The 56434-nt window shown below is 61.6% G+C and carries 47 protein-coding genes, 1 tRNA gene and 3 pseudogenes; 24 read left to right on the top strand and 27 right to left on the bottom strand.

From position 1 onward, the window contains the following. Positions 1 to 72: 72 nt before the first annotated feature. Positions 73 to 147: transfer RNA gene (locus tag AAEZ09_RS19640), tRNA-Gln, on the top strand. Positions 148 to 284: 137 nt separating this feature from the next. Here AAEZ09_RS19640 and AAEZ09_RS19635 read toward each other — a convergent pair. After that, entirely contained in the window at positions 285 to 1475 is a 1191-nt protein-coding gene (locus AAEZ09_RS19635; protein WP_350600440.1) for a trans-sulfuration enzyme family protein, read from the bottom strand. Next, positions 1472 to 2848 (bottom strand): pyridoxal-phosphate dependent enzyme, encoded by a 1377-nt coding sequence (locus AAEZ09_RS19630; protein ID WP_045057407.1) that lies wholly within the window; start codon positions 2846 to 2848, stop codon positions 1472 to 1474. Before AAEZ09_RS19630 ends, AAEZ09_RS19635 begins: the two co-directional genes overlap by 4 nt. Before the next feature lie 247 nt (positions 2849 to 3095). Between AAEZ09_RS19630 and AAEZ09_RS19625 the strand changes: the two genes are divergently transcribed. Beyond that, on the top strand, positions 3096 to 3305 hold the full coding sequence (locus AAEZ09_RS19625) for a hypothetical protein (protein ID WP_350600439.1): 210 nt from the start codon (positions 3096 to 3098) through the stop codon (positions 3303 to 3305). 37 nt (positions 3306 to 3342) lie between these two features. On the opposite strand, the gene AAEZ09_RS19620 is transcribed toward AAEZ09_RS19625, so the two are convergent. Beyond that, positions 3343 to 3873, bottom strand: a complete 531-nt coding sequence (locus tag AAEZ09_RS19620) for a glyoxalase superfamily protein (RefSeq protein ID WP_350600438.1) — start codon at positions 3871 to 3873, stop codon at positions 3343 to 3345. A gap of 177 nt (positions 3874 to 4050) precedes the next feature. On the opposite strand from AAEZ09_RS19620, the pseudogene AAEZ09_RS19615 reads away from it, so the two are divergent. Together AAEZ09_RS19615 and AAEZ09_RS19610 are read left to right on the top strand one after the other, a co-directional pair. Continuing rightward, positions 4051 to 4158, top strand: a pseudogene (locus AAEZ09_RS19615) (GFA family protein); the annotation flags it as partial. Positions 4159 to 4210: 52 nt separating this feature from the next. Next, the gene (locus AAEZ09_RS19610) at positions 4211 to 4717 is read left to right on the top strand and encodes a DUF1543 domain-containing protein (protein WP_350600437.1); all 507 of its coding nucleotides are present in this window, start codon (positions 4211 to 4213) and stop codon (positions 4715 to 4717) included. Between the two features lie 84 nt (positions 4718 to 4801). Here AAEZ09_RS19610 and AAEZ09_RS19605 read toward each other — a convergent pair whose 3' ends face one another. From AAEZ09_RS19605 to AAEZ09_RS19595, 3 genes are all read right to left on the bottom strand, one after another. After that, the gene (locus AAEZ09_RS19605; RefSeq protein ID WP_350600435.1) at positions 4802 to 6136 is read right to left on the bottom strand and encodes an amidohydrolase; all 1335 of its coding nucleotides are present in this window, start codon (positions 6134 to 6136) and stop codon (positions 4802 to 4804) included. 235 nt (positions 6137 to 6371) lie between these two features. Then, the gene (locus tag AAEZ09_RS19600; RefSeq protein ID WP_350600434.1) at positions 6372 to 7064 is read right to left on the bottom strand and encodes an RES family NAD+ phosphorylase; all 693 of its coding nucleotides are present in this window, start codon (positions 7062 to 7064) and stop codon (positions 6372 to 6374) included. Then, the gene (locus tag AAEZ09_RS19595; RefSeq protein WP_350600432.1) at positions 7058 to 7462 is read right to left on the bottom strand and encodes a hypothetical protein; all 405 of its coding nucleotides are present in this window, start codon (positions 7460 to 7462) and stop codon (positions 7058 to 7060) included. The genes AAEZ09_RS19600 and AAEZ09_RS19595 overlap by 7 nt, the downstream gene beginning before the upstream one ends. A gap of 191 nt (positions 7463 to 7653) precedes the next feature. Between AAEZ09_RS19595 and AAEZ09_RS19590 the strand changes: the two genes are divergently transcribed. From AAEZ09_RS19590 to AAEZ09_RS29520, 7 genes and pseudogenes are all read left to right on the top strand, one after another. Then, on the top strand, positions 7654 to 8088 hold the full coding sequence (locus AAEZ09_RS19590; protein ID WP_045057381.1) for a hypothetical protein: 435 nt from the start codon (positions 7654 to 7656) through the stop codon (positions 8086 to 8088). Continuing rightward, positions 8085 to 9545: an ATPase domain-containing protein gene (locus tag AAEZ09_RS19585; RefSeq protein WP_045057380.1), complete on the top strand. Its 1461-nt coding sequence runs from the start codon at positions 8085 to 8087 to the stop codon at positions 9543 to 9545. Before AAEZ09_RS19590 ends, AAEZ09_RS19585 begins: the two co-directional genes overlap by 4 nt. Before the next feature lie 8 nt (positions 9546 to 9553). Further along, the gene (locus AAEZ09_RS19580) at positions 9554 to 10573 is read left to right on the top strand and encodes a sensor histidine kinase (RefSeq protein ID WP_350600431.1); all 1020 of its coding nucleotides are present in this window, start codon (positions 9554 to 9556) and stop codon (positions 10571 to 10573) included. 79 nt (positions 10574 to 10652) lie between these two features. Further along, complete coding sequence (locus AAEZ09_RS19575; RefSeq protein WP_045057378.1) at positions 10653 to 11219, top strand: nucleotidyltransferase family protein; 567 nt, start codon at positions 10653 to 10655, stop codon at positions 11217 to 11219. Positions 11220 to 11333: 114 nt separating this feature from the next. After that, on the top strand, positions 11334 to 12089 hold the full coding sequence (locus tag AAEZ09_RS19570; RefSeq protein WP_350600429.1) for a DUF72 domain-containing protein: 756 nt from the start codon (positions 11334 to 11336) through the stop codon (positions 12087 to 12089). 79 nt (positions 12090 to 12168) lie between these two features. Further along, positions 12169 to 12933, top strand: a pseudogene (locus AAEZ09_RS29525) (MCP four helix bundle domain-containing protein); the annotation flags it as partial. Next, a complete protein-coding gene (locus tag AAEZ09_RS29520) occupies positions 12928 to 13791 on the top strand; it encodes a methyl-accepting chemotaxis protein (protein WP_374091309.1) in 864 nt (287 codons plus the stop codon). The pseudogene AAEZ09_RS29525 and the gene AAEZ09_RS29520, both read left to right, overlap by 6 nt. Before the next feature lie 187 nt (positions 13792 to 13978). On the opposite strand, the gene ilvD is transcribed toward AAEZ09_RS29520, so the two are convergent. After that, positions 13979 to 15661: a dihydroxy-acid dehydratase gene (ilvD, locus tag AAEZ09_RS19560; RefSeq protein WP_350600426.1), complete on the bottom strand. Its 1683-nt coding sequence runs from the start codon at positions 15659 to 15661 to the stop codon at positions 13979 to 13981. 385 nt (positions 15662 to 16046) lie between these two features. Here ilvD and mqo point away from each other — a divergent pair, with 385 nt between their 5' ends. Next, positions 16047 to 17696 (top strand): malate dehydrogenase (quinone), encoded by a 1650-nt coding sequence (gene mqo / locus AAEZ09_RS19555; RefSeq protein WP_205892196.1) that lies wholly within the window; start codon positions 16047 to 16049, stop codon positions 17694 to 17696. Positions 17697 to 18046: 350 nt separating this feature from the next. Here the strand turns inward: mqo and katG are convergent, their stop codons facing one another. The 6 genes from katG to AAEZ09_RS19525 form a co-directional block, all read right to left on the bottom strand. Beyond that, positions 18047 to 20305, bottom strand: a complete 2259-nt coding sequence (gene katG, locus AAEZ09_RS19550; protein ID WP_350600425.1) for a catalase/peroxidase HPI — start codon at positions 20303 to 20305, stop codon at positions 18047 to 18049. A gap of 228 nt (positions 20306 to 20533) precedes the next feature. Beyond that, positions 20534 to 21547, bottom strand: coding sequence for a proline racemase family protein (locus AAEZ09_RS19545; RefSeq protein ID WP_205892194.1), 1014 nt, complete (start codon positions 21545 to 21547; stop codon positions 20534 to 20536). Between the two features lie 38 nt (positions 21548 to 21585). Beyond that, a complete protein-coding gene (locus AAEZ09_RS19540; protein ID WP_350600423.1) occupies positions 21586 to 22374 on the bottom strand; it encodes an ABC transporter permease in 789 nt (262 codons plus the stop codon). Next, positions 22371 to 23213 carry an ABC transporter permease gene (locus AAEZ09_RS19535; protein ID WP_045057370.1) on the bottom strand — a complete coding sequence of 281 codons (843 nt, stop codon included), beginning with the start codon at positions 23211 to 23213 and terminating at the stop codon, positions 22371 to 22373. Before AAEZ09_RS19535 ends, AAEZ09_RS19540 begins: the two co-directional genes overlap by 4 nt. After that, positions 23210 to 24277, bottom strand: a complete 1068-nt coding sequence (locus AAEZ09_RS19530) for an ABC transporter ATP-binding protein (protein ID WP_350600422.1) — start codon at positions 24275 to 24277, stop codon at positions 23210 to 23212. The genes AAEZ09_RS19535 and AAEZ09_RS19530 overlap by 4 nt, the downstream gene beginning before the upstream one ends. 15 nt (positions 24278 to 24292) lie before the next feature. Then, positions 24293 to 25342: an ABC transporter substrate-binding protein gene (locus AAEZ09_RS19525; protein WP_350600420.1), complete on the bottom strand. Its 1050-nt coding sequence runs from the start codon at positions 25340 to 25342 to the stop codon at positions 24293 to 24295. Between the two features lie 116 nt (positions 25343 to 25458). On the opposite strand from AAEZ09_RS19525, the gene AAEZ09_RS19520 reads away from it, so the two are divergent. Next, on the top strand, positions 25459 to 26490 hold the full coding sequence (locus tag AAEZ09_RS19520; protein ID WP_350600419.1) for a GlxA family transcriptional regulator: 1032 nt from the start codon (positions 25459 to 25461) through the stop codon (positions 26488 to 26490). A 222-nt stretch (positions 26491 to 26712) separates the two neighbouring features. Next, positions 26713 to 27840, top strand: a complete 1128-nt coding sequence (locus AAEZ09_RS19515; protein ID WP_350600417.1) for a GGDEF domain-containing protein — start codon at positions 26713 to 26715, stop codon at positions 27838 to 27840. A gap of 31 nt (positions 27841 to 27871) precedes the next feature. Here AAEZ09_RS19515 and AAEZ09_RS19510 read toward each other — a convergent pair whose 3' ends face one another. From AAEZ09_RS19510 to AAEZ09_RS19495, 4 genes are all read right to left on the bottom strand, one after another. Continuing rightward, a complete protein-coding gene (locus tag AAEZ09_RS19510) occupies positions 27872 to 30091 on the bottom strand; it encodes an LTA synthase family protein (RefSeq protein WP_350600415.1) in 2220 nt (739 codons plus the stop codon). A gap of 105 nt (positions 30092 to 30196) precedes the next feature. After that, a complete protein-coding gene (locus AAEZ09_RS19505) occupies positions 30197 to 32233 on the bottom strand; it encodes an LTA synthase family protein (RefSeq protein ID WP_205892187.1) in 2037 nt (678 codons plus the stop codon). 29 nt (positions 32234 to 32262) lie between these two features. Further along, positions 32263 to 32874, bottom strand: coding sequence for a hypothetical protein (locus tag AAEZ09_RS19500; protein ID WP_045057365.1), 612 nt, complete (start codon positions 32872 to 32874; stop codon positions 32263 to 32265). Then, entirely contained in the window at positions 32871 to 34163 is a 1293-nt protein-coding gene (locus AAEZ09_RS19495) for a sialidase family protein (protein ID WP_502947584.1), read from the bottom strand. The genes AAEZ09_RS19500 and AAEZ09_RS19495 overlap by 4 nt, the downstream gene beginning before the upstream one ends. A gap of 490 nt (positions 34164 to 34653) precedes the next feature. Here AAEZ09_RS19495 and AAEZ09_RS19490 point away from each other — a divergent pair, with 490 nt between their 5' ends. The 5 genes from AAEZ09_RS19490 to AAEZ09_RS19470 all read left to right on the top strand — a co-directional run bounded on the left by AAEZ09_RS19490 (position 34654) and on the right by AAEZ09_RS19470 (position 39992). Next, positions 34654 to 36657, top strand: a complete 2004-nt coding sequence (locus AAEZ09_RS19490; protein WP_350600414.1) for an aminotransferase class I/II-fold pyridoxal phosphate-dependent enzyme — start codon at positions 34654 to 34656, stop codon at positions 36655 to 36657. A 24-nt stretch (positions 36658 to 36681) separates the two neighbouring features. After that, the gene (locus AAEZ09_RS19485; protein ID WP_045057363.1) at positions 36682 to 37464 is read left to right on the top strand and encodes a transporter substrate-binding domain-containing protein; all 783 of its coding nucleotides are present in this window, start codon (positions 36682 to 36684) and stop codon (positions 37462 to 37464) included. Positions 37465 to 37567: 103 nt separating this feature from the next. Continuing rightward, the gene (locus AAEZ09_RS19480; protein WP_205892183.1) at positions 37568 to 38281 is read left to right on the top strand and encodes an ABC transporter permease; all 714 of its coding nucleotides are present in this window, start codon (positions 37568 to 37570) and stop codon (positions 38279 to 38281) included. A 5-nt stretch (positions 38282 to 38286) separates the two neighbouring features. After that, entirely contained in the window at positions 38287 to 38985 is a 699-nt protein-coding gene (locus tag AAEZ09_RS19475; protein ID WP_045057401.1) for an ABC transporter permease, read from the top strand. Continuing rightward, positions 38985 to 39992, top strand: a complete 1008-nt coding sequence (locus AAEZ09_RS19470) for a DMT family transporter (protein WP_350600413.1) — start codon at positions 38985 to 38987, stop codon at positions 39990 to 39992. The genes AAEZ09_RS19475 and AAEZ09_RS19470 overlap by 1 nt, the downstream gene beginning before the upstream one ends. On the opposite strand, the pseudogene AAEZ09_RS19465 reads toward AAEZ09_RS19470, so the two are convergent. Continuing rightward, positions 39948 to 40433, bottom strand: a pseudogene (locus AAEZ09_RS19465) (TetR/AcrR family transcriptional regulator); the annotation flags it as partial. The gene AAEZ09_RS19470 and the pseudogene AAEZ09_RS19465 sit on opposite strands and share 45 nt — an antisense overlap. Before the next feature lie 163 nt (positions 40434 to 40596). Here AAEZ09_RS19465 and AAEZ09_RS19460 point away from each other — a divergent pair. Continuing rightward, positions 40597 to 41613, top strand: a complete 1017-nt coding sequence (locus AAEZ09_RS19460; RefSeq protein WP_350600412.1) for a M14 family metallopeptidase — start codon at positions 40597 to 40599, stop codon at positions 41611 to 41613. A 230-nt stretch (positions 41614 to 41843) separates the two neighbouring features. Continuing rightward, complete coding sequence (locus AAEZ09_RS19455; protein ID WP_045057359.1) at positions 41844 to 42311, top strand: cupin domain-containing protein; 468 nt, start codon at positions 41844 to 41846, stop codon at positions 42309 to 42311. Between the two features lie 71 nt (positions 42312 to 42382). Here AAEZ09_RS19455 and AAEZ09_RS19450 read toward each other — a convergent pair whose 3' ends face one another. Continuing rightward, positions 42383 to 43165 (bottom strand): alpha/beta hydrolase, encoded by a 783-nt coding sequence (locus tag AAEZ09_RS19450; RefSeq protein ID WP_350600411.1) that lies wholly within the window; start codon positions 43163 to 43165, stop codon positions 42383 to 42385. A 91-nt stretch (positions 43166 to 43256) separates the two neighbouring features. Between AAEZ09_RS19450 and AAEZ09_RS19445 the strand changes: the two genes are divergently transcribed. Both AAEZ09_RS19445 and AAEZ09_RS19440 read left to right on the top strand, forming a co-directional pair. Then, complete coding sequence (locus tag AAEZ09_RS19445; RefSeq protein WP_350600410.1) at positions 43257 to 44543, top strand: NTP/NDP exchange transporter; 1287 nt, start codon at positions 43257 to 43259, stop codon at positions 44541 to 44543. Then, positions 44530 to 45471 carry an aldo/keto reductase gene (locus AAEZ09_RS19440; protein ID WP_350600409.1) on the top strand — a complete coding sequence of 314 codons (942 nt, stop codon included), beginning with the start codon at positions 44530 to 44532 and terminating at the stop codon, positions 45469 to 45471. The genes AAEZ09_RS19445 and AAEZ09_RS19440 overlap by 14 nt, the downstream gene beginning before the upstream one ends. Before the next feature lie 156 nt (positions 45472 to 45627). Here AAEZ09_RS19440 and AAEZ09_RS19435 read toward each other — a convergent pair whose 3' ends face one another. From AAEZ09_RS19435 to AAEZ09_RS19405, 7 genes are all read right to left on the bottom strand, one after another. Continuing rightward, positions 45628 to 47796 (bottom strand): TonB-dependent siderophore receptor, encoded by a 2169-nt coding sequence (locus tag AAEZ09_RS19435; RefSeq protein WP_350600408.1) that lies wholly within the window; start codon positions 47794 to 47796, stop codon positions 45628 to 45630. Between the two features lie 91 nt (positions 47797 to 47887). Then, a complete protein-coding gene (gene yghX, locus AAEZ09_RS19430; RefSeq protein WP_350600407.1) occupies positions 47888 to 48775 on the bottom strand; it encodes a YghX family hydrolase in 888 nt (295 codons plus the stop codon). Between the two features lie 49 nt (positions 48776 to 48824). After that, positions 48825 to 49238, bottom strand: a complete 414-nt coding sequence (locus tag AAEZ09_RS19425; RefSeq protein WP_045057353.1) for a heme-binding protein — start codon at positions 49236 to 49238, stop codon at positions 48825 to 48827. After that, positions 49235 to 50476 (bottom strand): glycolate oxidase subunit GlcF, encoded by a 1242-nt coding sequence (gene glcF / locus AAEZ09_RS19420; protein WP_350600406.1) that lies wholly within the window; start codon positions 50474 to 50476, stop codon positions 49235 to 49237. Before glcF ends, AAEZ09_RS19425 begins: the two co-directional genes overlap by 4 nt. Positions 50477 to 50479: 3 nt before the next feature. Further along, positions 50480 to 51544: a glycolate oxidase subunit GlcE gene (glcE, locus tag AAEZ09_RS19415; RefSeq protein ID WP_350600405.1), complete on the bottom strand. Its 1065-nt coding sequence runs from the start codon at positions 51542 to 51544 to the stop codon at positions 50480 to 50482. After that, the gene (gene glcD / locus AAEZ09_RS19410) at positions 51544 to 53043 is read right to left on the bottom strand and encodes a glycolate oxidase subunit GlcD (RefSeq protein WP_350600404.1); all 1500 of its coding nucleotides are present in this window, start codon (positions 53041 to 53043) and stop codon (positions 51544 to 51546) included. Before glcD ends, glcE begins: the two co-directional genes overlap by 1 nt. A gap of 85 nt (positions 53044 to 53128) precedes the next feature. Continuing rightward, positions 53129 to 54892 carry an L-lactate permease gene (locus tag AAEZ09_RS19405; protein ID WP_350600403.1) on the bottom strand — a complete coding sequence of 588 codons (1764 nt, stop codon included), beginning with the start codon at positions 54890 to 54892 and terminating at the stop codon, positions 53129 to 53131. Between the two features lie 181 nt (positions 54893 to 55073). Here AAEZ09_RS19405 and AAEZ09_RS19400 point away from each other — a divergent pair, with 181 nt between their 5' ends. Continuing rightward, the gene (locus AAEZ09_RS19400) at positions 55074 to 55316 is read left to right on the top strand and encodes a hypothetical protein (protein WP_045057348.1); all 243 of its coding nucleotides are present in this window, start codon (positions 55074 to 55076) and stop codon (positions 55314 to 55316) included. A gap of 102 nt (positions 55317 to 55418) precedes the next feature. Here AAEZ09_RS19400 and AAEZ09_RS19395 read toward each other — a convergent pair. Beyond that, a partial coding sequence (locus AAEZ09_RS19395; protein WP_350600402.1) for a gamma-aminobutyraldehyde dehydrogenase occupies positions 55419 to 56434 on the bottom strand: 1016 nt, incomplete at its 5' end.

Raw genomic sequence — 56434 nt, 5'->3', positions numbered from 1 at the left:
AGCAACGCCCGTCGTTGCTCACCCGCTTCACCATCAAAAAAGACAGTGCACAGCACTCGTCGCGATCTATACAGGGGCGTCGCCAAGCGGTAAGGCAGCAGGTTTTGATCCTGCCATGCGTTGGTTCGAATCCAGCCGCCCCTGCCATTTTTCTGATTCATATTCCACTGCACAGACGCACCCATCGACTGTAAGAGCTAGCTTGCTCGCGATGGGCTTTAACGCTGACGCTGCTTACCTGAATTTCCACATCGCTCTTGCTCACATCGCGAGCAAGCTCGCTCCTATACTGGGGTGTCGATCCTCTGCAGCGCCTGAGCCAAATCCGCACGCAGATCCTCCACGTCCTCAACCCCCACCGACAGGCGCACCAGTCCATCGCCGATGCCCAGTTGTGCCCGGGTTTCGGGCGGGATGGTGGCGTGGGTCATGATGGCCGGGTGTTCGATCAGGCTTTCTACACCGCCCAGGCTCTCGGCCAGGGCGAAGATGTGAACGTTCTCCAGGAAGCGCCTGGCGCCGGCCAGGTCGGTGTTGAGGTCGATGGAGATCATGCCGCCGAAGCCGCGCATTTGGCGCTTGGCCAGCTCGTGCTGGGGATGTGAAGGCAGGCCGGGGTAGTAGACGCGGGCGACTTGCGGTTGGCGTTCCAGCCACTGCGCCAGGTCCAGTGCGTTGCTGCAGTGGCGCTCCATGCGCAGGGCCAGGGTTTTTATGCCGCGCAGGGTGAGGAACGCGTCGAATGGGCCGGCAATGGCGCCGACGGCGTTTTGCAGGAAACCCAGGCGCTCGGCAAGTTCAGGGTTCTGGCCGACCACGGCGATGCCGCCGATGACGTCCGAGTGGCCGTTGAGGTATTTGGTGGTCGAGTGCAGCACGATGTCGAAGCCCAGCTCCAGCGGGCGCTGGATCCACGGACTGGCGAAAGTGTTGTCGGCCACGCAGATGATGCCTCGCGCGCGGCAGATGCGGGCAATCGCGGCGAGGTCGGTCAGGCTCAGCAGCGGGTTGGTCGGCGTCTCGACCATGACCATCCGCGTGTCGTCCTCTAGGGCTGCTTCGAAGGCGGCCAGGTCGGTCAGGTCGACGAAGCTGAAACGGTGCCCGGCGCTGCGTTTGCGAACTTTGTCGAACAGGCGGAAGGTGCCGCCGTACAGGTCATTGCCGGAGACGATGTGGGCGTTGGCGTCGAGCAGTTCGAGCACCGTGGAGATGGTCGCGAGCCCCGAGGCGAAGGCGAATGCCTGGGTGCCACCTTCGAGGTCTGCGACGCAACGCTCCAGGGCAAAGCGCGTCGGATTGTGGGAGCGGCCGTAATCCAGGCCCTTGTGCACGCCGGGGCTCTGTTGCAGGTAAGTGGAGTTGGCATAGATCGGCGGCATCAACGCCCCGGTGGATGGGTCCGGCGTCTGCCCCGCGTGAATCACGCGAGTGGCGAAGGCGTGGGCCGGGGCGTTTTCGTCATGCTGGCTCATGCAAGGGATCTCCGTAGGTGGTTGAGCAGGTCGAAGCGGGTGATCAGGCCGTGGAAGCCCGAGGCGTCAGCGATGATCGCCACCAGCCCGCGGTCGAGCTCGGCTTGCAGTTCCGCCAGGCTGGCAGCGGGTGCGAGGGTCTGGACTTTGTCGGTCATGGCGCTGGCGACGCTGAGGCGAAAGTGCGAGGGGTCCTCCTGCATGCCGAACAGGATGTCGGATTCGTCGATGACGCCCACCAGTTGCTTGCCGTTCACCAGCACCGGCAGTTGTGAGACATCGGCCAGGCGCATGCGCTGGAACGCGGTAAGCAAGGTATCGTCCGGGCCCACGCTGATCACCCGGCCGTCTTCGAAACGCCGTGCGATCAGGTCTCGCAGGTCGCCGTAGCGTTTGTACTGAAGCAGGCCCTGATCATTCATCCACTGGTCGTTGTAGACCTTGGACAGGTAGCGGGTGCCGGTGTCGCAGACGAAACTGACCACGCGCTTGGGCTGGGTTTGTTCGCGGCAGTAACGCAGCGCGGCAGCGAGCAGGGTGCCGGTGGACGATCCACCGAGAATGCCTTCGACCCGCAGCAGTTGGCGCGCGTGATCGAAGCTTTCCTCGTCGCTGATCGAGTAGGCCTTGCGCACGCTGGACAGGTCGCAAATGGAGGGGATGAAGTCTTCGCCGATGCCTTCCACCGCCCACGACCCGGGCGTGCCGAGCGTGCCGCTGCGGCTGTATTCGGCCATGACCGAGCCGACTGGGTCGGCCAGGACCATTTCCAGGTCCGGTTGCACCCGTTTGAAAAAGCGGGTCAGGCCGGTCAGGGTGCCGGCAGAACCGACGCCGACGACGATGGCGTCCAGGTCGTGCTGGGTTTGCGCCCAGATTTCCGGCGCGGTGCTGCATTCATGGGCCAGGGGGTTGGCCGGATTGTTGAATTGATCGGCGAAGAACGCGTCGGGAATGTCCTGGGCCAGGCGTGCGGCCACGTCCTGGTAGTACTCCGGATGGCCCTTGCCGACATCGGAGCGGGTGATGTGCACTTCGGCGCCCATGGCCTTGAGGTGCAGGACCTTCTCGGTAGACATCTTGTCCGGCACCACCAGTACCACCCGGTAACCCTTGGCGCGGCCTACCAGCGCCAGGCCGAGCCCGGTGTTGCCGGCAGTCGCTTCGACGATCGTGCCGCCGGGCCTGAGGCGCCCGTCACGCTCGGCCGCGTCGATCATGGCCAGGCCGATGCGGTCCTTGATCGAGCCGCCGGGGTTCTGGGATTCGAGTTTGAGAAACAGGGTGCAGGGGCCGGTGTCGAATCGGCTGACACGCACCAGGGGCGTGTTACCGATCAGTTCGAGCACGGCAGGGCGGGAGTCGCTTGGCATGTCATCACCTCGCTTGTTTATCGGCAATGGAGGGTCAGTGATTGGATCGCGATAGGTATGGAAAGGACCATAGGTCGGGATGGCGTGGTTGGCAACAACGGGGCGCACGGACGGGTTGTTGCAATAGCCGCGCTGGCATGCAGGGATACCGGCGGTCAGGCCGGTTGAATCTTGCACGATGCCCGCACTCGATGTTTCACAGGGCTTGGCTCTGCAATGGCGGTGCTATCCGCCCGGGGTTCACTCAATGACATCGGTCGAAGACTTCAGAATACAATCGCACGCGCTCCTGATCGAACTGGACGCCGCAACAATGGGCATGATGCTGCTGGTATCTGCCCGATGCGTTTCCGGGCCTGCGTGGGATGACGCGACCCAAAGGCACCACGATGCGTATGCGCTGTGGAATGCCTTTCTCAATGTTCCGGAGTCGGGTCTCGACGCGGCGAATCAGTGAAGAAGCGGACCGCTGTCGGCGGTCCGCCGTGGCAGTGTCAGTCCTGGCAGAACCGGATGCGGTTGCCAAACGGGTCATGGACTTCAAGCACCTTGCCCCAGCCTTGCTCGACGATATCGGGCCGGCCATAGCCGTAGCGCTTGGCCTGGAGTTCGTCACGGAACATTTCAATATTGTCCATCGGGACAAAGGTCGTCGCGCCCGGGCTCGCATCGCCGTGATGCTCCGAGAGATGCAGTTGCAGGCTACCGCGCTGGATCCCCAGATACAGGGGCAGATCCGCTTCAAAACGATGCTCGAACTCCACGCTGAAGCCGAGGAAGTCGAGGTAGAACTCCCGCGCCTTGGTTTCGTCAAACATTCGCAGGATCGGAATGGCTTTAGTGAAGGTGACCGCCGTTTGCCGGACTTGCGCAGGCAGCAGCGCCGCAGCGGTGTTCCAGTCCTTGTAACCCAACTGGTGGGCGACCAGTTCCAGCGCCATGGAATGAGACGCTTGCTGGTCGTGCGCTTGCAGTGAGGCGCGCAGGCGCTTGGCCATTTGCTTGGCTTGTTCGATAGAAATCATCACAGCTCCTTTGATCAAGGCATGTTGGTGCTCGCGTTGCCAAACCTCGACCGTCAAGAGTTGCGACTGGATTTGGGTATTGAATACATGCTTTCACCCTTCCTTGCGGAAGCGAGCGGCGGGCAGCATCGGCCCGCGCTGATGGTACACAGCCGCTGGCGTGTGGGGAAGAACCTGCCCACTTACGAAAGCTGGACCTCGCGTCGTGAGTCGTGGTTGCCCGCCTTTGCGCTGGACAGGCACTATGAACAGGATCGGGAGTCTTCTGGACGCTTTGAGCAATAGCAACTGCGGCGCCTCAGGGGAGCGGTAGTCTGGCGTAATCAGGAGGACGGTAATGCTGTTTGTGGTGATGCTGGGAGGCAAACATCCCAGGGCGCGGATTGAGGTTCATGATGTTGTGTTTGCCGTTGCGGATGACCTTCAGGGTACCTATGGGCAATTGCGAGAAGGCTGGTTTGGCCATCCAGCCGGCGTGCACATCGACTCGTGGATGCGCGTTGATGGTGTGGAAGGATGGAAAGTCGAGTTGAGTCCGATGGCACCGGCAGCGGATTCACCGCGCCTGTACTTCATCAACCTGGGTGGTTATGAAACATCGGTGTTTGGTGAAGCTCACCATTACCTGCTGGTGGTCGCCCGGAACAGGAAAGAAGCCGCTGCCAAGGGCAAGCGCCAAATGCCGGCACACTGGAGTCAGTCGCATACTGATGCGCTGATGGACGTGGATGATTGCCTGCCGATCGACCTGGTGGGGGGGCGGTATATCCATCTGGTCGAGGGTGACCACAGCGGGATCATCCAGGGGAACGACTACATCGTTCTCCCACAGGGGCATGCGTAACCTTGTGTGGCGCATAACCCTGTGGGAGCAAGGCTTGCCCGCGATGAGGCCGCCTCGGTCACCTGATTCCAGCGTTGTGAATACTCAGGATTTGCCCTTTGCGCGCTCGGGATAGTTCAGCACGAACTGCACGTGCGCCTTCACCCCGGTCGCGAAGGTGGCTTCATCGACGGTGAAGTACGGGCTGTGGTTGTTGGGCGCTTTGGACATGTCCTGGCCTTCAGGGGTGGCGCCCAGGAATACGAACAGGCCGGGTACCTTCTGGGCGTAGTAGGAAAAGTCTTCGCTGGGCGACAACGATGACTCAAGCCGCTGGACCTTGCCCGGCGCGGCCAGCTCCAGTGCCGGCACCATGGCTTCGGTCAGGGTCGGGTCGTTGATGGTCACCGGGGCATTGTTCACCAGCAGCAACTTGGCTTCGGTTCCATAAGCGCTGGCGATGCCACTGACCAGCGGCGGCATTTTCTGCAGGATGCTGTCGCGTATGTCGGCGTTGTTGGTGCGGATGGTCCCGGTCATCTCCAGGGTTTCGGGGATGATGTTCGCCGCCGAGCCGGCATTGATCGTGCCGACACTGATGACCCCCATTCCCTTGGTCAGATCGATGCGTCGACTGACCAGCGTCTGCATCGCGGCAATGATGCCCTGGCTGGTGACGATTGGATCGTTGCCGCTCCAGGGAGCTGAGCCATGGGTCTGCTGCCCCTTGAGCTGGATGCGGAATGAATCGCTGCTGTTGAGCACCGTACCGGCCTTGTAGAAGAGGTGCCCGCTCGGGTAGCCCGCCATTACGTGCAGGGCAAATATCGCCTCGACTTTGGGCGAGTCCATGGCGCCATCGCGAATCATTGCCTGGGCGCCGATCAAGGTATCGGTCTGGAACTCGTCCACATCGGCCGCGCCTTCTTCGGCTGGCTGGAACAGGAAAACGACAGTGCCGCGCAGTTGATCGCGATGCTCGGCCAATACCTTGGCCGCACCCAACAGCATGGCGGTGTGTGTGTCATGGCCACAAGCGTGCATCACCGGCACGGTCTTGCCCAGCCGCACACCGGTTGCCTGGCTGGCGAAGGGCAGGTTGGTCGCCTCCTTGACCGGCAGCGCATCCATGTCGGCGCGCAGGGCCACCACGGGCCCAGGCAGTGCGCCTTTGAGCACGCCGACCACGCCCGTCTTGCCGACCTGGGTGCGCACTTCGATGTTCGAGGCCTTGAGCTGAGCGGCGACCAGGGCAGCCGTCTTGACCTCCTGGTTGCCCAGCTCTGGATGCTGGTGAATGGTGCGGCGCAGATCAATGACTTGCTGGTTGACCGAGCTGACTGCGGAATCCACCCAGTCCAGGTCAGTCGCCTGGCTCGAAGGGGCGCCAAGTGCAGTCAACAATGCCAGGTACAGGGGAGCTAGGATCGGACGCTTCAAGGTGAGGTTCTCGCTGTGTTTTTATTATCCGGCAGACATTGCCGCACCCAAGGGTATGGGCTCGCACGCGCAGCGGCAAAGGCCAATGACCGGTAATCGCACGGCTTTTGCTGTTTTTTCCCGAGGTTCGCTTGGGGTGAGAAAAGTGTGCAGATTGTGGACAGTGCTCAGCATTTTCCGGATAGCGTCGACCGGCTTTTTAACGAGCGGGATGCAAGTATCGACCTGTCAGTGCTCAGGCCTCGTGTATCTGGTTGACCCCGGTGATCTGCCCGTTCCAGATCATCTCGTAATGGGCGCTCTGGATGATCGACAACACCGGCCTTGGGGTCATCAGTGCCCAGCAGTGGTTGCCCTGCAAGCGCACCGACCCGTAGCGCAAGCCGGGACAACCTGCCAGCTTCACGGCCTTGCCCAGGCGCTGGGATGACGCGTAATCGTCGGGCGCGTAAATCGCATCGTTCATCGCCAGGGCGGTGGCATCTTTCATCGCCGCATCGACGAACGAGCAGGACAACCCACGGAACACAAAACGTTCATAGTTCAAACCACGGACGTTCGACCAGTACAGGCTCTGGTGATGTTGCACTTCCGCCAGGGCAGTTTCCATCGAGGCTGCCAGGTACAACACGCCAAAGCTGCCATCGCTGAAGCGCGAGCCGCCCGGGTTGACGTGGGTGAAGGGCGCGGTGGCGTAGGAACAGCCGGGAATGCCGAAGGGGATTTCGCTACGCGCAATCATCTCCAGCTGACCGAGTTCGTTCCTGAGCCTGGGGTTGGTCAGTGCCTGGATCTGATAGAGCGCTTCGAACTCCCGGGCGTCGGCCACGTCATCGAACAAGTCGATGGGCGGGAACTTCGAATTGACCAGGCGATAAGCCTGCACCGGCTCCCCAGCGAGGGTCGGCAACTGCTCCAGGGTCACCATTGTGCACCCCGCAGGACGTCGATCCGGCGGACGGTCTCATAGAGCGAGACCATGTCCCCCTGAGACATGATCTCCAGGGGCGAGCGGCCGTTGAAGAACTCGTTGTGATTGGCCATGGCGGGGAAGCCATAAACATTGTCCGGGTTATCAAACACCAGGCGTAGCGCGGCGTGGATGTTGAGGACAAAACTGATACGTTGCATCTGATCGGCATCCAGCGCCACCGACCAGTCAGGGTCACGTTGTTTGGCGCGGGTGTGGGTGCTGCGGGAAATACGCAGGATCCGGCAGGCCTGCTCGCTGGACGCTGCCCATTTCTCAATGATCCCGACCGCCGCCCGCAGGCCGGCCACGCATTGCTCCTTGGAAAATGCCTGTGCAGGAAGGGCGTTGGCCATGAAATATACCTCACTTGATAATCTATGGATCAAGTTATAGGCTTTTTGCGTCTACAGATCAAGGCGCTGCTCGACTGGGCAGTGATCATCGCCAATGGCTGCGGCGTCCCCCGCCAGCCTCGTGGTTAATTGACTCCCGACGCGTCCATAGGGTGTACCATCAAGGTCTGTTCACCAGATATCAGTTTGCCATGACCACGCAAAGCCAAGAGAGCCGCCGGATCGTAGCTTCTCTGGCGCACCGTGTTGGCCCCAACGCCGACTCCGCAAGGATTGCCCAGGCGCTGGCCACCACTTTGCAGGATATGGACGCAGCCCTCGCGCCGATCATCGGCAATCAGGGGGTTGTCGCGCTTTACCGCCGCAGCCTGCATCTTTGCACCGCCCGGCACCCGCAATTCGCCGCCACGTGTGCCAGTGTTCCGGCGTCGATGGATGTGCTTGCCCTCGGGTCGGTGCTCGTCGAGCAGAGCGATGCCGATGCGTTGCTCTTCAGCGAAGTCATGCTGACCATCTTCTACGAGCTGTTGACCACGCTGATCGGGCCCTCGCTCACCGCACGTTTGCTTCGTGACGTGTGGGGACCTTCCCTGAGCGACACCCCTTCGCAGGAAATTTCGCCATGAGCACCAAAGTAACTATCAACCGTCTGGCCACGGGCGTGCCAGGACTGGACGAGGTGCTGGGCGGAGGATTACCGGAATTTTCGTTCAACCTGATCGCCGGCCCTCCGGGCTGCGGCAAGACCACCCTGGCGCATCAGATGATGTTTGCCCTGGCAACCCCTGAACGCCCGGCGCTGTTCTTCACCGTGCTTGGCGAACCACCGCTGAAGATGCTGCGCTATCAACAGCAGTTCGACTTCTTCGACAGTGAAGCCATCAACCACTCGGTGCGCTATATCAACCTGGCCGACGACACCCTGGCCGGTGATCTGGACGAAGTGCTGCGGCGCATCGTCAGCGAGGTGCAAACCCACTCGCCGGCCCTGGTCTTTGTCGACTCGTTCCGCTCGGTAGTACTGGCCAGCCAGACCCAGGACAACCCGAACAACAATCTGCCGCAGTTCGTCCAGCAACTGGGCATGTTGATGACCACCTGGCAGGCGACGACCTTCCTGATTGGTGAGTATTTCACCGAAACCGATACCAATCCGATCTTTACCGTGGCCGACGGCCTGATCTGGCTGCGCCAGAGCGTGCAGCGCAACTCCATGGTGCGCAAGATGGAAATCATGAAGATGCGTGGCCAGCCGACGATGCCTGGACTGCACACCTTCCGCATCGCCACATCGGGGATAAAGGTCTTCGCACCGGTTGCAACCGAACACTTCGAAGTACCTCGGGCACCTGTCGGCGAGCGCCTGAAAATGGGTGTTCCGCAACTTGATGAGATGCTCGGCGGTGGCCTGCCGCGGGGCTATTCGCTGCTGGTGGCCGGGCCTTCGGGTTCGGGCAAGAGCATCCTCGCCGCGACCTTCCTGGCCGAAGGTGCGCGCAATGGCGAAACCGGCGTGATTGCCGTCTTTGAACAGCGTCCCAATCATTCGCAGAACGCCACCCTGGCGAGCCTGATCGAGGCCGGCAAGGTCGGCCTGGTGGATAGCCGCGCGCCGGACCTGTCCATCGATGAGATCGTGCATTTGCTGCTTAGCGAAATCCGTCGCCTGAAGGCGACCCGGGTGGTGATCGATTCATTGTCAGGTTTCGAGCTGGCGCTGGCGCCGACCTTTCGCGAGGATTTCCGCGAGTCGCTGTCGCGGATGGTCACTGCGTTGACCGGTGCCGGGGTGAGCGTGCTGATGACTTCCGAGCTGGAAGACCGCTACACCGACCTGCGATTCAGCCCTTACGGCACGGCATTTCTCACCGACGCGATCATCGTGCAACGCTACATCGAAGTGCAGAGCCGCCTGTTGCGCATCATGGCGGTGGTCAAGGTGCGCTCAAGCGCGCACTCTGACGAGCTGCGGCTGTACCGCATAGACAAAAACGGACTGCAGATTGGCGACCGCTTGCCGGATCAGGAAGGTTTGCTCGGTGGCCGCCCAACCCAGCGCCACACCGACCTCGACAATGGATGAGGAATATCATGGACGAGGCTGATGGCCGGAACGAAATAGCGCTGGCGACTGCCGCTCGTGAATTGTTCCTGCTGGGGCAGAAAACCGTTGAAGCACGGGCAGTGCTGGCGGCCCTGCAAAAGGAACTGAGCGAGGCCAACGCCCAGCGCCTGGACAATCAGCAGGTCGAGCAATTGATCGAGGCCAATCAACAGCTGGTGCTGGCGATCCTGTCGGCGCAGTCCGATGCCGACAAAAACCGGCGTACTGATAGCGAGCAGCAGCTGTTCCTGGAAATGCGCGAAGCCAACGAGCAGTTGGTTATTGCAGCCCTCAGTGCGCAACAACTTCAAGCCTCGGCCGAACACACGCTTTTGCTGCAACGCAACACCCTGGCTGTGGTGGCCCACGAGTTGCGCAATCCGCTGACGCCGATCAGCATGATCGCCGGTCGCCTGGTACGCGTGCCCAGCGCAGAGCTGCCGCGCATGCAGCTACTGATTGAGGGGCAGGTCAGGCATATGTCGCGTCTGGTGGAGGACTTGCTCGATGTGTCCCGTGTCAGTACCGGCAAGTTGCGACTGGATTGCTGCCTGGTCGATATGGTCTCGATCATCGAAGACGCCGTCGAAGTGTGCCGGCCGGTGATGCGCGCTCACCGGCTGCAGTTCACGGCCGATGTGCCGCAGCAACCCCTCAGCGTCAATGGCGATGCCGTGCGCCTGACGCAAATTCTCGGCAACCTGCTGGGCAACTCCGCCAAATACACCCCGGCGGGCGGCGTCGTCACGTTGAGGGTCACAGTCCAGGGCCGCGAGCTGAGGATGTGTGTTGGTGATAACGGCATCGGTATTTCCGCCCAGGCGCTGCCCCATATTTTCGAGCCGTTCGTGCAGGACATTACTGCCGTCGGCTTCAACGGCGCCGGGCTGGGCATCGGCCTGACCGTGGTGCGTGAGCTGGTCGAAGCGCACGGTGGCCGCGTGACCGGGCACAGCACAGGCGATGGCCAGGGCAGCGAGTTCGTGGTGACCTTGCCACTGGTTTAAGACCTCACTGATGAAAAACTCGCTTGTTTTGCGGTATCGTCCTGCTTCCAGGGATCTGATTGCTGACAAGGAGTTCGCCATGGTACTGACACCCGATCGTCTGATGGAAATCGCCCGGACCAACCCGGCCAACGTCGAGATCCTCGACCGTCTGCCGGCCCTTGGCCTAAAGCAGTGCATGCTCACTGCCGGCTGCCTGTTCCAGGCCGTATGGAACCATCACGACGCAAAACCCGCCGCGTGGGGCATCAAGGATTACGACGTTTTCTACTTTGACCAAGACTTGTCCTGGGAGGCGGAGAACGACGTCATCCTGGCGGCCAAAGCGCTGTTTCAAGACCTCGACCTCAACATTGAAATCAAGAACCAGGCCCGCGTCCACTTGTGGTACGGCGAGCGCTTCGGCGGGGCGTACCCACAGCTCAATTCGGCGAAGGAGGGCATTGATCGCTACCTGATCGAGGGCACCTGCATTGGCGTGGATGTGCTGAGCGGCGAGGTGTATGCGCCTTATGGCCTGGATGATATCGAGAAGGGACTGTTGCGGATCAATCCGGTGAACCACCAATTTGATCTGTTCGAAAAGAAAGCGCTCAGCTATCAGGCGCGCTGGCCTTGGCTGGAAATTGTCTATCCGGGTGTTTGAGGCAGGAAAAAACGAACTTGCGTGATCCGCTTTCCTCCAAGAACAAGGATGCGCATAGCGAGGAGGGCGCGACATGCAAGCAGACATCGATGTTGAAACCGCAGCGTTGCTCCAATGACCCGGTACCAAGCCTGCATCGGCTGCGCTGGTTGGAATCTGCCCCGCGACCAGTGGCCGATGTTTGCTGCCGAAGGCACTCACTTGCAGCGTTATGCCTCGCAGCTGACGGCCGTCGAAATCAACAGTTCGTTCTATCGCCCCCATCGCCCGCAGACCTATCAGCGCTGGGCCGAATCGGTGCCGCCCGGGTTTCGCTTCTCGGTCAAGGTGCCCAAGCTTATAACCCATGGTCAGCGTCTGCAGGCATGTGAGGCACTGCTGGATGACTTCCTAGGGCAATGCACGGCACTGGGCGATGCACTCGGTTGTTTACTGGTCCAGTTGCCGCCCTCCCTGGCGTACGACGAAGCCTGCGCGTCGGTTTTTTTCAGCGCCTTGCGCCTGCGCTACGCCGGGCCCGTGGTGCTTGAGCCCCGGCATGCCAGCTGGCAACACGCGCAGGCCCTGTTGGTTGAACAGCAGGTCGGCCGGGTGGCGGCTGATCCCGCGGTCATTCCTGGCGGTGACGTGCCGGGTGGCTGGCCGGGGATTGAGTATTGGCGCTGGCACGGCTCGCCCCGTATTTACCACAGCGCCTACGACAGCGTCCGCCTGCAGGCACTGGCGCAGCAAGTGCAGTTGGCGGCACAGGCAGGAAACCAGGCCTGGTGCATTTTCGACAACACCGCCAGCGGTTATGCCGTGGGCAATGCACTGGCCCTGCAATCGTTACTTACCCCGGCGAGCAACAAAACGCTCGTTTGCAAATAGCCTTCAATTAGCGCTTCGCGCAGTCGATAACCTGATCAGAACAGCCATCTGCAGCATGGCTGCACCCAACTGATCGGGGATGCAAAGAGTGTCGATAAAAATACGTTTGATACTGCTGATTGGTACCGGTTTGCTGACGGCATTGATCATGAGCCTGGTCAGTTATGTGGGAAACACGCAGATGGCGGAGGCGGTGAGCGATAGCGAAGTCAGCATGGCCGCGCTGCGCAATCACCTCGAAGCCGACATGATGCATGACGCCCTGCGCGCCGACGTGTTGTCGGCGATGCTGGTTGGCCTGGGAAAGAGCAACAGCAGCCAGGCCGAGGTGCGCAACTCCATCGATGAGCACGCGGGCCATTTCCGTGAAGTGCTGGGCAACAACCTCAAGCTGCCGGTCAACCCCACCATCCAGGCTGGCCTCAATCAGATCAAGCCGAGCCTCGATACCTACATCAGCGCCGCGGAGCGGATTGTCGGGCTGGCGCTGGAAAATCCTTTGGCTGCGCAACAGGAACTCGGCACTTTTAATGCCGCGTTCAGCCAGCTCGAAGACCAGATGGCTGCGCTCAGCGAACTGATCGAAACCGATACCCAGCAAACCAGCGTCGGTACGCAACAGGCCATCAGCAACGCCAATATTGCCCTCGGTGGTGTGCTGATCGCCAGCCTGTTGTTGCTGCTGGTGCAGGGGCGCTGGGTGCTGCGCAGTATCATGGGCCCGCTGCAAACCGCCAGTCGCATCGCCGACAGCATCGCCCACGGCCACCTGAGCGAGGCAATTGCCGAACCTGCCGGCAAAGATGAAGCCAGCGCCCTGATTCGCAGCCTGGCGACCATGCAGCGCGACTTGCGCGGTATGATCGAGGTCGTGCGCAGCAACGCCCACGGCGTGAGCGGCATGAGCGAACGGTTAAGCAATGGCTGCCATGAGGTAGCTGACAGCAGTCAACAGCAAAGCAGTGCCGCCAGCACCATGGCCGCAGCCGCGAGCGAAATGACCGCCAGCATCGAAGAGATCACCCGGCATGCCGAGCGTGCGCTGAACATGGCGAACCAGGCGGAAAACCTGGCCAAGGAAGGCGGCCGGGTGATCCATCAAGTGGTCAGCGACATGGATGGCATCGCTCGCTCGGCGCAGCAGTCGGCGCAGGTCATCCGCACCCTGGACAAAGAGTCCGAAGGGATTTTCAGCATCATCCAGGTCATCAAGGGCATTGCCGACCAGACCAACCTGCTGGCACTGAACGCCGCGATTGAAGCCGCCCGCGCCGGAGAGCAGGGCCGTGGTTTTGCGGTGGTAGCTGACGAAGTGCGCAGCCTGGCGGGGCGTACCAGTGCGTCGACCCAGGAAATCGCCGGCATGGTTGCGCGCATCCAGCAAAGCACCCGCGAAGCGGTCAGCAGCATGGAAGCGGGGGTGGCTCAGGTCGACAAGGGGATGGCGGTGACCGCCGAGGTCGAGCGGGCGATCCGGGAAATTCTCGATGCCACGCTCAATACCACCCAACTGGTCAACGACATCACTCGCACCATTGGCGAACAAAGCCTGGCCAGCAACGAAATCGCCCATCAGGTGGAAATGATTGCCGGGATGTCAGAGGGCAACAGCCGTGTGATTGGCGAGACGGCCAACACTACTGATGAGCTGGCGAGCCTGGCAGGGCAGTTGTCGCAGTCGGTGAACAGGTTCCGGCTTTGAAGCCGTGACCGGCCCTGGCACAGCCTGCGATCCTTTGATACTGCTGTGTCCTCTGCCCAAAAATGCATCGGAGGTTTTTTCACGCCTGCAACGAACTCGCTGGAGGCGCAAAACCCTTGTCCGCTGCGACTCCCTGTGGGAGCGAGCCTGCTCGCGATTGCGATCATGCAACCAGTCCGGAATCGGCTCAGAGATATTTATCCGTCACAGCGCCTTCCGAGGCGCTGGACACGGTCTTCGCATATTTGGCCAGCACCCCGCGTTTGTACTTGGCCTCCGGGCGCACCCAAGTCGTCTTGCGCCTGGCCAATTCAGCCGCCGCAACTTCCACGGTGATCTGCCGGGTTTCGGCATCGATAACGATTCGGTCGCCATCCTCGATCAACGCAATCGGCCCGCCCTCGAATGCCTCCGGGGTGATATGGCCCACCACGAATCCATGGGAGCCGCCAGAGAAGCGGCCATCGGTGATCAGCGCTACTTCCTTGCCCAGCCCCTTGCCCATGACCGCCGAAGTCGGCGAGAGCATTTCGCGCATGCCGGGTCCGCCCTTGGGTCCTTCGTAGCGAATCACGATCACATCGCCTGCCTGCACCTCGCCGTTGAGAATGCCCGCCAGCGCGCCTTCTTCACCGTGATAGACCCGGGCAGTGCCTTCAAATCGCAGGCCCTCCTTGCCGGTGATTTTGGCCACCGCGCCATCGGGGGCCAGGTTGCCGCGCAGCACGACCAGGTGGGAGTCCTTCTTGATCGGCTGGTCGAAGGGCAGGATCACGTCCTGGCCGGCCACGTAATCGGCAACATCGCGCAGGTTCTCGGCCAGTGTCTTGCCGGTCACGGTCATGACATCGCCATGCAGCATGCCGGCGTCCAGCATACGTTTCATCAGCGGCTGGATGCCGCCGATGGCTACCAGTTCGCTCATCATGTACTGGCCGCTGGGCCGCAGGTCGGCCACCACCGGCGACACTTTGCCCAGCTCGACGAAATCATCCAGCGTCAGCTCGACGTCCACGGCGTGGGCCATGGCCAGCAGGTGCAACACGGCGTTGGTCGAGCCGGCGAGGGCGATCACCACGCGAATCGCGTTTTCAAAGGCCTTGCGGGTCATGATGTCCCGCGGCTTGAGGTCGAGCTTGAGCAACTCCATGACCTGTTTCCCGGCGCGGAAGCTGTCTGACGTCTTGTCGGTACCCACCGCATTCTGGGAGCTGGAACCGGGAAGGCTCATGCCCAGGGCCTCAATGGCCGCAGCCATGGTGTTGGCCGTGTACATCCCGCCGCAGGAGCCAGGGCCGGGAATGGCCACTGCCTCGATCTGCTTGACCTGGATCTCGTTGATATCGCCACGCGCATGCTGGCCCACGGCTTCGAACACGGAAATGATGTCGGTATGGCCCGCACCCGGGCGAATGGTGCCGCCATACACAAAGATCGAGGGGCGGTTCAGGCGTGCCATGCCGATCAGGCAGCCGGGCATGTTTTTGTCACAGCCACCCACCGTGACCAGTCCGTCGAAGCCTTCGCAACCGGCCACCGTTTCGATCGAGTCAGCGATGACCTCCCGCGACACCAGTGAGTACTTCATGCCTTCGGTGCCGTTGGCGATGCCGTCGGAGATGGTGATGGTGTTGAAGATCACCCCTTTGGCACCCGCCGCATTCGCTCCGCGTTCGGCCTCCCGCGCGAGCTTGTCGATGTGCATGTTGCAAGGGGTGACCATGGCCCAGGTCGAGGCAATGCCGATCTGCGGCTTGGCGAAATCCTCGTCGGTAAAACCCACGGCCCGCAGCATGGCGCGCCCCGGCGAGCGCTCCACGCCGTCGACTACCTGAGAGGAGTATTTGCGCAAATCGGGTTTGTCGCTCATTTAGATGCCTCGCCGGCTTGGGTGAAAAAACACCTTGAGTATAGTGGCCCGGACGTCTGCAGCCGGACCAGCGAGTCGGGAACAGACGCGCGGGTTTGTCCTGACGTGATATTCTTTGCAGTAACTTGGTTCGATCCATTCAGTTTGCGTGTCCATGCGACGCGCCAACGGAATCACTGTCGCTCAAGCAGCTGAAGCCAATAAAGATAAAAAGTCAGTTCAGTAGGGACATATAAACTGAGGTCGATGCACTCAATCGGCCTTGTGTGCCCACCCTCCAATCCAGCGGCGCGAGCACCCACGACATCCTGCCTGAATGTCGTGAAATACGGGGCCCGAGACTGCGGATGGCAGGGCGGATGGCGTTTTATCATAGGTGCTACAGATGTTTAAGAAAATGAACACGGCCCTGCTTGGGCTGGCTTTGTCGATGGGGATCACGTCCGCTCAAGCGGAAGAGGCAAAGAAAGTCGATGTGCTGCTGATCGGCGGCGGCATCATGAGCGCGACCCTGGGTGTCTGGCTCAACGAGCTGGAACCCGGCACCTCGATGGAAATGATCGAGCGTCTGGACGGCGTGGCCCTGGAAAGCTCCAACGGCTGGAACAACGCCGGTACCGGTCACTCTGCCCTGGCCGAGTTGAACTACACCCCGGAAGACGACAAGGGCAATGTGTCGATTCCCAAGGCCGTTGAAATCAACGAGGCGTTTCAGATCTCCCGTCAGTTCTGGGCCTGGCAGGTTCAGCAAGGCGTGCTGAAGAACCCGCGTTCGTTCATCAATTCCACGCCACACATGAGCTTTGTGTGGGGCGACGACAACATCAGTTTCCTCAAAAAGCGTTACGAAGCCCTGCAGGCGAGCCCGCTGTTTGCCGGCATGCAGTATTCCGAAGACCCGGCTGTGATCAGCAAGTGGGTGCCGCTGATGATGGAAGGGCGTGACCCGAAACAGAAAGTTGCCGCCACCTGGTCGCCAATCGGTACCGACGTCAACTTCGGCGAAATCACTCGCCAGTTCGTCGCGCACCTGCAGACCACCCCGAAGTTCGACTTGAAGCTGTCCAGCGAAGTGCAGGACATCACCAGGAACGAAGACGGTACCTGGCGCGTCAGCTACAAAAACCTGAAAGACGGCAGCAAGTTCGAAACCGACGCCAAGTTCGTCTTCATCGGCGCTGGCGGCGGTGCCCTGCACCTGCTGCAGAAGTCCGGTATTCCTGAAGCCAAGGAGTATGCAGGCTTCCCGGTTGGCGGCTCGTTCCTGGTGACCGAGAACCCGACCATCGCCGAGCAACACCTGGCCAAGGCCTACGGCAAAGCCTCCGTTGGCGCACCACCGATGTCGGTTCCGCACCTGGACACCCGTGTCCTGGACGGCAAGCGTGTCATCCTGTTTGGCCCATTCGCGACCTTCAGCACCAAGTTCCTGAAAGAAGGTTCGTACCTGGACCTGCTGACCACCACGACCACGCATAACGTGTGGCCAATGACCAAGGTCGGCATCAAGGAATACCCGCTGGTCGAGTACCTCGCCGGCCAGCTGATGCTGTCGGACGAAGACCGCCTCAACGCCCTGAAGGAATACTTCCCGAACGCCAAGGCTGAAGACTGGCGCCTGTGGCAAGCCGGCCAGCGCGTGCAAATCATCAAGCGTGACGAAGCCGCCGGTGGCGTGCTGAAGCTGGGCACCGAGATCGTGGCTTCGCAAGACGGCTCCATCGCCGGCCTGCTGGGCGCCTCCCCAGGTGCATCGACTGCCGCGCCGATCATGCTGACTGTGCTGCAGAAGGTGTTCAAGGACAAGGTCGCTTCCCCGGCCTGGCAGGAAAAACTGCACCAGATCGTGCCGAGCTACGGCACCCAGTTGAACGGCAACCCTGAGAAAGTGGCTGAAGAGTGGGCCTATACCGCCAAGGTACTGCAACTGACTCCGCCGCCGGCGATGGGTCAGGTAGCGGCTCCGGTGGCTGCTCCGGCTGATGCCGAGAAGGCTGCTCCGAAGGCTAACGCTGCAAGTGACATGGCTTTGTAAGTAGAAGCGCTGTTGAAGAGCCCGCTGAACCGGTGACGGTCAGCGGGCTTTTTTGTGGGTGTTGTTATGGAGGATCGCCAGCATGGAGGGATGAAGCGCGGGTTCAGGCTGTGCTCTGATCCGTATTTTTCATCGCCATCTGCATCTGTAATGCAAACAGACTGCGGCTCACAATAACTGCATATTGAACAGGCAGGAGCACCCTCATGGGCAAGATGGCGATTTTCCTCGGTGGTTTTCTCGTACTGACGGTGCTGATCGGCGCTCTGGCCACGATCTCGCCGGTGTAGCCTTCGCGCCTCAAAGCAAAACGCCTCCAGCGGGAGGCGTTTGCGTTTCAGGGCTCAGGCTTATTTCACATCGAACCGATCCAGATTCATCACCTTGGTCCACGCCGCAACGAAGTCCTTGACGAATTTTTCCTGGCTGTCGCTGCTCGCATAGACTTCGGCAAGCGCCCGCAACTGCGCATTCGATCCAAACACCAGGTCCACACGTGTCCCGGTCCATTTTACCTGGCCCGTCTTGCGGTCACGTCCCTCAAACTCCTGCGCGTCGTCCGAGGTGGGTTTCCATTCCACGCCCATGTCCAGCAGGTTGGTGAAGAAGTCGTTGGTCAAGGCTTCCGGCCGTTGGGTGAACACGCCGTGCCGGGTCTGCCCGGCGTTGGTGTTCAGCACCCGCAGGCCGCCAATCAGCGCGGTCATTTCCGGGGCCGTGAGGGTCAGCAGTTGGGCCTTGTCGATCAGCAGTGCTTCGGCCGGTACGGTGTAGCGGGTCTTGAGGAAGTTGCGAAAGCCATCGGCTACAGGTTCGAGGAAGGCGAAGGACTCAACGTCGGTCTGTTCCTGGGTTGCATCGGTCCTGCCCGGAGTGAAGGGCACGGTGAGGGTGACCCCGGCATTCTTGGCCGCCTGTTCGACGCCGGCGTTGCCCGCCAAGACGATCAGGTCCGCCAGCGAGACTTTCTTGCCCCCGTTGCTGAACTCGTTCCGGATGCTTTCAAGTTTGGCCAGCACGCTGCCCAGTTGCTCCGGCTGGTTGGCGTGCCAGGATTTCTGCGGCTCCAGGCGCAGGCGTGCGCCGTTGGCACCGCCGCGTTTGTCGGAGCCGCGGAATGTCGAAGCCGCCGCCCACGCGGTTGAAACCAGTTGCGAGACGGACAGGCCGCTGGCCAGGAGCTTGCCCTTGAGTGCGGTGACATCGCTGTCATTGATCAGCTCGTGGTCGACTTCGGGGATCGGGTCCTGCCACAGCAGTTCTTCGCTGGGCATCTCCGGCCCGAGGTAGCGCGATAGCGGGCCCATGTCGCGATGGATCAACTTGAACCAGGCGCGAGCGAAGGCGTCGGCGAGTTGGTCGGGGTTCTCCAGGAACCGCCGGGAGATGGGTTCGTAGATCGGATCGAAACGCAGCGCCAGGTCCGAGGTGAGCATGGTTGGGTTGCGGCGTTTGTTCGGGTCGTGGGCATCGGGAATGATGCCGGCGCCGGCGCCGTTTTTTGGCGTCCATTGGTGCGCGCCGGCCGGGCTTTTGGTCAGTTCCCAGTCGAAGCCGAAGAGGTTTTCCAGGTAGTTGTTGCTCCATTGGGTGGGCGTGGTGGTCCAGGTCACTTCCAGGCCGCTGGTGATGGTGTCCGGGCCTTTGCCGGTACCGAAGCTGTTTTTCCAGCCGAAACCTTGTTCCTCAAGGCCCGCCGCTTCCGGCTCCGCGCCAACATTGTCCGCAGGGCCGGCGCCGTGGGTTTTGCCGAAGGCGTGGCCACCGGCGATCAGCGCGACGGTCTCTTCGTCGTTCATGGCCATGCGGCCGAAGGTTTCGCGAATATCCAGGGCCGACTTGACCGGGTCTGGCTCGCCTTCCGGGCCTTCGGGGTTAACGTAGATGAGGCCCATTTGTACGGCGGCCAGGGGTGTTTCCAGGTGCCGACCGGGTTCGACCCGGCTGTCTTCATTTTCTCCGGGCTCGGCAACCAGTGGGCCTTCGCCGGGCTTTTGCATGGGTTCCTTGTGACCTTGATCGTAGCGACTGTCACCCGCCAGCCACTTGTTCTCCGAGCCCCAGTAGACGTCTTCATCCGGCTCCCAGACATCCGGACGGCCGCCGGAGAAACCAAAGGTCTTGAAGCCCATGGATTCCAGCGCAACGTTGCCGGTGAGGACGATCAGGTCAGCCCAGGAAATGTTACGCCCGTACTTTTGCTTGATCGGCCACAGCAGGCGGCGGGCCTTGTCCAGGCTGACGTTGTCCGGCCAGCTGTTGAGCGGGGCAAAACGTTGCTGCCCGGAGCCCGCTCCGCCACGACCATCAGCGGTGCGATAGGTGCCCGCGCTGTGCCAGGCCATGCGGATGAACAGCGGCCCGTAGTGCCCGAAGTCCGCCGGCCACCAGTCTTGCGAGTCGGTCATTAACGCGCGCAGGTCTTGCTTGAGCGCCTGGAAGTCCAGGCTCTTGAATGCCTGGGCATAGTCAAAGCCTTCGTCCAGCGGATCGGACAGGGACGAATGCTGGTGCAGGATCTTCAGGTTCAGTTGGTTAGGCCACCAGTCGCGGTTCGTCGTGCCACCGCCAGCGGCGTGATTGAACGGGCATTTCGATTCATTTGCCATGTGTGAGCTACCTTTGGGTGATCATCCGGGCTATTCGCGCCTTGTGGGAACGGCCAGCTTGTGGCGCCAGAGCAGCCCTAAGGGTAGACCCGAGTTGGGCACTCAGCTAATAGGTGGAGTGTTAGGGGACGATAGGGAAAGTCTCTTACACAGGGTGTCGGGCGGTTGCGAGGATGCGCGCGCCGCAGAGGGGCATGCCCGGCGTGGTGCACCGGGCGCGGGCAGTGGTCAGTTAACGACGAAACCTGCACCGACCGGGTCGTTACGCTCAATGACCCAGCGCGAGGTCCCCAGGATACTCGCGGTGCCCTTGACGGTCGGGCGCACCGCACGGGTACCGTTGAGGTCGACTTCACCCAACAGGCAGCCTTCAAACGTGCCGCTGCCCAGCAAGCCTTCAGACAGGATCGGCTGGTTCAGCCCGAGTTTGCCCCGGGCTTCGAACATCGCCATCATCGCGCTGGTGCCCGTGCCGCCTGGGGAGCGGTCGAGCTGGCCAGCGCTGAACACGTGGACGTTCTTGTAGAACGCTCCGTCGATGGTTGCCGGATGCCAGAACGTGATGAAGTTGAGGTCGTTGATGTGCGCCTCGGTGGGGTGCTGGATCTTCAGTTGTTTCTGGATCTGATCCCGCGCCAGCAGACCGAGGCGCGACAGTTCGCTGCCGTTCTCCGGGCTGATGCGCAGGTCACAATTGGTCAGGTCGACGATGCCGAAGTAATTGCCGCCCCAGACCAGGTCTGCCTTGAGGTCGCCATAGCCTGGCAGGTGCACCGGAATGTCCTGGGCCGCCACGTAGGCCGGGACGTTTTCGAAACGGGTCCAGAGGACTTTGTCGCCTTCAGATGCGACTTCCGCGACCACCAGCCCTGCGGTGGTTTCAAAGCGAATTTTGGTGATGCCATCAGCACCACGCGGGACCAGGCCCAGGGCAACCATGGCCATGCTGACGGCGATCGTGCCGTGGCCGCACATGTGCGAATACACACTGCCATCCATGTAGATCAGGCCTGCGTCGAATTCACTGCTCGAAGGCGGGGTGAGGAAGACGCCAAACATGTCTTTGTGGCCGCGAGGTTCCTGCATCAGCGCCTTGCGCAGCCAGTCGTAGTTCTGCTCAAGAAAGGCACGCTTGGCCAGAATGGTCGAACCTGCGGGGTAGGGGATGCCGCTGTGCACGATGCACAGTGGTTCACCTTCGGTATGGGTATAGATGACATCGAACGTGTCTTGCATACGCATGACTGAACTCCTGGCTTGCGGGATGTAGGGGTGGGGGTTTATTTGCGTTCTGACAAAAGATCGAGACCGATACACAGGTCCAGAATGATGACGGCGATGACGACCACGACGATGGTTGCCCCTGAGGCGGCAGCAATGGTTGGGTCGACGGTGTACTGCACATAGTTGAAGAGCTTCACCGGTATGGTGTTCAGGTCCGGGGTGGTGTTGAAGATCGACAGCTCAACGTTGATCCACGACGAGATGAAGGCAAAGATAGAACCGGTGACGATCCCGGGCCGGATCTGTGGCAGCACCACCAGAAAGAAGGTTGCCCAGGGGGTACCGCCCAGGTCACTGGACGCTTCCTCCAGCGCACGTTGCTCTGGCGTCAGCATCGACAGCACCGAGCGCAACACGAAGGGCGAGATGATGATGGTGTGGCCGATCAGCAGCGCGAGGAAGCTGCGGGTCAAGCCGAAGCAGCCACCAAACTGCAGCAGCGCTGCGCCGAGCACGATATGCGGGAACACCAGCGGGGACGTCAGGGCAGCCAGGATCGCCTGTTTTCCGGCGAACTCGTAACGCGCAATCGCCAGGGCCGCCGGCACGCTGAGCAGCACTGCAACACATGTCGCGACCAACGCCAGGACCGTGCTGGTGGCAAACGAGGCTACATAGCTTGGGTCGCTGAGCATCTTGGCGTACCAGTCCAGCGTCCAGCCTTGAGGCGGGAATGCGAGGAAAGACGAGGCGGTGAAGGAGACGCCCATGATCACCACCAGGGGCAACAGCATGTAGCCGAGCACTGCCCAGGCCACCAGGCGAACCAGCATTCGAGTGATCATTGATTGCTCCCTCTGACACTGCCAACCCGACCGGCAAGGCCGACCATGACCAGGGTGAAGATCAGCAGCACCACGCTCAGGGCACCGCCGTAGTTGAAGTCGAATACCGAGCTGTACTGCTGGAAAATCAACATCGACAGCACCGAGATCCTGCCGCCCGACAGCAGTGCCGGGGTGACATAGGCACTGGCTGCCAGCGTAAACACCATGATTGAGCCGGAGATGATGCCAGGCATGGTCAGCGGCAGCACCACGTGGAAAAACGTGGCCCGGGGACTGGCGCCGAGATCTTCGGAGGCTTGCTCGTAGGCCGGGTCGACCTGCGCCAGGGCATTGCCTGCCGCGAGCACGATGAATGGCAGGAGGATGTAGACCATGCCGATCAGGATGCCCAGCTCGGTGCCCAGAAACCGTACTGGAGTGTCGATCAGGCCAGTGTCCATCAGGCTCTGATTCACCAGGCCCTTGCGCCCCAGCAGCACCATCCAGCCGAACGAGCGGACGATGTTGCTGGTGAACATCGGCACCACCAGCAGGATCACACAGGCGCGCCGCCAGGCCCGCCACTTCACGACACGCACCAGGTACCAGGCCAGCGGGTAGCCCAGCAGCAAAGACACCAGGGTGGTCAGCGCGGCGATGCGGAAGGTCACCAGGATGACGTCCCAATGGTACTGATCGCCCAACACCCGAATATAGTGATCGACGGTAAAGGCCTGGTCCGCGCCCTGGGTGAAGCTGGCGAAGATCACCACGGCAAACGGCGCAAGAAAGAACGCCGCGAAAAATGCCAGGGCTGCAAAGAGCATCAGCAGCGGGGCGAGCGTCTTGCGTTTCATACCGACTCCCCGATCAGGTGCAGGTGAGCGGGGTTGAAGCCCAGGCGCACCGTGCTGCCGGCAACCATGTCCGGCCCTGGAAAGCCCATGGTGCGCGCGATGATCATTTGCCCGTCAATCAGGGCATGGATCAGCGTATGGCTGCCGACGGTAACGACGTCGCTGACGGTACCGTGGATTTCGTGGCAGCCGGGGCTCCCGCCTGCAGCTGCTTCCAGCACCTGCAAATGTTCGGGGCGCAGCACGGCCACGCCTTGTGACGGGATGGCACTTGTGTTGCGCACCAGCGGTTGGTTGCGGATGCCCAGGCGTATTTCATCGTTGCCGGTGACCTGGTAGTCGATGAGATTGGCTTCGCCGATAAAGTCAGCGACGAAACGCGAAGCCGGTGCGCTGTAGATGGCGCTGCTGGTACCGGTTTGTTCGATGCGGCCGGCATTCATCACCACGATACGATCGGCAATGGTCATCGCCTCTTCCTGGTCATGGGTGACGAAAATAAACGCAATCCCCAGCTTCGCTTGCAGATGCTTGAGCTCCAGCTGCATGCGTTTGCGCAGTTTCATGTCGAGCGCCGAGAGCGGTTCGTCGAGCAACAGCAATTTCGGTTTATTGACGATGGCCCGGGCCAATGCAACCCGCTGCTGCTGGCCGCCGGACATGCCGCTTGGGTAACGCTCGCCCAGCGCTTCGAGGCCCACCAGCGCCAGCGCTTCACGAGCCCGTTCGCGGGCTTCGCCACGGTTGACGCCCTGGCGTCGTGGGCCGTAGGCGACGTTTTCCAGCACCGTCATGTGCGGAAACAGCGCGTAGTTCTGAAAGACCGTGTTCAGTGGCCGACGGTAGGGTGGCAGGCGACTGACGTCCTGGCCGTCGATCGCAATGCTCCCGGAATCAGGCTGCATGAAACCGGCGATCGAGCGCAGCAGGGTGGTCTTGCCACAGCCGCTGGGACCCAGCAGGACGATGAACTCGCCCTGCTCGATGTCCAGGTTGATATTGTCCAATGCCTGGTAAGGCCCAAAGTTCTTGCAGACGCTGTCGATGCTCAATAAAACTGACATTGCAGACCTCTTGAGCTATTTGGCGGTGACTTTGCGGTTCCAGTCGTTGGTGACACTGGCGCGCTGGGCGTTGATCTGCGCCCAGTCGAACAGGCGCAGGTCCTTGATCGATCCGCCTGCGCCCCATGGCAACTTGCGGGCGACCTCCTGCGAGACTTCCACGCCTTTCACCGCCGGGCCCAGGTACAGCTTGCCGGCCAGGCAGGACGCCGCTTCCTGGGTCAGTGCGGTATTGATGAATTGCTCAGCGGCCTTGGTGTTGCGCGCGCCCTTGATCAGGTGCAGGCGCGCGTCGGTCGCCCATGCGCCTTCCTTGGGAATGGTGAAGCCGATGGGGGCTCCCTTGTCGATCAAGTCCCAGGCACCGACGTTGAAGTGCGCGCCGATGATCGATTCGCCACTCTGGAAAGCGTTGGTAGCGGCGCCCGAACTGTCGAAGAACAGCGCGGTGTCCAGTGCCCCCAGCTTGCTGTAAACAGGTGCCAGATCGGCGCGATCGATACCCCAGACATCGGCCATGAAGAACACGAAGGGCACCCCGGAAGAATTGGCGGGCGAGGGCAACGCTATCGCACCGGCGTACTCGGGCTTCCACAGGTCCTTCCAGCTGGTCGGTGCCTCTTTGATTTCCCGGGTGTTGTAGGTCAGGCCCAAAGAGTAGAAGCCGCTGCTGACAGCGAAGGTATGGCCCGCTTCGGCGTACAGCCCTTTTTCCTCGACGTTTTTCAGGTTGGGAATGGCTGCTGGGTCGAGGTCGGCGATCACGCCTGCCGCGTAAGCGAGTTCGCTGATGCCGCCATCCATCCACGCGACGTCGATGGCGGGGCTGGATTTTTGCTGTTGAAGCTTGGCGAGTGTCGTGGTCGAGGTGCCGACTTCCGCTGCCACGGCAATGCCGGTGGCTTTGGTGAAAGGTTCTGCAACACAATTGAGGAACGCGTCTCCCCAGTTGCCGCCGTACAACGCGACGGTCAGTTTTGGCTGATCCGCCATGGCGCCTTGCGAGGAGATGCAGCCCGCCAGCGATAGCGCGACTGTGATTTTAGTGCGGGTTGTTGTTCTCATCTCATGTCCTCTGGGGCGTGGTCGAGCTGTTCCCCTTGTCTGCATCTTGCTCGTAACGTCGATACGAGCGCTTGCACACCGGGGTCTTAAAGTTGAATAGTTGGGTCATGCCCAAAATGACTCAGAATCTCCACGATTGCCATGTGTCGAGCGGCACCGACGCGCAGGCGAACACTCGCCCGCAGTTGTCGGTGGGACTGGTGTTGCTCGACCAGTTCACCCTGGCGGCGTTTTCCGGATTTGTGGATGTGCTGCGGTTGTCTGCAGATATCGGCGGCGCCAGTCGGCAGATCCATACTGCCTGGCGTGCGATGAGCGTTGACGGGTTGCCCCGAACCTCCAGCGCCGGGATCACGCTGGAGGTTACAGGCGCATTGGAGCAGGACCTTGACCAGTTCGACTACATCGCCATCTGCGGTGGCAACGATTACCCCAATACCCATTTGCCGGGGCATTTACGGGACTGGTTGCAGCGCGCAGCAAACAGCCGCACCCGATTACTGGGCATCTGCACCGGCACCTTCGCACTCGCCCAGGCAGGTGTGGTAGGAAACCGCTCGGTCTGTGTGCACTGGAACGTGCTGGACGCGTTTCGCGCGCGGTTTCCGAAAACGCCAGCAGCGGTGGACCATCTATTCATCGACGAGGGAGATTTGATTACCTGTGCCGGTTCAACGGCGGCAATCGACCTGGGCTTGTACCTGGTGGCGCGCCACTGCGGGCGCGAAAAAGCCCAGCAGGCCGTGCGGCATATGATGTTGCAGGGGATTCGCCAGGGGCGTCAGCCCCAGGCGCATTTCTATGCGAACCTGGCGGACATCAAGGATGAGCGGGTGCGCCAGGCCGCGCACTACATCGAGCAGCGCATGGACAGCCTGCCCACGCTGGACGCCATTGCGCGCTATGTCGGCCTTGGGCGTCGGCAACTGACTCGCGCGTTCCAACAGTCGCTGGGCATTTCGCCCATGGAATTCCAGCGCTCGTTGCGGGTGGAATACGGCAGCTGGTTACTGCTCAACAGTCACAGCAGCATCACGCAAATTGCCATGGACTGCGGGTTCGCCGATGGCGCGCATTTTTCACGGGAGTTTCGCACGCGTTTTGGTTTGTCACCGCGTCAGTTCCAGCGTCAGGGACAAACCGGTTGATGCACTACAATATTGAACGTTGAACCTGTAGGAGCGAGCTAGCTCGCGAAGAACTCCAGCGCGCCGTGGGGTATCAAGTTCTCCGCGTTATCGTTGACGATCCCCGCGAGCAGGCTCGCTGCTGCAACGAATTTCTTCGCAAATGAGTGTTATTCAATAGCGGGCGCTAGTGGCGGGGTGCCACAATCGTTCTTTTCGCGGCAGCATGATCAGGCGGATCACATGGATCGAATTGGGCCTCGGTACGACCAGCAAACGCAGATCGCCGATCAGGTGCGCTCGGACCGGTTGCACCAGTTGTTTCACCAATCGGTTTCTGCGGTATTTGGCAGTTACCTGGCCGCTCTCATGCTGTGCTGGCTATGCTGGGACAACCTGGATCACAACGTGGTGTTTTCCTGGATCGCCTTGTTGTCGGTGTCGTCGTTATTGCGTCTGGGAATGTTTATTGCCTATTTCCGCAGCCCCGACCTGGAGCGTACCCCGCAACGCTGGGAGCTCATATACTGGCTGACGCTGGTCCTGTCGGCAGGCATCTGGGGGGGCGGGGCACTGGCGGTGATGCCCACGAACGACCTGTTATCCCAGGCGCTGGTCATGTTGTTCGCGGTGGGGATGTCGGTCAGCGCCGTGTCCTGCTATTCGTCCTATAGCCACATGACCCTGGCGTCGATAGCCCTGGTGTTGCTGCCCTGTACTGTCTGGCTGTTGTTCCAGTCGTCAACGATTCAGGTGGGCATGGCCCTGGCGGTGCTGGTGTTCGCTTCTTTTGTAGCCGGCGCGACCCGCAAGTTGTCCCAGGCGCTGGAAACTGCCTTTCGCCTGACCCGGGAAATGGAACAGGCGCACAGCATTTCCACCCGCGCCGCGCAGACCGACGAGCTCACCGGATTGAACAATCGGCGTGCGTTCTTCGAGCAAGCGCAGCAGTTGTACAGCCACTGCATGAATCACCGATTGCCACTGTGCGTGGTAATGCTGGACATGGATCATTTCAAGCACATCAATGACACCTACGGTCATCAGGTCGGGGACCAGGTGTTGCGGCAGATGGGGGTGGTGATCAGCAAGTCGTTCCGGCCTACGGATGTGTATGGACGCTTAGGTGGCGAGGAGTTCGCGGTGTTGTTGCCCGACACTTGCATCGAGGTGGCGCTGGATATTGCAGAGCAGGTCACGAGCTCCATCGCAGGGTCGATGACCGGGCCGGTGCACTGCATCACGGCCAGCCTGGGGGTCGCGTCGATGGGGAGCGAGGATCATGATTTGCACAGCCTGATGAACAACGCGGACAAGGCGTTGTACCGTGCCAAGGCGCGAGGGCGTAACCAGGTGGCGGTGTCGGAGTAACGCAAGGCTGCTCAGACCGCGCCCCCGTCACTCAGCTGGACTCCGCCGTATCATCATCAAGGGTTTCGCCAACCGGTTCTTCCTGCCCCGGCAATTCGGTAATCACGCTGAAGTCACTGACCTCGACGGCGCCTGTGCCGTATCCCAGCAAGTGGAAAGAAAAAGCCTTGCGCGACTCGGGATTGTCGAAGCTGAAGTCCATCTCCAGCGGCTGGTCGGCGGTGACCAGCATTTCAGCCGGCAACCCTACTTGAACGTCCCGTTCGAATTCCTTGGTCTTGAGCAGGATGTAGGCATTGTCCTGGCTGTCGACCGAGCGCACGGTCAGGCGCACCCGGGTGTGCGAGCCCTTGGGCATTTCCAGGTATTGCGCGCCGATGAGGTTGTCGGCCCAGTCATCCTTGATTTGCGCCTGCAGCGGAATGCTTGCCGGGCTGCCGAACTGATAACGCTGGTTCAGGGGCGTCTGCATCAGGGTTTGATCCAGGGCCGTGGCGCGCGCAGCAATCTGCCGGGCACGCTGGCCGCCGTATTGGCCGAGCAGCTTCGCCCGCTCTGCGATGAAGCCTTCACTGGCGTAGTACCGGCAGCGTTGCTGGAAATCGCACTCGGTAAAGGTGCCCTGGCCATCGTGATAGCGCAGGTTGCCGTTGGTGTAGGACATGATCTCGCGCCCGGTGGCGTAGTCGCGAAACAGTGAGCGGCCGCTCAGGGTGGCCGGCACGGGCAGGGCGAAGTAGTCGAGGATCGACGTACTCAAGTCCACGTGGCCGTACACCCCGGGCTTGATGTGTGGCAACTGCGCCTGATCCGGTGCGAGGGTCAGGTTGAATCCCCATGATGAAGCAAGGCGCACGCCATCGATGCCATGGGACTCGTCGGAGGTGATCACCACCAGGGTGTCCTTGAGCACGCCCTGGCGCTCCAGGTCGCTGAGGAACTGGTCGAGGGCATCATCCAGGTAACCGACCGCTGCCTGCTTGGGGGTGTCGTAGCGTTGCAGGTAGTCTTCGGGGGCGGAATAGGGCTGGTGGGTGCCGACGGTGAGCAGGGTCAGCATCCACGGTTGTTTTTGTTTCTTGAGCTGGCCGACATAGTCCAGCGCACCTTCGAAGAAGGCCTTGTCGTCCTTGCCCCACGGGAAGTCCAGATACGATGCGTTGGTGAACCATTCAAGGCCCAGGGTCGTGTCGAAGCCGATGTGCGGCATGATCTTGTCTTTGGCCATGAAGCGCAGGCCGGCACCCTGGAGGTAATGCGTGGCAAAGCCGTTCTTGCGCAGCTGTGCCGGCAGGCAGTCCTGGTTGCGCGCGCTTTGGGTGAGCATCTCCACGCCTTTGGGAGTGCCGTTGTCGAGTTTGTCGTAGTCACCGCAGAGCATGGCGTACAGGCCGCGGATGGTCTGGTGGCTGTGCAGCACGTAGTCAGGGGTGTTCATGCCGCGTTGCGCCCAGCGACTGAGTCGCGGCATCAGGTCCTCCTGATAGCTGCTGTGCAACGCTTCGCGGTTGGCCCCGATGTAGGCACCGGGAATGCCTTCCAGGGCGATGACCAGCACATTACGCGCCTGTCCGCGACCGGCCAGCAGCCGCTGGCCGTCCAGGTCGAGTTGGACCAGGCCAGCCATCTGCGGCGGCACGTCGACGACGTCGCCCTCCAGCCATTCCTCCACCGCCATCTGCACGTTGCCCGTGCCAGCGGCCATCAATTGATGGGGCAGGTTGTAGACCCGCCACTGATCGGCATCAGTAGGCTGCAAGTGCTGCGCTCCCCAGTGGGCAATGAGCAGCAGCAGCGGAGCGCTCCAGGCATGACGGGGCAGGGACGGCGAGGGGGTCGAGGGCGCCAGCCAATGGCTGAGCAACCATGCGCCCAGTGCGACCAGCAACGAGGCTGCCAGCCAGGGCTGGGCGAAGCCGCCACCGGTGGAGTTTTCCAGGAACTGCGGGTCGATCAGGTAATGCACATCCGACACGTTGGGCAACCGGCCGACGGCACTGACCAGCTCGGCGCTGGCCACCGTCAGGAAGCCCCATGCCAGCAACACCGGCAGTGCCAGCCACCAGGGGCGACGATGCAACAGCACCAGCAGCAGGCTGCCGATGGCCAGGTCCGACAAATATCCGTGAGGATTTGACCAGCCCAGTGCTGCGCGCAGGCACAGGGGCACGACCAGTACCAGGCCGAGCAGGGCAATAAGACGCGCGTAGGGTTGCTGCAACCCGAGACGGAGTTTGTTCACAAAATACATTCCAGCCACTAAATCGTCACACAAGTGTGCTGGATGGTATCAAGTGCCGGCAAAACTGGCCCGGATATATAAGGTCACATTTGTCCGCCAGCACTTGTCAGGCCGTTACTTGCGCACGTTCTGGTAGAGCATCAGCCTCGAAGTTTCGTGCATGCCTCGGGTCAATTGCACGAGGCGCTTGAACTCCTCGGGGTTCTGCCGGGCCACGTCATCCGTCGGGGTCATCGACGCCAGGTCGTGCAAGGTCGGCGAGCTGCCGTCGTGTTCCATCTGCACCATGAAATGCTGGGTCACGCCGGCAATCAGCGGGAAGGTGCCCTCACGCAGGACCAGCGGCACCACGCGTTCGCCTTCGGGGGCGGGTTGCTGGATATCCCGGCCCATGCCGCTGTTGCGAAACTCCAGGCCCGCCATGCCGGCCACGGTGGGCAGCAAATCCACCAGGCCCACGGCTTCCTCGACGGTGCGCGAGCCCAGCAGCGCAGGGGCATGGATGATCATCGGCACGGCATTGCTTTCCAGGCCCAGCTGTTCGTAGGCCGGGGCCAGAAACGGGATCTGCGCGATGCGGGTGTTGTGATCGCCAAACAGCACGAAAATGGTGTTCTCGTACCAGCCGCCTGCCTTGGCGATTTCCATCAGGCGACCGATGTTGAAGTCCAGCAGGCGCACGGCGTTGTACTGCTCGACACTGCGCGAGCCGGCAGCCTGAACTTCGGCCAGGGTCGGGTGCTTGACCTCGAAGCCGTCATTGAGCGCGGGGATGGTAAAAGGGCGATGATTGCCGGCGGTTTGCACATAGGCAAAGAACGGTTTGTCCTTGGGCAGCGCCTGCAGGATCGTGTCGGTTTCCTTGAACAGGTCCAGGTCGGAAATCCCCCAGACATCGACGACCGGCGCTTTCCAGTCGCGCTCCTCGTACAACCGCACGCCATCGATGCTCTGGCGAATCAGCGCGTTCATGTTGGCCCAGCCGGAGTTGCCGCCGATGGTGTAGATCTTCTCGTAGCCGGTGAAGGCGTTGATCAGGGTGTTCTGCTGGGTGATCAGCGGGTTGCGCGTCGCGGTTTCCTGGCGGGTGACATCGGGCACCCCGGAAATGCTCGCCCACACGGTTTTTGCGGTGCCGGTGACTGGCACGTAGAAATGCTCGAAGAACCAGCTCTGCTTGGCGAGCCGGTCAATGTTCGGCGTCGGATCGATCGGGTTGCCGTAGGCCCCGACAGCGCTGGTACCCAGGGATTCGAGCATCACGAACATCACGTTCGGTGGGCGCGAGCCGGGAATCTTGTAGGGTTGCGGCGCCTGGTGCCTAACAAAATTGAGGGTTTGCGCGTCCGGCTGGTCGACGCCCAGGTAGCGGGACATGACTGCGTAGTGCTCGCGCACCTGCTGTTCGTCGTACCGGGACTGGCCAACCTTGACCGTGTCGTAGAGGAAAATCACCGGGTTCAGGCCCAATGCCGCGATCTGGTTGTTGCTGGAGAAAAACGCATCGCTCCAGCGCAGGGGAACCGGATTTTCCAGGTTCATGTTTTCTACTCGGCCGAGGATGCCCAGCAGCACCAGCACCACCATCAACGCACTGCCCCAGGTGGCGGAGAGTGGGTGAATGACCTTGCGCGGGCGATCCAGCGTGACCCGTTCCAAGCGCACCAAGGCAAGGGTCACCAGCGCTACCGTGGCCAGCCAGCCGAGGCTGATCCAGATCACCGGGTACGTCTGCCAGACCATGTCGCGGGAGATCTGCGCGTCCTCGATGAAGCGCAGCACGGTGGCATTGATGCGCACACCAAGGTAGGCGTAGTGACCAAAATCGATGATGTAGATCAGCAGCAGAACACTCAGGGCCGCCACCAGATAGACCCTGGCGACAAGGCGCAGCACGCGGCTGGTGGTCAGGTTCCAGCGCGGAATCCACGCCAGCAACGCCAGGGGCAACACGGTGAGGATGGCCAGGCGCAAGTCGAAACGAAAGCCGATGCCCAGGGTTTCCACAATGGCGGGTTGGGCGCTCAGGGCGCTAGAGTCAAACCCTGAAAAGCCGAAGAAGAACACGACTCGCAATACCGCGAACAGCGCAAACACGATCGCGGTCGCGCCCAACCAGTAATGCAAGCGTCTCGATTGCAACCAACCCATCCCTGTTCCCCTGTTTAAAGTCGTTAAATCTAAATGGACCTGTGGCTAGCCGATCCACGCCGGCTGAGGAACCAGCGATAGGCCTGGCGGGTGCCGAGCACCAGCAGCGCAACGCAGCAATACAGCCCCAGCAGTGGATCCACCAGGTAATCCCAATAGTTGTGCGAAGGTTTGAGCCCCACCATAAAGGCCAGGGTCGCGCCCGCCAGCATGGCCACTGCCAGGCCGTTGCGCAGGTAGTACAGGCCGAGTGTCAGCAAGGCAATCAGGGTCAGCAGCACGCGCGGGCTGAAACCCAGCCGGTATGGATCGACGTACGTCCAGCCCAGCGTCGCCGGATACAACAGCACGGCCATGGCGGCGAAGATCACCAGCACGCCGACATATCCACGTGGCGCAGGCGCGAGGATTTCCAGGCGGCGCAGGCACGCCCACGCCATCAGGATCATCGTGGTAATCGCCAGGTCATCGATGTGACTGCGCAGATAAGCCGCCACCGTCAAACCGTCCAGAGGAATGAAACTGGCGGCGAGCAAGGCCAGCAGCAGCCCCCCGCGCCAGAGCCGGCCGAGGCCAAAGCCGGGCAGCAGGAGGAATATGATCATTGCGAAACTGAGATGGGCTTGCCACAGGTTGATCATTTCAGGCGCTCGGACAGCCAGGCTTCGTTGAAGGTGACGTGCTTGATGAAGGTGTTGTTCCAGGAATAAACCAGGTGATACATGCCGTCTGGGCTGCGGATGAAGTAGGGGTACTCGTACTCGAACTCACACCCGCGACTGGTGCAGACCCTGGTGTCCAGGTTGCTCAGGAACTGCGCTTCCAGTGGCTGGCGCAGCGCTCCGCTGGAGTCGCGAAATTTCTGGCCGATGATGTCCTTGTAGGCTTGCGGGGAAAACGGCCCGCCTTCCGGGTCAGGTGATTTATCCAGGTCGCGCAGGGCGCGCCAGTCGTCCATTTTAGCATCGGTGCCGTACAGGCTCAGCTTGAAACGGCCTTCGCGCAGGTCATTGAGTGCCACCAGCAAGCCATGTTTCGGCGTGGCGACCGCTGCCAGCGAAGAGTTTGGGTTGGACGGGTCCAGCGGATAGGGTTCGCTCCAGGTTTGCCCGGCGTCTTCGGTGCGCGTTGCCAGCACTCGGTGGTGGGTCTCGCCGGCATAGCGCAGCAGGGCCACGCCGCGCTGGCCATCCAGCGGCACCACCGTCGGCTGCAAAGAATTGGTGCCACGACTGATACGGAATTTGTCGATGACATCGCCGTCCGGGCTCAGGTACAGGTACTCGGCAAACTTGCCGAGAAACTCGTGATACACCGGAAGGCCGATCGAACCATCGGCATGAAACACGGGTGCCGAACGCACCAGGGTACTGATATTCAGAAAGGGCGAGGTGATCAACTGGCGCGGCGCAGACCAGTTATCGCCTAAGTCATCGGAGACCATCACATTGACTGCACTGCCGGCCCAACCACCCATCGACACCGAGACATAGAAGAGCCACAGGCGATTGTCCGGCGCCAGCGCCACGACCGGGTTGCCAAGCTTGCGAATGTATTTTCGAGTGCCTTGCTGGGTCGACTGCCGAGTCGCCAACACCTGCTCCGCGCCCCATTCACCGGTTTTCGCGTTGAACCGGGCGGAACGCACCTGCACGTCTGCAGCGCCTTCGCGGGTGCCGGCGAACCAGACCGACATCAGGCTGCCGTCAGGCAGTGCGGTAACCGCCGAGGAATGCACAAAGTCCACCAGGCCAGAGGACGCGAAGCGACTGGTGTAGACGGGCTTGGCCACTTTGTCGGCCACCGCCATCACCGGGCTCATCAGGGCGAAGGAGGAATGGACAGCGGCAGGGTGGGTAAACCAGGCGCCCGCGAACAGGCACACCAACACAACGTAAACGGCAAGGCGGGGAGGATTGATGCGCATCATACGGCTCGGCATCTCAAGGGGCCTGATCGAGCGGCGTAACCTATCACTAGTAGTTCTATATTCGGAGTTAAGCCAGGAGTGTATTTGTAAGGGGATGTTTGTATCTGCTGGGACTTTCGGCGAGCGCATGTACTCAGTAGGGCTGAAAGTCCCGTCTCAGAGACGTCGATGCGTGAATGGAAAAACTCCTGAACTGGAAGTTCGCGCTATTAGCTTTAGATGTTTGGTACGAAACCCATCAACCGAAAGGATGAATAACGTCGGCCTTGGTAGATGTGTGTCGCCGGCCCTGCTCGTGATGCGGCCCGCACATTCACAGCAAAAGCGTACCTTGAAACGGCAGCACTGTCGTAAAAACGACCTCTTGACACTGAACACGAATCTGCAGGAATTATCTGTTGAACGACTGTTCAGCTTCGATTATGTTGAGACCCACTTCCCCGGCTGGTAGCGCGGGCTTGCGTTTCTTCTTATCGAACGAGGCACTTGCATGCGGTTTTCACCCTTTGTTCAGCGGATAACTGGTGACGGCGTTGCCGCCTGGGATATTCACTACGCAGCGTATGAAGCCCAGCGCCGGGGCGAGGATGTGATTATCCTCAGCGTCGGCGATCCGGACTTCCCCACCCCTGACTTCATCACTGACGCCGCCATTCATGCCCTGCGTGAGGGCGATACCCACTACACCGAAATCGCCGGTCGCCTGAAATTGCGCGAAGCGATTGCCGCCCGCCATAGCCCCCTGTTCCACCGTGAGCTGCACGCGTCCAACGTGATTTTGACGGCAGGGGCGCAGAATGCCCTGTTCGCCGCATCAATGTGCCTGCTGACAGCTGGCGACGAAGTGATCGCCCTGGACCCGATGTACGTCACCTACGAGGCTACCCTGAAGGCGTCCGGCGCGACGCTGGTGCGCGTACCGTGCGCTGCCGATGGCGGTTTTCGCCTGGATGCCGCAGTGCTGGCCAAGGCCATTACCCCGCGCACCAAAGCCCTGTTCCTGTCCAACCCGAACAACCCTACCGGCGTCGTGCTCAATCGCGAAGAATTGCAGGCGATCGCCGAGCTGGCCGTTGTCCATGACTTGTGGGTGGTAGTGGATGAAGTCTATGAAAGCCTGACGTTCGAGCGTGAGCACCTGAGCCTGGCAGCGATGCCGGGCATGGCCGAACGTTGCGTGGTGATCGGCAGCCTGTCGAAATCCCACGCCATGACCGGCTGGCGCATCGGCTGGATCATCGCCAACGAAACCCTGGTGGCCCACGTCGAAAACCTGGTGCTGAGCATGCTCTATGGCCTGCCGGGTTTTGTCATGGAGGCGTCACTCAAGGCCGTGCAGTCCCATGCGGACGTCACCCACGGCATGCGTGACATTTACCGCCGTCGCCGCGACCTGGTGGTGAAGAGCCTGGCGGATTGTCGCGGGATATCGGTACTCAACCCGGACGCGGGGATGTTTGTGCTGCTGGACGGGCGCAGCACCGGCCTGACGTCGCTGGAATTTGCCTGGCGGCTGCTGCGCGAGGCGCATGTTTCGGTATTGGATGCGGCTGCATTCGGTGAGCCGGCCCAGGGTTTTGTGCGGCTCTCGTTTACCCAAGGCGAAGAGCGATTGGCCGAGGCCTGCCAGCGCATTCGCAAATTTGTCCTGGTTTTGAGCGGTGAAGCGCCGCGCCCGGTGATCAATCGGGTGAGCAGCGAGGCGACGATCGAGGCGGTGGCCCGCAAGACCATGATCGAAGTCGATCGCCTGCACAAACGCTTTGGCAATATCGAGGTGCTCAAGGGTGTTTCGCTGACCGCCCGTGAAGGTGAAGTGATCTCCCTGATTGGCGCCAGCGGCTCGGGTAAAAGTACCTTGCTGCGTTGCATCAATATGCTCGAAATACCCGACCAGGGCCGCATCCTGGTGGATGGCGAAAGCATCCATCTGAACCAGAATCGGCCGGGGGCGCCATTGGTGTCCGACGCCAAACAACTGGTGCGGATCCGTTCGAGCCTGGGCATGGTGTTCCAGAACTTCAACCTCTGGCCCCATCGCACCGTGCTGGAAAACCTTATCGAAGCACCGACCCAGGTCCTGCGAGAAAGCCGCGCGGAGGCCACCGAGCGGGCCGAAGCCTTACTCGAGCGCGTGGGACTGGCGGCCAAGCGCAACGAGTACCCGGCGTTTCTTTCTGGTGGCCAGCAGCAACGGGTCGCCATCGCCCGGGCCTTGGCCATGCGGCCCAAGGTCATGCTGTTCGATGAACCCACCTCGGCACTCGACCCGGAACTGGTCGGCGAAGTGCTGCGGGTGATCCGCTCTCTCGCCGAAGAAGGCCGGACCATGATCCTGGTGACCCATGAAATGGCCTTCGCACGCGATGTCTCCTCCAAGGTCGCCTTCCTGCACCAGGGGCTGATCGAAGAAACCGGTTCGCCGGACGATGTGTTCGTACACCCACGCAGCGAGCGTTGCCGACAATTCGTCAACGCTCATCAGACTCGCTGATCAATAAAAAGACGGGGAACAATCATGGGAAATCGACGTTTGGCAAACTGGATGACGGGCGTGGCATGCGTGCTGCTGGCCGGGATGAGCGCAGCCCAGGCTGCACCGATCAGGTTTGCAGTGGCGGCAGAACCTTATCCGCCGTACACCGAGAAGCAGGCGAACGGTGAGTGGAAAGGTTTCGAGGTTGACCTCATCCATAAGCTGTGCAGCGAGATGAAGGCCGAGTGCGAGATCAAGGAAGTGGCATGGGACGGCATCATTCCCTCCTTGCTGGCGAAGAAGATCGACGTGATTTTTTCCTCGATGTCGGTGACTGCCGAGCGCGAGAAACAGATCGCCTTCAGCAAGGCTTACTACGATTCGGCAATCGCGGTGGTCGGGCCCAAGGGCACCACCGTGAGCAAGTTCCCGGATGATCTCAAAGGCAAGATCATCGGCGTGCAGAACTCGACCGTCAGCGCCAGCTACCTGAAGGCCAACTACGAAAAGATCGCCGAGGTGAAGTACTACGACACCCAGGACTCGGCCAACGCCGACCTGATTTCCGGCCGTATCGACCTGATGATGGCGGACGGCACGGCCATGGCCTCTTTCGTCAAGACGGCCGATGCCAGCAACCTGGCCTACCTCGCCACCGTGCCTTACGACCCGATTTTCGGTAAAGGCGTCGGCGCCGGTTTGCGCAAGGATGACACTGAGCTCAAGGCCAAACTGGACCAGGCAATCTCTAGCCTGCTGGCAAGCAAAGACTATGACGAACTGTCCCAGAGCTACTTCGGTACGAGCGTGAAACCTGCGTTCTGACGCCGGGCTGCAAGATGACCTGTGGGAGCAGAGCTTTTGGTCCCGCAGGGGCTCCTCCCACACGAGGGAGTGGTGATGTCTGGTTCGCCGACTGGAGACCGAAATGCCAGCAATGTTCGATTTGATCAATTTCAGCGAAACAGGCTGGGGCAGCGCGTTGCTCAAGGGCCTGTTGATGACCCTGCAGATTTCTGCGGGCGCTTTCGTGGTCGGTTTGTTTATCGGCCTGGTGGTGGCCTGTCTCAAGTTGGGCGCGCCTAAACCCATCGCGGCGCTGATGCGCGGCTACACCACGTTGTTTCGGGCCATTCCGGAGTTGTTGCTGATCCTGCTGCTGTACTACGTCGGCTCCATGCTGCTCAATTCGCTGATGGCCAGGGTGGGTTATGACGCGGTCAACGTCAGCGGCCCGCTGGCGGCAATTCTGGTGCTGGGACTGGTCCAGGGCGCCTATGCCTCGGAGATTTTTCGCGCGGCGATCCAGGCGATCCCCTATGGCCAGATCGAGGCGGCGAGGGCGTTCGGGCTCAGCGGGTTCGGCCTGTTCCGGCGAGTTACGCTGCCGATCATGGCGCCCTATGCCATGGCGGGGATGGCCAACCTGTGGATCAACCTGATCAAGGACAGTGCCCTGATCAGCGTGGTCGGCACCAATGAGCTGCTGTACACCGCCAAGCAAGGGGCGGGTTCGACGCGGCACTATCTGTTGTTCTACCTCACGGCTGCGGCGATGTATTACGCCGTGACGTTGGTGTCCAACTACCTCTCGGGACGGCTGGAGCGACGCATCCGTCGCTGGATGCCTTTGGCTGAGTGAATGAAATGATTCCAGCGTGGATAGTTGAATATGCGGCACTCCTGGGCCGTGGATTGCAAACGACCATCAGCATATTGTTGATCTCGATGGTGTTCGGTTTCGCCCTGGCGGTGCTGGTGGCGTTGGCGCGGATCTCGAAAAACAAGTTCATCGCCAAGGCCAGCCTGTTCTACACCAGCGTGCTGCGGGGCACGCCGCTGCTGATCCAGATCTACATTTTCTACTACGGCCTGGGCAGCCTGTTTGCGCAGTTCCCGCTGATCCGTGGCAGCTTTTTCTGGCCTTATTTGCGTGACGGCTATTGGTATATCGTGTTCGCGCTGGTGCTGTCGGTGGGTGCCTACGTCGGCGAGGTGATTCGTGGTGGGCTGCTGGCGGTGCCCAAGGGTGAAATGGAAGCGGCCTCGGCGTTCGGCATGACTGCGCGCCAGTCCTTGTTGCGGGTGCGCCTGCCGCGGGCCATGCGCCTGCTGTTGCCGACCCTGGCCGGGGAGACGGTGATGCTGCTCAAGTCCACGGCCTTGGCCTCGACCATTGCGATCATCGACCTGCTGGGCGCGGCCAATGTGGTGCGCGCACAAACCCTGCAGGTGTATGAACCGTTGCTGCTGGTGGCCGGGGTGTATGTGTGCCTCACCTTCCTGATCGAGGCCCTGTTCTCGTTCTTCGAGCGGCGCGGGACACCTGTGCGCAGGTCGGTTTGATGAGTGCGCCACGGGTGGTTGATCGGTCATTGCAGGGCATCGGCCTGTGCACCCTGGGGTACGCGTTCCTGGCCTTGCAGGACGCGGTGATCAAGGCATTGGTGGCCGATTATTCGGTGGTCACCATCCTGTTCTGGCGCAGCTTGCTGGTAGTGGTGGTCTGCGTGGCTGCGGGGCGCTTGCGCCTGGTGCAGAAAGCCTGGCGTTCACCAAGCCGGCGCTTGCTGGTGCTGCGCGGTTTGCTGTCGATCATCGCCTGGGTGCTGTATTACACCGCTGCCCGAGACCTGTCGCTGGCGGAGATGACCACGCTGTATTTCTCCGCGCCGATCATGGTGACGGTACTGGCGGCGGTGATCCTCAAGGAACGCGCCAACGGGTGGCAATGGTTCACCCTGGTCGTCGGCTTCATCGGCGTGATCATCGCCTGCCGACCAACACGGTTGACCGACCCGTTGCCGGTGGTGCTGACCCTGCTGGCCGCCATGTGCTGGGCGTTCACCTACATCCAGTTGCGGCAGGTGGATGACCAGACATCGGTGCTGGAGCAAATGTTGATCACCAACGTGGTGTTTGTTATTTGCATGACCCTGGCCTTGCCGTGGACTCATACGCCAGCACCGATGCCGGACTGGCTCGGTATGCTCGCAGCTGGCCTGGTGGGTGGTATCGGCCAGTTCCTGTTGTTCGCCAGTTTCCGTCGGGCGACGGCGACCTTGCTGGCGCCATTCGAGTACACCGGGTTGATTTGGGCGTTCCTGCTGTCGAGTCTGATCTGGGGTACCCGGATGGACGTTTCGCTGATGATCGGCGCGGGGCTGATCGCCATCAGTGGCACCCTGGCGATGATCTTCGGGCGTCATGCCTCACAGGACGTCGTCGGCGCTGAATGCTCCGTTTCGCAACCCCTTTACCCAGCAGCGACAGATATGCAGGCCGTTGGCGGGGCTGAAGGTTTCGGGGTTGAGGCACCACTCGATCCAGAGTCCGTCGAGCGTCGCGGATAGGCCGATGGCGGCCAGGTGAGTGTCGTGGATCACAAACCCTTCGCTGGCCGCCAGGTCGTCGAGCAGATGGCGCAGCAAGTCGAGATAGGCTCGATAGCTTTTTTCGTGAGCCTGGCTGACGTGAACGGAGTGGCGGATCAGGCTCCAGAACACCACCCAGGCGCCGAGTAATTGCGGGTCCATGACCCGGGGGGCAAATGAGCCGGTGAGGAAGGCGTCCATCTTTGCGGCGGGGGTGTCGGCCTGTTCTATTTCCTGCATCAGGGCGCTCGTCAGTTCGTTGGCGAGCTTCTGGTAAGTGTCGGCGATCAGCGCATCGATGCTGCCGAAGTGATGATTGAGCAGGCCCACCGACACCCCGGCCTCCGTTGCGATGCGGCGCACAGACAGCCCGGCGTGGCCGTCGCGCACCAGGCAACGCAGGGCAGCGGCCACGAGCATTTCGCGGCGCGCGTCGGGTTCGGTGCGGCGGTTTTTCGCTGGGGCACGGGTCACGGGTTAGTCCTTGGAGTCGGTTATACGTTGCCGAGCTTAGTTGAACGTCTGTTCAATCACCAGCGGCAATGCCTTGGTTTTCGAGTGGTCATGACGGGAGGACAAACGGATGGTGCAGGATATTTCGTTGGATGTTCGCAGCAACAACGGCGCCCCGTTGCAAGTGGGGGCCTGGCGTTACCAGGGTGATGGCAGCGGCCCCAAGGTGCACCTGCAAGCCGGGGTGCACGCTGACGAAATTGCCGGGATGCTGGTACTGCACCTGTTGATGCAACGCCTGCAGGTTGCCCAAGCCCAGGGGCGGCTCAGGAGTCAGGTGACGGTTGTGCCCCAGGCCAATCCCCTGGGTATTGGCCAGTTCCGCCAGGGCCGCCTGCTGGGGCGTTTTCATGACGCCACAGGGCATAATTTCAATCGTGGTTTTGACCAGTCGGCGGCGCAGCAACACCCGTCCACCAATGTCCAGGAATGGCAGAAAGCCCTGGTGCAACTGGCCGCCGATGCCGATGTGATGCTCGATCTGCACACCGATGACGAGGCACTGCCGTACCTCTATGTGCACCGCAGCTTTGCCGCCCAAGGCCGCGAACTGGCGGCAGCGATGAAGATGGACGTGGCGATCATCTGGGACGATGGCGGCGATGGTTCTTTTGAGGAAACCATTATTGCGCCCTGGCTGCGCAAAGGGCTCAGTGACCGCAATATGGCGGCAACCCTGGAGTTGCGCGGGCAGGGCGATGTCGGCGACCAACTGGCCGAACAGGATGCCCAGGGACTTTACACCTGGCTGTGCCGCTGCGGAGCCATTGATGAGGCGCTAAGCCCGGAGGATTGGCCGGTGCAAACCTTGGAAATGGGCCAGATGGAGACCGTCCTTGCACCGACGCCCGGGGTCTTGATCTTCGAAAAACAGCTGGGAGACCCTGTTGAGGAGGGCCAGCGTTTTGCCCGGATCCTGCGCCGGCCCGGTGATCCCTCCAGCGAAGTGGTGTTGTTCGCCGAGCAGGCGGGGCGGATGGTCACCCGTTACCGCGATCGACTGATTGGCCAGGGCATGGTGGTGGCGAAATTCACGGGTACGCGTGTTTCCCGCCACTGGCACGGGGGCCTGCTCGACCCTAACTGACCACTGGCCGGGCACTGGATAAAAGCGCCGCTCGACGAAGGACAATTCGCTGATACTGGCGCGAGAGTGCCGACCGGGGCTGACGTGTCACTGGTTTGTATCCCTGCGTATCAGGTGTGCCTGCAGCCACTTGCGCATACATATCCAGGGTGGCTTGGACACTTGGCTGATACATGGCGGCGTTTGAATGGGGCACACCGCATCTGCGGTACTACCACTGGAGAATCGCGATGTCCCTGTTCAATGTTCGTAAAACCGCTGGCGCACTCGGCCTGGCCATTGCCGCGACCACATTGGCCGCTGTCACGGGCCTGGCCCAGGCCCAGGAGGTCAAGTCGTCCACTCAGGATGCGCCGGCGACCAAGAGCTGGCAGACCGGCCTGCACCGCACCGATCTGCTGCACCGGGACATGGACGTTGCGGGACAGGAAGTGCTGCAGGTGCGCGTGGATTTCGAACCGGGCGTGGTCTCGCCCAAACATTCCCACCCGGGGGTTGAGGTGGCCTATGTACTGGAGGGCACGTTTGAGTATCAGCTTGAAGGGCAGCCTGCAGTGACACTCAAGGCGGGGGATTCGCTCTATATCCCGGCAGGGGTGGCGCATGTTGCGAAGAATACAAGTGCGACTACCAGCTCGGAACTGGCGACCTACATCGTCAAGAAGGGGGCGCCGTTGGTGAAGATTGTTGCTCAATAGGTGAGGCGCTCAAGAAGGCGAGCATGCTGGAATTATTCAGCATGCTCGCCTCAGGAGCGCAACACTCAACCTCACAAAGCCTCCCGCAGCAGCCTCAGGTAATCCGCACTGGCGGAAATGGAATTATGCCCCACCCCCGGTATCACCCTGAGCACGGCCACCCCCGGAGCGAAATGCTCGAACAGCCGCTGGGTGCTCGAGCGCGGGATCACCTCGTCTTGCTCTGCCGCCATCAGCAGGGTCGGCACGCTGATCTGCCGGGCATATCGCCAGGACTCAAAGCGATCCTGTAACAGCCACCGCACCGGGAAGATCGGAAACTGCCGCGCAGCGAGTTCTTCCAGGCTGTTATAGGGCGTGATCAGCACCAGGCGCGATGCCGGGCGCTGGCTGGCCAGGCGCACCGCGACACCGGAGCCCAGGCTCCGGCCCACCAGCGTCACCTGCGGGTGCCGGGCGTACACCTCGTCGAACAACCCCAGGGCGTCGCGCTGAATCGCTTCCTCGGTCGGCGAGCCAGAGCTGCCGCCAAACCCTCGGTAGTGCAGAAAATACAGCGCGTGATCGGCAAAGGCTGCTGAAAACGAGGGCAGGTTGCGCGACACGTCCTCGGCGTTGCCTCCGAAATAGATCAACGCCTTGGGGCCCTCGTGCTCGCGCACCGAGACCAGCACCTGCGCGTCGGAACGGGGCAGGGTCAAGAGCGCACTGGCCACGGATCGAGGCTGCGGGTAATAAATGAGGGCGCGCTGGAATACCCACAGCGCCATACAGAGCACCAGGTACAGCGCGATGACGATGCCTGCGATGATCATCAGGATGCGCGACATTCGACTAACGTTAGGGAGCGGCATTGACGACTCAAGGGTGGAAAACGGCGATCACTTGATCGCTGTCGCAGTGTAGTCGATCGGCCCCGTAGCGCGCCGGTCCGGGAGGGAAGCGATGCCCATCGCGCTGAAATCGCTGAATATTCTGCCCGCGGAAAGAACCGCGCTGATGCTGGGTTTTGCCTTCCATTTTTGTGTGCTCGCCAGCTATTACCTGGTCCGCCCCCTGCGCGATGCCCTGGGCCTGGAGGGCGGTGCGGACCAATTGCAGTGGCTGTTCAGCGCCACCTTCGTGGTGATGTTGCTGATGGTACCGCTCTACGGTGCCCTGGTGTCCCGGCTGCCGGCAACGCGTTTCGTGCCCTTGATCTATCGGCTGATTGCGCTGTCGATGCTGGTGTTCGGGCTGTTGATCGCCAATCACGTTGCGCCGGTGACCGTCGGGCAGGTGTTTTTTGTCTGGATCAGCATTTACAACCTGTTCATCGTCACGATCTTCTGGAGCGTGCTGGTCGACCGGTTTTCCAATGATCAGGGGCGGCGGTTATTCGGTTTTATTGCCGCCGGTGGCACCTTGGGCACCTTTATCGGGCCGCTGCTGGCCGCGACCATGGCCGTGCGCCTGGGCCCGATGGCCCTGACGCTGGCGGCGGCGGTGCTGCTCGAGATCGCGGTGCGTTGTTACCGGGACTTGCTCAGGTGCACAGTGTCGCGTAGCGACAACCGCTCGCCGGATGACCAAAGTTTGGGCGGCAGCATGCTGGCCGGCATCACGCTGATCCTGCGCTCGCGCTATTTGCTTGGGCTGGTGGCGTTCATGCTGCTGCACACCAGCGCCGCGACCCTTTTGTACTTTGAACAAGGCCGGATCGTCGCAGGCAGCTACGCTGATGTGGCAAGCCGCACTCAATTTTTTGCCCTGGTTGATTTGCTGGTGTCGGTGCTGACCCTGGTATTCCAGCTGCTGTTGACCGCGCCGTTGATCCGCTGGGTCGGCGTGGGCGGGGCGCTGGTGATGTTGCCCCTGGCGAGCGTCGTGGCCTTCTCGGCGATGGCCATGGCGCCGGTACCTGCCGCCGTTGCCCTGGCGCAAGGGCTGCGTCGGGCGGTGGAATTTGCCTTCGTTCGGCCGGCGCGAGAGGTGCTGTGGACGGTGGTCAGCCGCGAAGAGAAGTACAAGGCCAAGAACGTGATCGAAACCCTGGTCTATCGCGGCGGCGATGCCGCCAGTGGCTGGCTGTCTGCTGGGCTGACGGCAGTAGGCGCAGGGTTTGGCCTGGTGGCCCTGGCGATTCTTCCGGTTGCGGGCGTATGGGCAGGGTTGTGTTTCTGGCTGGCCAGGCGGCAGGAACAACGGGCGGCCAGCACCCGAATGGAGGAGCAACATCATGAGCCACACTGAGGGAATCACCCGTCGCCGACTACTCACGCTGGCTGCCGGTGTCTCGGCGGTCTTAACGTTCGACCCAGCCGGGGCGCAAGCGCCGCCGATCGCCACAGGAGGCAAGAGCATGCAGACCCGAGGCATTCCTTCCAGCGCCGAGCCGCTGCCCGTTGTTGGGTTGGGCACTTATCGCGGCTTCGATGTCGCCCCCGCGGACCCGGCCTACAAGCAACTGCCGGCCGTGCTTGATGCACTGTTCGAGAAAGGCGGGACGCTGGTCGACAGCTCGCCGATGTACGGGCGCGCCGAGCAGACCACCGGTGAGCTGCTGTCGATCCACGAGCCGCGCTCGCCGGCTTTCCTGGCGACCAAGGTATGGACCCGTGGTCGCGAACAAGGCATTGCGCAGATGGAGCAATCATTCAAGCTGCTGCAAACCGACCGGATCGACCTGATGCAGATCCACAACCTGCTGGACTGGAAAACCCATCTGCCGACGTTGCGCGAATGGAAAGAGCAAGGGCGCATCCGCTACATCGGGATCACCCATTACACCGCGTCGGCCTATGACGAGGTGGAGGCGGTGCTCAAGGCTGAACAACTGGACTTCCTGCAAATCAATTACGCCCTGGATGATCGCGCAGTCGAAAAGCGCATTCTGCCGCTATGCCGCGAACGTGGTGTGGCAGTGATGTGCAACCGGCCGTTTGGCGGCGGTGACCTGATTGCGCGCCTGAAGGGCAAGCCCCTGCCGGGCTGGGCTTCGCAGGTACAGGTCAATAGCTGGCCGCAATTGGCGCTGAAATTTCTGCTGTCGCATTCGGCGGTGACCTGTGTGATCCCAGGCACCGGCAATCCGCGTTACATGGCCGACAATGCGGCGGCCGGATTCGGCCCGATGCTGACCGGGGCGCAGCGTGAACAGCTGATTGACCTGGTGAACTGATGAGCTCCAATTCGGCTCACCCGTTAACGTTTACCATCCTGTAGGAGCGAGCTCGCTCGCGAAAAACCTGAGTACGCCGCGGGCTGTCAGGCACCCCGCATTATCGTTAACGCCCATTGCCAGCAAGCTGGCCCCTACAGGTGATTTCGGCAGCCGTCAGAAATTGACAGAAGCACTCAAGCGCGCCGTCAGCGGCGCGCCCTGGAATACGTAGTCATCGCCCATGTATTCTCCGGCATCGCGCCAGTAGCGCTTGTCGAACAGGTTGTCGACGCTCAGGCGAAAGACCGTCTCGTAACCATCAATACGCGTGCTGAATCGGCTGCCGACATTGAAGATCGCGTAGGCGCCGGTTTCCACTTCGCCGACCTGGCTCGCGTATTTGCTGGCGCTGTACTGCACGCCACCGAGCAATGCCAGGCCGTCTATCCAGGGCAATGCATAGTCGCCGGAAAGGCTGGCGCGCAAGGTCGGCACATTGATCGTCTGGTGGCCCTCATAAGCCGCCGTTCCCGTGCCGCTGACCCGCGAACGAATCGCCGCGACACTGGCACTGATCTGCAGGCGTTGGGTCGCCCAGCCATTGGCGGACAGCTCCAGGCCGGTGTTCTTCTGTTCTCCCTGTTGCGCGAAAGTGAAGGTGCCGTCGTCGTTGGGGCGCGAGTACTGATACGCCTGGCGAATCTGAAACAGCGCCGCGCCCAGGCTGATGCGCTGCCAGTCATACTTGACCCCGGCCTCGATCTGCCGGGACACGGTTGGCGCGAGGATTTCGAAGGCGTTGGTGGTAAACCACGCCGCCTCGCCGCCCAGGGACAGGCCTTTGCTGTAGCGGGTGTACAGCGACAGGTTCTGCACCGGCTTGTAGATCAGCGCAGCCTGGGGCAGGAACTCGTACCGGCGGGTATGGCGAGTGGTTTCGCCCTGGCTGTCGAAGGTTTCTTCGTCCAGACGCACCGCGCGCCCGCCCAATACGGTTTGCCAGTGCTCGTTGAAGCTGATCCGGTCATTGAAAAACAGCCCGTACTGGCGGCTGTCCAGACGTCGCTGTGAGTCATTGAGCGGGCCGTCATAACGCGCGAAGTCTGCAGGCTCGCTGCTAATATTGGCGCTGCCGATCATCACGTTGATCGGGTCGCGCTTGTCCACCACCCGGCGGAAGGCACTGGTGCCCAAGGTCAGTTCGTGGCCCAGGCCCGCCGTTTCGAAACGCCCGCTGAGGGTCGCCTGCAGTTCGTCGTTGCGGCGGGTATCGTCGGGGCTGCGGAAGTCGTAGATATCGTAGTCGCCCTCCGGACTGAAGTCATTCGGCACTGCGGCGTCGGCGCAGCTGGCGGCACCGTAGCAACCCCAGGCGAACGAGCTGTAGTCGTCGATCACCACCCGGCTGCGCGAAGCGCTGATGTCGGTTTTCCATGCATCACTGAAGCGGTACTCGAACTTGCCGTTGAGGTTCAGCGCATCGGTGCTGACCGGGTTGGAGCCGCTCTGGTGGGCCAGCAGTTTTTTCGGCGAGGCATGGTGCGGCAGTCGGGTGCCACCCAGCAGTTGGTAGCCAGGCGCCGAGCGCTGTTCCCGGCTCTGGTACTCGGCGTCCAGTTGCAGCAGCGCATCGGGGCTGATGTTCCAGTCAAAGGCCAGGGAGGCAAAATCCCGCTGACCGTTGGCATGTTCAACGTAGGAATGGATATCTTCATGGGCCAGGTTGGCGCGCAGGCCGAACTGTTGTTCGCTGCCGAAGAACCCGCCGATATCGGTCGCCAGATAGCCGCTGCCGCGGTCATCGGTCGAGACCGTGACCTGGCGCACATCGGTCGGCCGCTTGGTCACGTAGTTGACCAGCCCACCGGGCTCCGACACGCCGCTTTCCAGGCCCGACAGGCCCTTGAGCAGTTCCACCTGCTGCTTGTTTTCCAGCCCGACGTTCTGTTCGCCAGTGATGGTGCGACCATTGATCCTGTAACTGCTGGCGGAGTTGAGCGAGTAGCCGCGCACCACGAAGTTCTCGTAATAGCCGACCGGGGCATAGGCTTGACCCACCGAGGCGTCATTGCGCAGGACTTCGCTGAGCAGGCGCGCCTGTTGATCCTTGATCAGCGCATCGGTGATGACCGTCACCGCCGCCGGGGTGTCGAGTAGCGTGGTCGAGTCGAAGCCGGCGACCGATGCGCTGTCGGCCTGATAGCCTGAGTTGTCTTCGCCGGTGACGGTGAGCGCCGGCAACTCGGTGTCAGCCGCCAGCGCGCTGTTGGCCGATAACAGGCCCAAGGTCAGTAAATTGAGGGCGGACAAGCCCTGGTGTCCTGTCCGGTAAAGCCTGTCCATGCATACTCCTCGAAGTCTGACCCGCACTCAAAGCGCGCCATCATACAGAGGACGTATCCTGGCCGGGATTGTTAATGCCAGCGCCAAGCGTTTACACCAGATAGCGCTGGAACCAGCCCAGGGTCCTGTCCCACGCCAGGTTTGCCGCAGCCTCGTCATAGCGGGGCGTGGAGTCATTGTGAAAACCGTGATTGGCGCCGGGATAGATGTGGGCCTCGTAGGTCTTGCTGGCGGACTTTAGCGCCTGCTCGTACGCTGGCCAACCTTCATTGATGCGCGTGTCCAGTTCGCCGTAGTGCAGCATCACCGGGGCCTTGATTCGCGGCACGTCTTTGGCCTCCGGCTGGCGCCCGTAAAAGGACACGGCGGCCCCCAGTTCCGGATAGGCCACGGCCGCGGCATTGGCGACACCGCCGCCGTAACAGAAGCCGGTGATGCCGACCTTGCCCGTGGCGGCGTCAAGCTTCATCAGCCACTCGATAGCTGCGAAGAAGTCGTTCATGAGCTTTTCCGGGTTGACGGTCGCCTGCAACTCGCGGCCCTTGTCATCGTTTCCCGGATAGCCACCCACGGAGGTCAGACCGTCGGGGGCGAGGGCGATGAACCCCGCCTTGGCAAGGCGTCGGGCGACGTCTTCGATATAAGGATTGAGACCGCGATTCTCATGCACGACCACCACCCCCGGCACCTTGCCCGGGGCTTTGGCCGGGCGCACCAGGTAGGCGCGCACCTGCCCGTTGCCCTGGGGTGAAGGATAGGTGATGTACTCGGCAATAATGCCCGGGTCGGTGAAGGCGACTTGCTCGGCCAGGGCATAGTTGGGGCTCAGGCTCGCAAGCAGGGCGCCAGCGGTCAGTCCGCCGAAGGTGAATAGCGCCGCGCGGTCAAGAAACTCGCGTCGGTTGATCTTGCCGTGGGCGTAGTAGTCGTAGAGTTCGAGCAGTTGCGGGGCAAAGTCCTTGGCGGTCAGGCGGGGCATCGGCAGGTTTCCTCTTCGTCGATTGATTCACCATTGGGGCTTGGCTTGATCAGGCGTTCGGGTTGCCCAGGCACTGCGCCCCCGCCTTGGCCACCTGTGCATCCTGTTCGGCCTTGACGCCTGATACCCCCACCGCGCCAATCACCTGGCCCTCGATGATGATCGGTACGCCACCCTCCAGGGACGTCAGCAAGGGCGCCGAGAGAAACGCATGCCGACCGCCATTGACCATGTCCTCATAACCTTTGGACTCGCGCCGACCCAGCGCCGCAGTGCGGGCCTTTTCCGTGGCGATGTAGGCGCTGATCGCGGCAGCGCCGTCAAGGCGTTCCAGGGCCAGGGGATGGCCGCCGTCATCGACCACCGCGATGGTCACCGCCCATTGATTACCCAGGGCTTCATTGCGCGCAGCGGCGAGGATCTGACTGACCTCGACCTGGCTTAAAACGAATTTGCGGTTCATGGGGATACTCCAGCAGGTGGGGAGGGCAGTGCCGCTTCGACCAGTTCGATCCAGTGCCTGACCGAGGTGCGACCGGCGCCGTCGAGGTGCGTTTGGCAGCCGATATTGGCGGTAGCAATCACGTCGGGGTGCCCGCTTTCCAGGGCATTGAGTTTGTTGTCTCGCAATTGGCGGGCCAGTACTGGCTGGGTCACCGAATAAGTGCCTGCCGAGCCGCAGCACAGGTGACTGTCCGGCACGATGGTGAGGTTGAAACCCAGACGTACCAGCACCGCCTCGACCGCCCCCCCGAGCTTCTGCGCGTGCTGCAAGGTGCAAGGGCAGTGGAACGCCAGGCGTTGCTCGGCCTGCACGCCTAGTGTTTCCAGGGGTTCGTCACGCAACACTTCAACCAGGTCCCTGGCCAGCGCACTGACTTTTTGTGCCTTGGCGGCATAGGCCGGATCGGTGCCCAGCAGGTGCCCGTAGTCCTTGATGAACGCGCCGCAGCCGCTGGCGGTCTGCACAATGGCCTCGGCGCCACTCTCGATGCCTGGCCACCACGCATCGATGTTGCGCCGGGCGCGATCGAGGCCGGCGGCCTGGGCATCGAGATGATAATCCACGGCGCCGCAGCACCCGGCTTCGCGGCTCGGGGTCACGCTGATGCCCAGGCGGTCCAGTACCCGCGCGGCGGCGGCATTGGTATTAGGCGACAGGCCAGGCTGCACGCAGCCTTCGAGCATCAGTACCTGCCGGGCATGGCGCGCGGCCGGTCGGGCTTTTGCCGGCCAGGCACTGCGTGGCAATTTGGCGCGCAGCGTGTCCGGCAGCAGCGCCCGGAACACTTGACCGCTGCTGACCAGGCTCTTGAACAGCCCAGGGTTGGGCACGACGTTGCGCAGTCCCTCGCGCAACAGGCGCTGTGCCAGGGAGCGCGGGACCGCTGCATCGACCACCGCCCGGCCGATATCCAGCAGGTTGTGGTAATCCACGCCGGAGGGGCAGGTGGTTTCGCAGTTGCGGCAGGACAGGCAGCGGTCCAGGTGCAGTTGAGTCTTGCGCGTGACCTCGTGGCCTTCCAGTACTTGCTTGATCAGGTAGATTCGTCCGCGTGGCCCGTCCAGCTCGTCGCCGAGCAGTTGATAGGTGGGGCAGGTGGCATTGCAGAAGCCGCAGTGCACACAGCTGCGCAGGATGCTTTCGGCTTCTTCGGCTCGGGGCAACTGGCGGGCCTGTTCGCTCAACGTGGTTTGCATGGCTCAGAGCTCCGCGTACAGGCGACCGGGGTTGAAAATACCCTGGGGGTCGAGTTGCTGCTTGAGGTTGCGGTGGTAGCGCATGAGGGCGGCCGGCAATGGCTGGAAAGGGCTGTCGATCAATCCATGGCTGTAACAGGTCACGTGTCCGCCGACCTCGCTGACCACCTGGCGAATGAACGCGGCTTCAGCATCGGTCTTGAGCCAGCGCTGGGCACCGCCCCAATCGATCAGTTGTCGCCCCGGCAGTGACAGGCGAGGGGTGTTGTGCGGTACGGACAGCCGCCACAGCGGCTGATCCTCATCGAAAAAACTCAGCCTGTGTTCGTTGAGATCGGCCCAGTACCCGGCGTCCAGCAGCTCGCCGCCCAAGCGCTCGTGGGCCGCGGCCACCGAGCCTTCACCGCCTTCCAGGCGCAGGTGCAGGCGTGTGCCATCGTGGCAGGCCGCGCTGATCGGCAACGGCTGCTGGCCCCATTCGCTGAGGCGATCAAGGGCGCGTTCGACGTCGAGTTCCAGGCTGATGCTCAGGCATTGCCGAGGCCTGGGCAGCACCTTGAGTGATACCTCGGTCACTACCCCGAGGGCGCCGTAGCTGCCAGCCATCAGACGCGACAGGTCGTAGCCGGCGACATTTTTCATCACTTCGCCACCGAAGCGCAGATGCTTGCCGTGGCCGGTGATTACCCGGGTGCCGAGGACGAAATCGCGAACCGAACCCGACCAGGGCCGTCGCGGTCCCGACAACCCGCAGGCGATCATGCCGCCGACCGTCGCGCCCTCGCCGAAGGACGTCGGTTCGCAGGGCAGCATCTGCTGCGCGGCAGCCAGCACTTCAGCCAGTTCCACCAACGGCGTGCCGCAGCGCGCGGTGATCACCAGCTCAGTCGGATCGTAGCTGACGATGCCTCGATGGGCGCGGGTGTCGAGCACTTCTCCGGCAGTGATGCGCCCCAGGAAAGCCTTGCTGTTTGAGCCCTGGATACGCAGTGGGGTAATGCCCTGCAACGCCTGGTTGACTTGCTCCAGAAGTGCGGCGCTGTCATCGAAGTCATCTTCGTGGCGCATCAGAAACGCTCCAGCTCAGGGAAGGGCAATTGCCCCATGTGCACATGCAGCGCGCCGAATTCTGCGCAGCGGTGCAAGGTGGGGATGTTCTTGCCGGGGTTGAGCAGGCCAGCGGGATCGAACGCTGCCTTGACGGCATGGAACAGCGTCAGTTCATCACTGTTGAACTGGGCGCACATCTGGTTGATCTTCTCGCGGCCGACGCCATGTTCACCGGTGATGCTGCCGCCGACTTTCACGCACAGCTCGAGAATCCTGCCCCCCAGTGCCTCTGCCCGATCGAGCTCCCCCGGTTGGTTGGCATCGAACAAAATCAAGGGGTGCATGTTGCCATCGCCGGCATGGAACACGTTGGCTACGCGCAGGCCGTATTCGGCAGACAAGGCGGCGATAGCCTGCAGCACGCCGGGTAATTCCCGACGCGGTATGGTGCCGTCCATGCAGTAGTAGTCCGGCGACAGTCGCCCGACCGCCGGAAAGGCGTTCTTGCGTCCGGCCCAGAAACGCACGCGTTCGGCTTCGTCCCTGGCCTGGCGCACTTCGGTGGCGCCGGCCTGTTCGAGCACCTGGCGGACCCTGTCGCAGTCATCGTGGACATCGGCTTCGACGCCATCGAGTTCACACAGCAGGATGGCTTCGGCGTCCACCGGATAGCCGGCATGGATGAAGTCTTCGGCGGCGTGGATGGCCAGGTTGTCCATCATTTCCAGGCCCCCGGGGATGATGCCGGCACCAATGATGTCGCCTACCGCACGGCCGGCTTTTTCGACCGAATCAAAAGCGGCCAGCAGCACCTTGGCGGTCTGGGGTTTGGGCAGCAGCTTGACCGTCACTTCGGTGATGACGCCGAGCATGCCTTCAGACCCGGTGAACAGGGCAAGCAGGTCGAAGCCCGGTGAGTCCAGGGCATTTGACCCCAGGCTCAGGTGCTCGCCCTCCACCGTGAGGATGTCGACCTTGACCACGTTGTGCACGGTCAGGCCGTACTTGAGGCAGTGCACGCCTCCGGCGTTTTCCGCGACATTACCGCCGATGGAGCAGGCGATCTGTGACGAAGGGTCCGGGGCGTAGTACAGGCCAAATGGCGCCGCGGCCTGGGAGATCGCCAGGTTGCGCACACCCGGCTGGACCCGTGCCGTGCGAGCCGCAGGGTCGATGTGCAGGATGTTGTTGAAGCGCGCCATCACCAGCAGCACGCCTTGCTCCAGCGGCAGTGCCCCACCCGATAGCCCGGTGCCCGCACCCCGGGCGACTACCGGAACCTGCATCTCGTGACACAGCTTGAGCACCCCTTGCACTTCGTCCAGGTGACGCGGCAGCACCACCAGCAATGGGGTGGTGCGGTACGCCGAGAGGCCGTCGCATTCGTAGGGTTTGAGCTCTTCCTGCTGATGCAGCACTTCCAGGTCCGGCAGGCGCGCATGCAGGGCCTGTAGCAGGGCAGCCCGGTCGACCTGCGGCAGCACGCCGTCGACGCGTTCATCGTAGAGAATGTTCATAGTCGCTTTACCCTACTCCGTTCATGAACGCCCGGGCAGCAGCCCGGGCAGGTAGGTCAGAAGCGCAACAACCGGCTGATCCCGTTTAATGCCCACCCACGACCATATCGCTGAATGGCGCCACATACGCCTGCAACGTCACCAACCCGCCGACCAGAATCGCCAGGACGATCGAGTGGAAGAACACATACCGCAGGATTTCTCCTTCATGGCCATACCAGCGAGTGGCAGTGGAGGCCACCACGATCGACTGCGCATCGACCATCTTGCCCATGACCCCGCCGGAGCTATTGGCAGCTGCCATCAGCACCGGGCTGAGCCCCAGTTGTTCGGCAGTGACCCGCTGCAGGCCGCCGAACAACACGTTCGACGCCGTGTCGGAGCCTGTCAGCGCCACGCCAAGCCAGCCCAGCAGGGTGCCGAACATGGGGTAGAAAATCCCCGTGGCAGCAAACGCCAGGCCCATCGTTGCGTCCAGGCCTGAATAGCGCGTGAGGAAGCCCAGGGCGAGCATCGCGACGATGGTGATCAGCGAGTAGCGCACCACCCAGATGGTGCGCACGTACTGCTTGATCAGCTGCGGAATCGAATAGCCCATCAACAGCCCGCCCAGGATCGCCGCCAGCAGGATGCCGCTGCCGGTGCTGGTCAGCCAGGTGAACTTGTAGAGCGCTTCTTCGGTTTTTGGCGCAGGCACTACTGGTGGGACTTTTTCAATTTGCTGGTGAATCGTGCCAAAGGTGATCACCGGGGCAAAGACCGGATTCGCCTCGCGCAACGGTTTGCCTTGAGGATCGAGCTTGGCCGACTGGGTCACAGGATCAATGGCAGGGCGGGTGTCGAACATGTTCTTGAAACCCTGGGTACCCCAGGCGAACACGAACACGGTGAGGATGATCCACGGCATCCACGCACGCATCACGGCGGGTTTGGCATCCGCACCAAACGCGGCGCTGGCGACGGGTTTTTGATCGTGCTCGGCATCAATTTTCGAATTGTCGACGCGACCTGAAAGGGCTGCGGAGGTGTGTACGATGGCCGGTTTCCACACCCTGAGGAAGCCGGTCAAACAGGCCATGGAGATCAGCGCAGCGATCACGTCCACCAGCATCGGGCCATGGTAGTTGGACACCAGGAACTGCGGCACGGCGAAGCTGACCCCGGCGACCAGGATCGCCGGCCAGATTTCCAGCATCTTGCGCCACCCGGCAAACGCCCAGATCAGCCAGAACGGCACGATCACCGAGAAGAACGGCAGTTGCCGACCAACCATCATCGACAGCTCCATTTCATCCAGGCCCGTGACCTTGGCGAGCGTGATGATCGGCGTGCCCAGTGCGCCAAACGCCACGGGTGCGGTGTTGGCAATCAGCGCCAGGCCGGACGCGGCCAGTGGCGAGAACCCCAGGCCGATCAGAATCGCCCCGGTCACTGCCACCGGTGTGCCGAAACCTGCGGCGCCTTCAAAAAAGGCGCCAAAACAGAAGGCGATCAACAGCAGTTGCAGGCGACGATCGTCAGTGATCCGCGCCAGTGAGTCTTGCAGCACCTTGAACGAGCCATTTTCGGTGGTCAGGCGGTGCAGGAAAATGATGTTGAGTACGATCCAGCCAATCGGCAACAAACCGTTGGCGGCGCCATACAGGGCCGCGGAGCCTGCCATGTCGGCCGGCATGCCAAAGGCGAAGATCGCGATGATCAGGGCTGAGCCCAGGGCTAGCAGGGCCGCCAGGTGCGCCTTGATATGGAAGAACGCCAGGGCCGCCAGCATCACCACCACTGGCACGGCTGCCATGAGGGTGGAAATGACCGGGTTGTTGAACGGATCGTAGATTTGCTGCCAGACCATGTTCCACCTCTGCTTTTTATTGTTGGACGTGCAGACCCCGAAGGGGCGGTGGTTTCCAGTATAGGTGGCAATGCGCCGCTGTCAGGCCGGGGTTTTCGGGCATTTTGACGAATCATTTTGGTGCGCTGGCGTGAGCTAAGATGAGTACTGACCCGAACCCAACGACCGGAGGATTACCGTGATGACTGAGCGCCATTTGGAACACAAGGAAACGCTGTCGAATGGATGCTCGATTGTGGTGAAGGCGGAAATTTTGCGCGACGGTTCGTTAAAGATGTTTATCGGCGTTTATCGTCCGGACGGGGTACCGGTTTCCGAGGACCACGATCCACGACCGCATTTACTGGACATGGAAGCGGCGCTGGATTGGGGGGTAGATGTTGCGAAGGGGATCGGGAATGGGCAGAGAACACTGGGGCCTTGAGGGCGCCATCGCTGGCAAGCCAGCTCCCACAGGATTTGTGGTTGACCACAGGGTTGGGTAAGTCCCAACCCTTGTGGGAGCTGGCTTGCCAGCGATGCTTTTTTAGTGCTTGAACATCACATGCCGTACCACGGTGTAGTCCTCCAGCCCATACATCGACATGTCCTTGCCATAGCCGGATAATTTCTGGCCGCCATGGGGCATTTCGCTGACGAGCATGAAGTGCGTATTGACCCAGGTGCAGCCGTATTGCAGGCGCGCCGACAACCGATGCGCGCGGCCGACGTCGGCGGTCCACACTGACGACGCCAGGCCGTAGTCCGAGTCGTTGGCCCAGCCCAGCACCTGGGCCTCATCAGTAAACCTGGTCACCGACACCACCGGGCCGAACACCTCGCGGCGAACGATCTCGTCATCCTGCTGTGCGTCCGCCAGCACCGTCGGCTCGAAGAAGAAACCGTTGCCGTCCACCGCCTTGCCACCGGTGATCAGGCGGATGTGCGACTGCGCCACGGCGCGTTCGACGAACCCGGCCACGCGGTCGCGGTGCTGCGCAGTGATCAGCGGGCCGAGCTCGGTGGCCGGATCGTCTTGCAGGCCGTACTTGATGCTGCTGACCGCGACACCGAGCTTCTCGACGAACTTCTCGTAGATCCCGGCCTGGGCGTAGATGCGGCAGGCCGCCGTGCAATCCTGGCCGGCGTTGTAGAAACCGAAGGTGCGAATGCCTTCCACGGCGGCGTCGATGTCGGCGTCGTCGAAGATGATCACCGGGGCCTTGCCGCCCAGTTCCATGTGCATGCGCTTGACGCTGTCGGCGGTGCTGGAAATGATGTTCGAGCCAGTGGCGATCGAGCCAGTCAGCGAGACCATGCGCACTTTCGGGTGGGTCACCAGCGGGCTACCCACCGTTGGACCGCGCCCGAACACCAGGTTGAGGACACCGGCGGGGAAAATCTGCGACGCCAGTTCCGCCAGGCGCAACGCGGTCAGCGGGGTTTGTTCCGACGGCTTGAGCACCACGGTATTACCGGCGGCGAGAGCCGGAGCGATTTTCCAGGCGACCATCATCAGCGGGTAGTTCCACGGCGCGATCGAGGCGATCACGCCCACCGGAT

The organism is Pseudomonas sp. 65/3-MNA-CIBAN-0223 (assembly GCF_040310425.1).
Classification (GTDB): domain Bacteria; phylum Pseudomonadota; class Gammaproteobacteria; order Pseudomonadales; family Pseudomonadaceae; genus Aquipseudomonas; species Aquipseudomonas gregormendelii.
This window is presented reverse-complemented; position numbering and strand designations above follow the sequence as displayed.

What these genes read in the sequence shown, in the direction of transcription:
- AAEZ09_RS19635 (WP_350600440.1), bottom strand. Translation starts at nt 1,475, where the DNA reads ATGAGCCAGCATGACGAAAACGCCCCGGCCCACGCCTTCGCCACTCGC.
- AAEZ09_RS19630 (WP_045057407.1), bottom strand. Translation starts at nt 2,848, where the DNA reads ATGCCAAGCGACTCCCGCCCTGCCGTGCTCGAACTGATCGGTAACACG.
- AAEZ09_RS19625 (WP_350600439.1), top strand. Translation starts at nt 3,096, where the DNA reads ATGACATCGGTCGAAGACTTCAGAATACAATCGCACGCGCTCCTGATC.
- AAEZ09_RS19620 (WP_350600438.1), bottom strand. Translation starts at nt 3,873, where the DNA reads ATGATTTCTATCGAACAAGCCAAGCAAATGGCCAAGCGCCTGCGCGCC.
- AAEZ09_RS19610 (WP_350600437.1), top strand. Translation starts at nt 4,211, where the DNA reads ATGCTGTTTGTGGTGATGCTGGGAGGCAAACATCCCAGGGCGCGGATT.
- AAEZ09_RS19600 (WP_350600434.1), bottom strand. Translation starts at nt 7,064, where the DNA reads ATGGTGACCCTGGAGCAGTTGCCGACCCTCGCTGGGGAGCCGGTGCAG.
- AAEZ09_RS19595 (WP_350600432.1), bottom strand. Translation starts at nt 7,462, where the DNA reads ATGGCCAACGCCCTTCCTGCACAGGCATTTTCCAAGGAGCAATGCGTG.
- AAEZ09_RS19590 (WP_045057381.1), top strand. Translation starts at nt 7,654, where the DNA reads ATGACCACGCAAAGCCAAGAGAGCCGCCGGATCGTAGCTTCTCTGGCG.
- AAEZ09_RS19585 (WP_045057380.1), top strand. Translation starts at nt 8,085, where the DNA reads ATGAGCACCAAAGTAACTATCAACCGTCTGGCCACGGGCGTGCCAGGA.
- AAEZ09_RS19580 (WP_350600431.1), top strand. Translation starts at nt 9,554, where the DNA reads ATGGACGAGGCTGATGGCCGGAACGAAATAGCGCTGGCGACTGCCGCT.
- AAEZ09_RS19575 (WP_045057378.1), top strand. Translation starts at nt 10,653, where the DNA reads ATGGTACTGACACCCGATCGTCTGATGGAAATCGCCCGGACCAACCCG.
- AAEZ09_RS19570 (WP_350600429.1), top strand. Translation starts at nt 11,334, where the DNA reads ATGACCCGGTACCAAGCCTGCATCGGCTGCGCTGGTTGGAATCTGCCC.
- AAEZ09_RS29520 (WP_374091309.1), top strand. Translation starts at nt 12,928, where the DNA reads ATGCAGCGCGACTTGCGCGGTATGATCGAGGTCGTGCGCAGCAACGCC.
- ilvD (WP_350600426.1), bottom strand. Translation starts at nt 15,661, where the DNA reads ATGAGCGACAAACCCGATTTGCGCAAATACTCCTCTCAGGTAGTCGAC.
- mqo (WP_205892196.1), top strand. Translation starts at nt 16,047, where the DNA reads ATGTTTAAGAAAATGAACACGGCCCTGCTTGGGCTGGCTTTGTCGATG.
- katG (WP_350600425.1), bottom strand. Translation starts at nt 20,305, where the DNA reads ATGGCAAATGAATCGAAATGCCCGTTCAATCACGCCGCTGGCGGTGGC.
- AAEZ09_RS19545 (WP_205892194.1), bottom strand. Translation starts at nt 21,547, where the DNA reads ATGCGTATGCAAGACACGTTCGATGTCATCTATACCCATACCGAAGGT.
- AAEZ09_RS19540 (WP_350600423.1), bottom strand. Translation starts at nt 22,374, where the DNA reads ATGATCACTCGAATGCTGGTTCGCCTGGTGGCCTGGGCAGTGCTCGGC.
- AAEZ09_RS19535 (WP_045057370.1), bottom strand. Translation starts at nt 23,213, where the DNA reads ATGAAACGCAAGACGCTCGCCCCGCTGCTGATGCTCTTTGCAGCCCTG.
- AAEZ09_RS19530 (WP_350600422.1), bottom strand. Translation starts at nt 24,277, where the DNA reads ATGTCAGTTTTATTGAGCATCGACAGCGTCTGCAAGAACTTTGGGCCT.
- AAEZ09_RS19525 (WP_350600420.1), bottom strand. Translation starts at nt 25,342, where the DNA reads ATGAGAACAACAACCCGCACTAAAATCACAGTCGCGCTATCGCTGGCG.
- AAEZ09_RS19520 (WP_350600419.1), top strand. Translation starts at nt 25,459, where the DNA reads ATGACTCAGAATCTCCACGATTGCCATGTGTCGAGCGGCACCGACGCG.
- AAEZ09_RS19515 (WP_350600417.1), top strand. Translation starts at nt 26,713, where the DNA reads ATGGATCGAATTGGGCCTCGGTACGACCAGCAAACGCAGATCGCCGAT.
- AAEZ09_RS19510 (WP_350600415.1), bottom strand. Translation starts at nt 30,091, where the DNA reads ATGTATTTTGTGAACAAACTCCGTCTCGGGTTGCAGCAACCCTACGCG.
- AAEZ09_RS19505 (WP_205892187.1), bottom strand. Translation starts at nt 32,233, where the DNA reads ATGGGTTGGTTGCAATCGAGACGCTTGCATTACTGGTTGGGCGCGACC.
- AAEZ09_RS19500 (WP_045057365.1), bottom strand. Translation starts at nt 32,874, where the DNA reads ATGATCAACCTGTGGCAAGCCCATCTCAGTTTCGCAATGATCATATTC.
- AAEZ09_RS19495 (WP_502947584.1), bottom strand. Translation starts at nt 34,163, where the DNA reads ATGATGCGCATCAATCCTCCCCGCCTTGCCGTTTACGTTGTGTTGGTG.
- AAEZ09_RS19490 (WP_350600414.1), top strand. Translation starts at nt 34,654, where the DNA reads ATGCGGTTTTCACCCTTTGTTCAGCGGATAACTGGTGACGGCGTTGCC.
- AAEZ09_RS19485 (WP_045057363.1), top strand. Translation starts at nt 36,682, where the DNA reads ATGGGAAATCGACGTTTGGCAAACTGGATGACGGGCGTGGCATGCGTG.
- AAEZ09_RS19480 (WP_205892183.1), top strand. Translation starts at nt 37,568, where the DNA reads ATGCCAGCAATGTTCGATTTGATCAATTTCAGCGAAACAGGCTGGGGC.
- AAEZ09_RS19475 (WP_045057401.1), top strand. Translation starts at nt 38,287, where the DNA reads ATGATTCCAGCGTGGATAGTTGAATATGCGGCACTCCTGGGCCGTGGA.
- AAEZ09_RS19470 (WP_350600413.1), top strand. Translation starts at nt 38,985, where the DNA reads ATGAGTGCGCCACGGGTGGTTGATCGGTCATTGCAGGGCATCGGCCTG.
- AAEZ09_RS19460 (WP_350600412.1), top strand. Translation starts at nt 40,597, where the DNA reads ATGGTGCAGGATATTTCGTTGGATGTTCGCAGCAACAACGGCGCCCCG.
- AAEZ09_RS19455 (WP_045057359.1), top strand. Translation starts at nt 41,844, where the DNA reads ATGTCCCTGTTCAATGTTCGTAAAACCGCTGGCGCACTCGGCCTGGCC.
- AAEZ09_RS19450 (WP_350600411.1), bottom strand. Translation starts at nt 43,165, where the DNA reads ATGCCGCTCCCTAACGTTAGTCGAATGTCGCGCATCCTGATGATCATC.
- AAEZ09_RS19445 (WP_350600410.1), top strand. Translation starts at nt 43,257, where the DNA reads ATGCCCATCGCGCTGAAATCGCTGAATATTCTGCCCGCGGAAAGAACC.
- AAEZ09_RS19440 (WP_350600409.1), top strand. Translation starts at nt 44,530, where the DNA reads ATGAGCCACACTGAGGGAATCACCCGTCGCCGACTACTCACGCTGGCT.
- AAEZ09_RS19435 (WP_350600408.1), bottom strand. Translation starts at nt 47,796, where the DNA reads ATGGACAGGCTTTACCGGACAGGACACCAGGGCTTGTCCGCCCTCAAT.
- yghX (WP_350600407.1), bottom strand. Translation starts at nt 48,775, where the DNA reads ATGCCCCGCCTGACCGCCAAGGACTTTGCCCCGCAACTGCTCGAACTC.
- AAEZ09_RS19425 (WP_045057353.1), bottom strand. Translation starts at nt 49,238, where the DNA reads ATGAACCGCAAATTCGTTTTAAGCCAGGTCGAGGTCAGTCAGATCCTC.
- glcF (WP_350600406.1), bottom strand. Translation starts at nt 50,476, where the DNA reads ATGCAAACCACGTTGAGCGAACAGGCCCGCCAGTTGCCCCGAGCCGAA.
- glcE (WP_350600405.1), bottom strand. Translation starts at nt 51,544, where the DNA reads ATGCGCCACGAAGATGACTTCGATGACAGCGCCGCACTTCTGGAGCAA.
- glcD (WP_350600404.1), bottom strand. Translation starts at nt 53,043, where the DNA reads ATGAACATTCTCTACGATGAACGCGTCGACGGCGTGCTGCCGCAGGTC.
- AAEZ09_RS19405 (WP_350600403.1), bottom strand. Translation starts at nt 54,892, where the DNA reads ATGGTCTGGCAGCAAATCTACGATCCGTTCAACAACCCGGTCATTTCC.
- AAEZ09_RS19400 (WP_045057348.1), top strand. Translation starts at nt 55,074, where the DNA reads ATGACTGAGCGCCATTTGGAACACAAGGAAACGCTGTCGAATGGATGC.